General features: G+C 68.1%; 53 protein-coding genes (1 of these 53 only partly in view). 18 read left to right on the top strand and 35 right to left on the bottom strand.

Annotation, left to right across the window (positions count from 1 at the left end; translation table 11 throughout):
• From ACE3OK_RS09955 to ccmA, 11 genes are all read right to left on the bottom strand, one after another.
• Positions 1–432: the 5' portion of a hypothetical protein gene (locus ACE3OK_RS09955; RefSeq protein ID WP_374249385.1), read on the bottom strand. The gene continues 783 nt to the left of window position 1, outside the view; 432 of the gene's 1,215 nt are visible here — the first part of the coding sequence; the start codon lies at positions 430–432; its stop codon lies beyond the left edge, outside the window.
• 131 nt (positions 433–563) lie between these two features.
• On the bottom strand, positions 564–1,565 hold the full coding sequence (locus ACE3OK_RS09950; protein WP_374249384.1) for a tetratricopeptide repeat protein: 1,002 nt from the start codon (positions 1,563–1,565) through the stop codon (positions 564–566).
• On the bottom strand, positions 1,565–1,999 hold the full coding sequence (locus tag ACE3OK_RS09945) for a cytochrome c-type biogenesis protein (RefSeq protein WP_374249424.1): 435 nt from the start codon (positions 1,997–1,999) through the stop codon (positions 1,565–1,567). Before ACE3OK_RS09945 ends, ACE3OK_RS09950 begins: the two co-directional genes overlap by 1 nt.
• A gap of 65 nt (positions 2,000–2,064) precedes the next feature.
• Positions 2,065–2,610: a DsbE family thiol:disulfide interchange protein gene (locus tag ACE3OK_RS09940; RefSeq protein WP_374249383.1), complete on the bottom strand. Its 546-nt coding sequence runs from the start codon at positions 2,608–2,610 to the stop codon at positions 2,065–2,067.
• Positions 2,607–4,529: a heme lyase CcmF/NrfE family subunit gene (locus ACE3OK_RS09935; RefSeq protein WP_374249382.1), complete on the bottom strand. Its 1,923-nt coding sequence runs from the start codon at positions 4,527–4,529 to the stop codon at positions 2,607–2,609. The genes ACE3OK_RS09940 and ACE3OK_RS09935 overlap by 4 nt, the downstream gene beginning before the upstream one ends.
• Positions 4,529–5,017, bottom strand: coding sequence for a cytochrome c maturation protein CcmE (ccmE, locus tag ACE3OK_RS09930; RefSeq protein ID WP_374249381.1), 489 nt, complete (start codon positions 5,015–5,017; stop codon positions 4,529–4,531). The genes ACE3OK_RS09935 and ccmE overlap by 1 nt, the downstream gene beginning before the upstream one ends.
• 10 nt (positions 5,018–5,027) lie before the next feature.
• Entirely contained in the window at positions 5,028–5,204 is a 177-nt protein-coding gene (ccmD, locus tag ACE3OK_RS09925) for a heme exporter protein CcmD (RefSeq protein ID WP_374249380.1), read from the bottom strand.
• Positions 5,201–5,953: a heme ABC transporter permease gene (locus ACE3OK_RS09920; protein ID WP_374249379.1), complete on the bottom strand. Its 753-nt coding sequence runs from the start codon at positions 5,951–5,953 to the stop codon at positions 5,201–5,203. Before ACE3OK_RS09920 ends, ccmD begins: the two co-directional genes overlap by 4 nt.
• 97 nt (positions 5,954–6,050) lie before the next feature.
• Complete coding sequence (gene azu, locus ACE3OK_RS09915; RefSeq protein WP_374249378.1) at positions 6,051–6,623, bottom strand: azurin; 573 nt, start codon at positions 6,621–6,623, stop codon at positions 6,051–6,053.
• Between the two features lie 87 nt (positions 6,624–6,710).
• Positions 6,711–7,382, bottom strand: a complete 672-nt coding sequence (gene ccmB / locus ACE3OK_RS09910; protein WP_374249377.1) for a heme exporter protein CcmB — start codon at positions 7,380–7,382, stop codon at positions 6,711–6,713.
• On the bottom strand, positions 7,379–8,026 hold the full coding sequence (ccmA, locus tag ACE3OK_RS09905; RefSeq protein ID WP_374249376.1) for a heme ABC exporter ATP-binding protein CcmA: 648 nt from the start codon (positions 8,024–8,026) through the stop codon (positions 7,379–7,381). The genes ccmB and ccmA overlap by 4 nt, the downstream gene beginning before the upstream one ends.
• Positions 8,027–8,140: 114 nt before the next feature.
• Between ccmA and ACE3OK_RS09900 the strand changes: the two genes are divergently transcribed.
• From ACE3OK_RS09900 to ACE3OK_RS09890, 3 genes are read left to right on the top strand one after another with little or no spacing between them, the layout of a single operon-like run.
• Positions 8,141–9,289, top strand: a complete 1,149-nt coding sequence (locus ACE3OK_RS09900; protein ID WP_374249423.1) for a pyridoxal phosphate-dependent aminotransferase — start codon at positions 8,141–8,143, stop codon at positions 9,287–9,289.
• A gap of 21 nt (positions 9,290–9,310) precedes the next feature.
• Entirely contained in the window at positions 9,311–10,648 is a 1,338-nt protein-coding gene (gene msrA, locus ACE3OK_RS09895; protein ID WP_374249375.1) for a peptide-methionine (S)-S-oxide reductase MsrA, read from the top strand.
• A gap of 17 nt (positions 10,649–10,665) precedes the next feature.
• A complete protein-coding gene (locus ACE3OK_RS09890; protein ID WP_374249374.1) occupies positions 10,666–11,463 on the top strand; it encodes an amidohydrolase in 798 nt (265 codons plus the stop codon).
• Here ACE3OK_RS09890 and ACE3OK_RS09885 read toward each other — a convergent pair whose 3' ends face one another.
• Positions 11,464–12,837, bottom strand: a complete 1,374-nt coding sequence (locus tag ACE3OK_RS09885; protein WP_374249373.1) for a tryptophanase — start codon at positions 12,835–12,837, stop codon at positions 11,464–11,466.
• Between the two features lie 126 nt (positions 12,838–12,963).
• Between ACE3OK_RS09885 and ACE3OK_RS09880 the strand changes: the two genes are divergently transcribed.
• The 3 genes from ACE3OK_RS09880 to tpx all read left to right on the top strand — a co-directional run bounded on the left by ACE3OK_RS09880 (position 12,964) and on the right by tpx (position 14,590).
• A complete protein-coding gene (locus ACE3OK_RS09880; protein WP_374249372.1) occupies positions 12,964–13,260 on the top strand; it encodes a biotin--protein ligase in 297 nt (98 codons plus the stop codon).
• A complete protein-coding gene (locus ACE3OK_RS09875) occupies positions 13,257–14,027 on the top strand; it encodes a biotin/lipoate A/B protein ligase family protein (RefSeq protein ID WP_374249371.1) in 771 nt (256 codons plus the stop codon). The genes ACE3OK_RS09880 and ACE3OK_RS09875 overlap by 4 nt, the downstream gene beginning before the upstream one ends.
• A gap of 62 nt (positions 14,028–14,089) precedes the next feature.
• Positions 14,090–14,590: a thiol peroxidase gene (gene tpx / locus ACE3OK_RS09870; protein WP_374249370.1), complete on the top strand. Its 501-nt coding sequence runs from the start codon at positions 14,090–14,092 to the stop codon at positions 14,588–14,590.
• Positions 14,591–14,646: 56 nt separating this feature from the next.
• Here tpx and ACE3OK_RS09865 read toward each other — a convergent pair whose 3' ends face one another.
• Entirely contained in the window at positions 14,647–15,513 is an 867-nt protein-coding gene (locus ACE3OK_RS09865) for a pirin family protein (protein ID WP_374249369.1), read from the bottom strand.
• Between the two features lie 122 nt (positions 15,514–15,635).
• Positions 15,636–16,028 (bottom strand): hypothetical protein, encoded by a 393-nt coding sequence (locus ACE3OK_RS09860; RefSeq protein WP_374249368.1) that lies wholly within the window; start codon positions 16,026–16,028, stop codon positions 15,636–15,638.
• 156 nt (positions 16,029–16,184) lie between these two features.
• Between ACE3OK_RS09860 and ACE3OK_RS09855 the strand changes: the two genes are divergently transcribed.
• On the top strand, positions 16,185–18,254 hold the full coding sequence (locus tag ACE3OK_RS09855) for a diguanylate cyclase (protein WP_374249367.1): 2,070 nt from the start codon (positions 16,185–16,187) through the stop codon (positions 18,252–18,254).
• Between the two features lie 71 nt (positions 18,255–18,325).
• On the opposite strand, the gene rluB is transcribed toward ACE3OK_RS09855, so the two are convergent.
• Genes rluB through ACE3OK_RS09840 form a run of 3 tightly spaced genes read right to left on the bottom strand, consistent with a single transcriptional unit; the run spans position 18,326 to position 21,571 of the window.
• The gene (gene rluB / locus ACE3OK_RS09850; protein WP_374249366.1) at positions 18,326–19,906 is read right to left on the bottom strand and encodes a 23S rRNA pseudouridine(2605) synthase RluB; all 1,581 of its coding nucleotides are present in this window, start codon (positions 19,904–19,906) and stop codon (positions 18,326–18,328) included.
• Positions 19,896–20,654 carry an SMC-Scp complex subunit ScpB gene (gene scpB / locus ACE3OK_RS09845; protein WP_374249365.1) on the bottom strand — a complete coding sequence of 253 codons (759 nt, stop codon included), beginning with the start codon at positions 20,652–20,654 and terminating at the stop codon, positions 19,896–19,898. The genes rluB and scpB overlap by 11 nt, the downstream gene beginning before the upstream one ends.
• Positions 20,651–21,571 (bottom strand): ScpA family protein, encoded by a 921-nt coding sequence (locus ACE3OK_RS09840; protein ID WP_374249364.1) that lies wholly within the window; start codon positions 21,569–21,571, stop codon positions 20,651–20,653. Before ACE3OK_RS09840 ends, scpB begins: the two co-directional genes overlap by 4 nt.
• A gap of 295 nt (positions 21,572–21,866) precedes the next feature.
• Here ACE3OK_RS09840 and ACE3OK_RS09835 point away from each other — a divergent pair, with 295 nt between their 5' ends.
• From ACE3OK_RS09835 to zipA, 4 genes are all read left to right on the top strand, one after another.
• Complete coding sequence (locus ACE3OK_RS09835) at positions 21,867–22,166, top strand: YciI family protein (protein WP_374249363.1); 300 nt, start codon at positions 21,867–21,869, stop codon at positions 22,164–22,166.
• 53 nt (positions 22,167–22,219) lie between these two features.
• Positions 22,220–22,471 carry a BolA family protein gene (locus ACE3OK_RS09830; protein WP_374249422.1) on the top strand — a complete coding sequence of 84 codons (252 nt, stop codon included), beginning with the start codon at positions 22,220–22,222 and terminating at the stop codon, positions 22,469–22,471.
• 133 nt (positions 22,472–22,604) lie between these two features.
• Complete coding sequence (smc, locus tag ACE3OK_RS09825) at positions 22,605–26,108, top strand: chromosome segregation protein SMC (RefSeq protein ID WP_374249362.1); 3,504 nt, start codon at positions 22,605–22,607, stop codon at positions 26,106–26,108.
• 15 nt (positions 26,109–26,123) lie between these two features.
• Positions 26,124–26,840 carry a cell division protein ZipA gene (zipA, locus tag ACE3OK_RS09820; protein ID WP_374249361.1) on the top strand — a complete coding sequence of 239 codons (717 nt, stop codon included), beginning with the start codon at positions 26,124–26,126 and terminating at the stop codon, positions 26,838–26,840.
• A gap of 63 nt (positions 26,841–26,903) precedes the next feature.
• Here the strand turns inward: zipA and ACE3OK_RS09815 are convergent, their stop codons facing one another.
• From ACE3OK_RS09815 to ACE3OK_RS09790, 6 genes are all read right to left on the bottom strand, one after another.
• Positions 26,904–28,694: an acyl-CoA dehydrogenase C-terminal domain-containing protein gene (locus tag ACE3OK_RS09815; protein ID WP_374249360.1), complete on the bottom strand. Its 1,791-nt coding sequence runs from the start codon at positions 28,692–28,694 to the stop codon at positions 26,904–26,906.
• A gap of 100 nt (positions 28,695–28,794) precedes the next feature.
• Entirely contained in the window at positions 28,795–29,265 is a 471-nt protein-coding gene (locus tag ACE3OK_RS09810; protein WP_374249359.1) for a hypothetical protein, read from the bottom strand.
• Between the two features lie 8 nt (positions 29,266–29,273).
• A complete protein-coding gene (locus tag ACE3OK_RS09805) occupies positions 29,274–29,462 on the bottom strand; it encodes a hypothetical protein (RefSeq protein WP_374249358.1) in 189 nt (62 codons plus the stop codon).
• A 118-nt stretch (positions 29,463–29,580) separates the two neighbouring features.
• Complete coding sequence (locus ACE3OK_RS09800) at positions 29,581–31,671, bottom strand: M13 family metallopeptidase (RefSeq protein WP_374249357.1); 2,091 nt, start codon at positions 31,669–31,671, stop codon at positions 29,581–29,583.
• Positions 31,672–31,761: 90 nt separating this feature from the next.
• Entirely contained in the window at positions 31,762–33,168 is a 1,407-nt protein-coding gene (locus ACE3OK_RS09795; protein WP_374249356.1) for a M16 family metallopeptidase, read from the bottom strand.
• Positions 33,165–34,553 carry a M16 family metallopeptidase gene (locus ACE3OK_RS09790; RefSeq protein ID WP_374249355.1) on the bottom strand — a complete coding sequence of 463 codons (1,389 nt, stop codon included), beginning with the start codon at positions 34,551–34,553 and terminating at the stop codon, positions 33,165–33,167. Before ACE3OK_RS09790 ends, ACE3OK_RS09795 begins: the two co-directional genes overlap by 4 nt.
• Before the next feature lie 112 nt (positions 34,554–34,665).
• Between ACE3OK_RS09790 and ACE3OK_RS09785 the strand changes: the two genes are divergently transcribed.
• Complete coding sequence (locus tag ACE3OK_RS09785; RefSeq protein ID WP_374249354.1) at positions 34,666–36,039, top strand: MBL fold metallo-hydrolase RNA specificity domain-containing protein; 1,374 nt, start codon at positions 34,666–34,668, stop codon at positions 36,037–36,039.
• A gap of 152 nt (positions 36,040–36,191) precedes the next feature.
• Here ACE3OK_RS09785 and trxB read toward each other — a convergent pair whose 3' ends face one another.
• Positions 36,192–37,145 carry a thioredoxin-disulfide reductase gene (trxB, locus tag ACE3OK_RS09780; protein WP_374249353.1) on the bottom strand — a complete coding sequence of 318 codons (954 nt, stop codon included), beginning with the start codon at positions 37,143–37,145 and terminating at the stop codon, positions 36,192–36,194.
• A 180-nt stretch (positions 37,146–37,325) separates the two neighbouring features.
• On the opposite strand from trxB, the gene ACE3OK_RS09775 reads away from it, so the two are divergent.
• The 4 genes from ACE3OK_RS09775 (at position 37,326) to crcB (ending at position 42,200) form a co-directional block, all read left to right on the top strand.
• Positions 37,326–39,698 carry a DNA translocase FtsK gene (locus ACE3OK_RS09775; protein WP_374249352.1) on the top strand — a complete coding sequence of 791 codons (2,373 nt, stop codon included), beginning with the start codon at positions 37,326–37,328 and terminating at the stop codon, positions 39,696–39,698.
• Between the two features lie 76 nt (positions 39,699–39,774).
• Positions 39,775–40,392, top strand: coding sequence for an outer membrane lipoprotein chaperone LolA (gene lolA / locus ACE3OK_RS09770; protein ID WP_374249351.1), 618 nt, complete (start codon positions 39,775–39,777; stop codon positions 40,390–40,392).
• Positions 40,393–40,437: 45 nt separating this feature from the next.
• Positions 40,438–41,805 (top strand): replication-associated recombination protein A, encoded by a 1,368-nt coding sequence (locus tag ACE3OK_RS09765; protein WP_374249350.1) that lies wholly within the window; start codon positions 40,438–40,440, stop codon positions 41,803–41,805.
• Positions 41,802–42,200, top strand: coding sequence for a fluoride efflux transporter CrcB (crcB, locus tag ACE3OK_RS09760; protein ID WP_374249349.1), 399 nt, complete (start codon positions 41,802–41,804; stop codon positions 42,198–42,200). The genes ACE3OK_RS09765 and crcB overlap by 4 nt, the downstream gene beginning before the upstream one ends.
• A 145-nt stretch (positions 42,201–42,345) precedes the next feature.
• Here crcB and ACE3OK_RS09755 read toward each other — a convergent pair whose 3' ends face one another.
• The 6 genes from ACE3OK_RS09755 to ACE3OK_RS09730 form a co-directional block, all read right to left on the bottom strand.
• Positions 42,346–43,518, bottom strand: coding sequence for a methyl-accepting chemotaxis protein (locus tag ACE3OK_RS09755; protein ID WP_374249348.1), 1,173 nt, complete (start codon positions 43,516–43,518; stop codon positions 42,346–42,348).
• A 76-nt stretch (positions 43,519–43,594) separates the two neighbouring features.
• Positions 43,595–44,647: a chemotaxis response regulator protein-glutamate methylesterase gene (locus ACE3OK_RS09750; protein WP_374249347.1), complete on the bottom strand. Its 1,053-nt coding sequence runs from the start codon at positions 44,645–44,647 to the stop codon at positions 43,595–43,597.
• Positions 44,647–45,246 (bottom strand): chemoreceptor glutamine deamidase CheD, encoded by a 600-nt coding sequence (cheD, locus tag ACE3OK_RS09745; protein ID WP_374249346.1) that lies wholly within the window; start codon positions 45,244–45,246, stop codon positions 44,647–44,649. Before cheD ends, ACE3OK_RS09750 begins: the two co-directional genes overlap by 1 nt.
• Positions 45,243–46,109 (bottom strand): CheR family methyltransferase, encoded by an 867-nt coding sequence (locus ACE3OK_RS09740; RefSeq protein WP_374249345.1) that lies wholly within the window; start codon positions 46,107–46,109, stop codon positions 45,243–45,245. The genes cheD and ACE3OK_RS09740 overlap by 4 nt, the downstream gene beginning before the upstream one ends.
• The gene (locus tag ACE3OK_RS09735; RefSeq protein ID WP_374249344.1) at positions 46,102–48,207 is read right to left on the bottom strand and encodes a putative bifunctional diguanylate cyclase/phosphodiesterase; all 2,106 of its coding nucleotides are present in this window, start codon (positions 48,205–48,207) and stop codon (positions 46,102–46,104) included. The genes ACE3OK_RS09740 and ACE3OK_RS09735 overlap by 8 nt, the downstream gene beginning before the upstream one ends.
• Before the next feature lie 75 nt (positions 48,208–48,282).
• Positions 48,283–50,994 (bottom strand): methyl-accepting chemotaxis protein, encoded by a 2,712-nt coding sequence (locus tag ACE3OK_RS09730; RefSeq protein ID WP_374249343.1) that lies wholly within the window; start codon positions 50,992–50,994, stop codon positions 48,283–48,285.
• Between the two features lie 225 nt (positions 50,995–51,219).
• Here ACE3OK_RS09730 and ACE3OK_RS09725 point away from each other — a divergent pair, with 225 nt between their 5' ends.
• The gene (locus ACE3OK_RS09725) at positions 51,220–51,534 is read left to right on the top strand and encodes a TonB family protein (RefSeq protein WP_374249342.1); all 315 of its coding nucleotides are present in this window, start codon (positions 51,220–51,222) and stop codon (positions 51,532–51,534) included.
• Positions 51,535–51,804: 270 nt separating this feature from the next.
• Positions 51,805–52,122, top strand: a complete 318-nt coding sequence (locus ACE3OK_RS09720) for a TonB family protein (RefSeq protein WP_374249341.1) — start codon at positions 51,805–51,807, stop codon at positions 52,120–52,122.
• Positions 52,123–52,219: 97 nt separating this feature from the next.
• Here ACE3OK_RS09720 and ACE3OK_RS09715 read toward each other — a convergent pair whose 3' ends face one another.
• The 5 genes from ACE3OK_RS09715 to ACE3OK_RS09695 all read right to left on the bottom strand — a co-directional run.
• Positions 52,220–52,738: a chemotaxis protein CheW gene (locus ACE3OK_RS09715; protein ID WP_374249340.1), complete on the bottom strand. Its 519-nt coding sequence runs from the start codon at positions 52,736–52,738 to the stop codon at positions 52,220–52,222.
• 62 nt (positions 52,739–52,800) lie between these two features.
• Positions 52,801–54,840, bottom strand: a complete 2,040-nt coding sequence (locus ACE3OK_RS09710; protein ID WP_374249339.1) for a chemotaxis protein CheA — start codon at positions 54,838–54,840, stop codon at positions 52,801–52,803.
• Positions 54,841–54,858: 18 nt separating this feature from the next.
• Positions 54,859–55,224 carry a response regulator gene (locus ACE3OK_RS09705; RefSeq protein WP_374249338.1) on the bottom strand — a complete coding sequence of 122 codons (366 nt, stop codon included), beginning with the start codon at positions 55,222–55,224 and terminating at the stop codon, positions 54,859–54,861.
• On the bottom strand, positions 55,221–55,505 hold the full coding sequence (locus ACE3OK_RS09700) for an STAS domain-containing protein (protein ID WP_374249337.1): 285 nt from the start codon (positions 55,503–55,505) through the stop codon (positions 55,221–55,223). The genes ACE3OK_RS09705 and ACE3OK_RS09700 overlap by 4 nt, the downstream gene beginning before the upstream one ends.
• A gap of 100 nt (positions 55,506–55,605) precedes the next feature.
• Positions 55,606–56,142, bottom strand: a 537-nt coding sequence (locus ACE3OK_RS09695) for a chemotaxis protein CheW (RefSeq protein ID WP_374249336.1), incomplete at its 5' end; no start/stop codon positions are given.

The following is a 56,142-nucleotide window of genomic DNA, read 5'->3' as shown; positions in this document are numbered from 1 at the left end:
CCGCCCCAGTGGTGTGCCGTTGCTGCGCAAGTCGGCGTGGATGGCCAGAGGATTGCCGCTGCCCAGCAGATGGTCGCCCAGTACGCCGTTGAGCACCGCCAGCATCGCGTCACGACGCGGTGATGCGGCGGTTTCAGGCAATTGTCCGGACAGCTTGGCCAGTGCATCGTCCAGCCCGCTGCCCACCCAGGTTGCGGTGCCGCGAACAGCCGCATAGGCGAGCCGTGAAATGCCGTGTGTGCGCGTGCCGCCGGCGCCACCCAGCACCCGTGCCGGGACCCCCAGCACATTGGCATGCACGGTTTCGGCAAGATCGGTGGTCGCGTTGATGCCGCAGACCAGCAATTGCACGAGACCGCGCAGATCCTCACCCAGCTGTGTGTCGGGGGCGTCGCGATGCGGGCGTGGATGCGGCACTGCGGCAGTCTTCATGGGGCCAGCCTAGCGCGGATGATCCGAGTGGATGCACCACGCCATTTCCCGCCGTCGGAAGCCGCCTGCCTTCCCCGGTCGGGATGCCGGCGATGTCCGTGCCCCGGACCTTGCCCGGCGCGCAGCGGACATCACTCTCCGATCACCAACTCCAGCGGCCCCTTGGCCGGCAGTTGCACGCGCAGGGGCTTGCTTTGCAGGTCGCCGGGCTGGGGCATGGCCTCGCCGCTGACGGACAGGCGTGCCAGCACATCCACCTGCTGCATCTGCGAGAGCTTCAGGGTGGGCATGGGGCTGTCGGCGTCGCTGAGGCTGGCATGCAGCGGCAATTCGGAAGCGGCGTGTTTCTGTGCCGCCACCGGCATCGGTGGGCCGCCCACTTGCCGTGCGATCACGAAGACGGTGGCGTTGGGTTGCAGGCGCACGCGTGCGGCCTGTGCTGGCTCCAGCGTGACCTTTACCGTCAACAGTGCGGCGGGTGTGGCGGCGGCCGGGGTGTCGGGCAGCGGCGGCAAGTGGGCCAACGCGCGTGCGGTGTCGATTTCCCCGCGCAGGCTGGCGGCGGTGGCGGCATCCACCTGCGCCAGCAGCGGCATCCAGGTGGCGGCGGCGTCGGCATTGTGGCCGGCCTGGCGCTGGGCCACGCCGAGGAACCAACGCGCGCGCTGATGGTTGGGATTGACCTGCAGGGCGCGATGCAGCAAGCCCAGGGCTTGCGTATCGAAGGCATGCTGCGGGGCGGCCATGGCGCGCGCCTGCGCGGCATCGGTGAGGATGTCGGCATCGTCCGGTGCCAGTGCCGCCGCCTTGGCGAAAGCGTCACGGGCGCCGTTGGTGTTGCCGGTGCGTTGGTAGGCCTGACCCAGCAGCACCCAGCCATCGGGCTGTTGCGGGTCGCGCGCCAACGCGGTTTGCAGCTGTGCGATGGCCGCTTCCAGCGTCTGCGGGGCTTGCCGTGCCGCCGGATCGAGCGCCTGCGGGGTGCCCTGCAAGGCGTACAGCAGCCCCAGCGAGAGCAGGGTGGCTGCGCCGATGCCCAGCGCGACGCCGCGCGCGGTGCGCCACAGCGGGCGCAGCGCGGTGGCCAGCACGATCAGGCCCAGCAGCGTCGAAATCGCGATGAGTGCGGCCATCACCATTCCTGCCCGTCGTCGCTGGCCACGTGGCCAGTGGCCGGCTTGCGTCGTCGCACGCTGGCGAACACCGCGCCTGCGCCACCCAGCAAGACCAGCCCCGGGCCGGCCCACAGCAGCCAGGTGCTGCGCTCGAAACGGGGTTTGTACAGCACGAACTCGCCGTAGCGTTGCACCAGGTAGTCCTTGATCTCGTCGTCGCGCTTGCCCTGCCGCATCAGCTCCAGTACTTCACGGCGCAGTTGCAGCGCGATCAATGCGTTGGAGTCGGCCAGCGACTGGTTCTGGCACATCACGCAGCGCAATTGCAGGGTGAGTGCGTGGAAGCGGGCTTCTTCGGCGGTGTTGCGGAATCGCAGTGGCGCGGCATCGGCCTGCTGGCCGGCCTGGGCGAAGGCGGGCAGGGTCGTCAACCACAGCAGCGCGGTGAGGATGACACGCAAGGTTTTGCTGTCATTCCCGCGCGGGAGTGACGCACACGGGCGTGCGGAAGTCGGCATCATTTTTCGGCCTCGATCTTGCCAAGCTGCGGCAGCAGTTCCCCGGCGATGATCGCGTCCGTCAACGGGCCCACGTGCCGCCAGCGCACGATGCCCTGGCCATCCACGAGGAAGGTTTCCGGCGCGCCATAGATGCCCCAATTCAGTGCGGTGCGGCCCTCGACATCGGACAGCACCACCATGTACGGGTTGCCGAACTGTTCCAGCCAGCGCAGCGCATCGGCCGGCTCGTCCTTCCAGTTGTAGCCCACCACGCGCAAGCGCTTGGTTTCGGCGAACCGGGTCAGCACCGGATGTTCCACCCGGCATTCCACGCACCAGCTGCCCCAGACGTTGAGCAGGAACGGCTGGCCGCGCAGGTCCGACAGCTTCACCGTGTAGCTGGGGTCGTGCAGCACCGGCAGCACGAACGCGGGTGCCGGCTTGCCGATCAGCGTCGACGGCAGGGCATCGCGGCCGGGCTTGCGGCTCATCCACACGCCGGCGGCCAGCAGTGCGGTCAGCACGGCGAAGGCGGCCAGCGGCAGCCAGCGGGACGGTTTCATGCAGCCTCCTTGCGGATGGTGCGGAAGCGGCGATCCGTTGCGGTGATGCCCGCGCCCAGCGCCATCAGCAGCGCACCGGCCCAGATCCAGCGCACGAAGGGTTTGATGTGGACACGCAGTGCCCATTGCCCATTGCCCAGCGCTTCGCCGATGGCGACATAGGCATCGCCAAATACCCCGCGGGCGATGCCCGATTCAGTCATCACCTGGCCGCCGGCGCGGTAGCGGCGTTTTTCCGGATGCAAGGTGGTATCGAAACGGCCGTGATACGAAACCTGCACGGTGCCGTAATCGGAGACGTAATTCGGGCCGGCCTGTTCGCGGATACCATCGAAACGGAAGCTGTATTGGCCCAGGCTGACGGTATCGCCGGCCTTCACCGCCAGTTCGCGTTGCTGGCCCAGCCCTTCCACCAGCAGGGCACCGATCAGGAACACCGCGATGCCCAGATGCGCCAGCGCCATGCCCCACATTTCCAGGGTCAGGCGGCCACTGGCGCGCAGCCGCTGCCACACGAAGCGCAGCGTGCCCGCCGCCACCCACACGGCCCCGAGCACACCGATGGCGGTCTTCCACGGGCCCTGCGGGGCAAGGAAAAACGCGGCGATGCCGGCCAGGGCAGCCAGTGCCGCCCACGGTGCGAGCAGCTTCAGCGGGGTGGACAGCCGTTCGCGCTGCCAGCGGGTCAGTGGGCCCAATGGCAGCAACAGCACCAGCGGGGCCATCAACAGCATGAACAGGGCGGCGAAGTAGGGCGGCCCCACCGAGACCTTGCCCAATTCCAGCGCATCGGCCAGCAGCGGGTACAGGGTGCCCAGCAGCACCATGGCGCAGGCGCTGGCCAGCAGCAGGTTGTTGAGCAGCAGCAAGGTCTCGCGTGAGCCGGCGGCGAAGGGTTTGGCGTCGGCATCGGTGTCCGGCGCGCGCAGCGCGTACAGCAGCAGCGAGCCACCGATGACGATGCCGAGGAAGACCAGCACGAACAGCCCGCGCCCGGGGTCGGCGGCGAAGGCGTGCACCGAGGTCAACACGCCGGAGCGGACCAGGAAGGTGCCCAGCAGCGACAGCGAGAACGCGGTGATGGCCAGCAGCAGGGTCCAGCCGCCGAAGCTGCCGCGTTTCTCCGTCACCGCTTGCGAATGCAGCAAGGCGGCACCGGCCAGCCAGGGCATGAAGCTGGCATTTTCCACCGGATCCCAGAACCACCAGCCACCCCAGCCCAATTCGTAATACGCCCACCACGAACCGATCGCGATGCCCAGCGTGAGGAAGCCCCACGCGGCATTGGTCCAAGGGCGCGTCCAGCGCAGCATCTGTGCGTCGATGCGTTTTTCCAGCAGGGCGGCAATGGCGAAGGCGAACGGCACCGCGAAGCCCACATAGCCGGCGTACAACATGGGGGGGTGCAAAATCAGGCCAGGGTCCTGCAGCAGCGGGTTGAGATCGCGGCCTTCGCCGGCGGCGGGCAGCAGGCGGGTGAACGGGTTGCTGGTGAACACCAGGAAGGCGAGGAACCCCAGCGCCACGATGCCCATCACCCCCAGCACCCGCGCCACCACCGGCAACGGCAGCGCCGTCGAAAACCGGGCCACCGCCGCCGTCCACAACGCCAGCACCAACGCCCACAGCAGCAGCGAGCCCTCATGCGCGCCCCAGACGGCGGTATAGCGGTACCAGATCGGCAGCAGCGAATTGGAATTTTCGGCCACGTACTGCACCGAGAAATCGCCCACCACGAACGCCTGGGTGAGGATGGCAAACGCCAGCCCCACCAGCAGCAGTTGCATGTACGCCGCCGGCCTTGCCACCGCCATCAGCGCCGGCAGCCCGCGTTGCGCGCCCAGCAGCGGCAGCAGGGCTTGCAGGGCGGCCACCAGCATGGCCAGGAGCAGGGCGACCTGGCCCAATTCAGGCAGCATCAGCGGGCCCCTGCGGCGGGGACGGCCGGGGCATCCTGTACCTGGTGCTTCTTGTGCGCCTGCGCCATCTTGTCGGCCACTTCCTTGGGCATGTAGGTCTCGTCGTGCTTGGCCAGCACTTCCTCGGCCACGAACACCTTGCCCCGCATGCGCCCGGTGGCCACCACCGACTGGTTCTCGCGGAACAGGTCGGGCAGGATGCCGGTATAGACCACCGGCAGGCGCGCATCGCCGTCATCGACGTCGAAGTGCGCTTCCATCGAGCCCGGGGCGCGCTTGAACGAACCCTTGGCCACCATCCCGCCCAGGCGGAAGCGGGCCTCGCCGCTGCGCACGTTGTCCCCGGCGCTGCCGCCCAGCACTTCGTGCGGCGTGTAGAGATACGCCACGTTGCGTTGCAGGGCCAGCGCGATCAGCAGGGTGGCGAGCCCGGCGGCGGCGATCAGGGCGAGGATCATGAGCAGGCGGCGTTTGCGGGTGGGGTGCATGGCGTATTGGTCAGTCCCGCGACAGCGGAAGTTCCGAGGAGGGGGCAGGGGCGGCGTGCCGGCGGGCGGCGCGCAGGCGGGCGGCGCGCAGGGCGGCGCGAATCTGCAAATGCGGGACGAGGACATCCCACAGCAGGATGAGCGCGAACACGGCGTAGGCCCCGATCACGTAGTCGCGGTAGCTCATCGCGCGTCTCCCGATGCCTGTTTCGCCACCCAGTCCTTGCCGGCTTCGCGGCGCAGGTTGTCGGCGCGGGCGCGGGCCAGCAGCGAGCCGAGGAACCACAGCTTGGTGCCGACGATCATCCAGGCCAGCGGCCACAGCATGCTGGCGTCCATGCTGGACTGGCCGAACAGGCGGATGGTCTGGCCCTGGTGCAACGAGTTCCACCACACCACCGACCAGCGGATCACCGGCAGCAGCGCCACCCCGACGATCGCCAGCAGGCCTGCCGCGCGCGCGGCATTGCGGCGGTCGTCGATGGCGGCGTACAGGCCGATCACGCCCAGGTACAGGAACAGCAGGATCAGTTCGGTGGTCAGGCGCGGGTCCCAGTCCCACCAGGTGCCCCACATCGGCTTGCCCCAGATCATGCCGGTGGCCAGCGTGATGGCGGTAAATGCGGCACCGCTTGGCGCGCAGGCCATGGCCAGGATTTCGCACAGCTTGATCCGCCAGATCAGCGCGATGGCCGAATAGAGCGCCATCAGCGCGAAGATGGCCATGCTCATCCAGGCCGCCGGCACGTGGATGTAGAGGATGCGGAAGCTGTCGCCCTGCTGGTAATCGGCCGGCACCACGCACAGCGCACCGTACATTCCCACCGCCATCGTCACCACGCCCAGCAGGTACGCCCATGGCGTCCAGCGCGCGGCGAAACGGTCGAAATACGGAGGCGAGCCGAGTTGGTGGAACCAGCGGATCAGCGGAGACATCGTGGCCTGTACGGGGCGGCAGGGGTGTGCCGCGGACAATCCTGCAAGGATACCAGCCCGGGCGGGCGGGTATCCCTGCAACGGATCGTGGCCAGGCTTATTGCACCTGGATGCTGCCCTGCATCAGCGCCAGGTGGCCCGGGAAGCTGCAGAAGAACTTGAACGGACCGCCGTCCTTGAGCTTGGCCACGTCGAAGCTGACCGACGCGGACTCGCCACCGCCCACGACCTTGGTGTGCGCGATCACGCGGGTGTCGCCGGCCTTGACGTGGGTGGCCGGGTCGGCGGCACCGTCGGCGGCGATGCCGGCCATGTCGGCTTCCTTCGCCACCACCACGTTGTGGCCCATCACGTTGGCGGCCATCGTGCCGACGTGCTTGAGATTGATGGTGAACTGGGTGCAACTGGCCGGCACGGTGATCGAGTCGGCGTTGTACTTCATCGCGTCGTCCGCTTCGAGGGTGGTGGCGCAGTTGGCCACCACGGCCGGCTTGCTGGCGGCGGGTGCGGCGGCTGCCTCGGCTGGGGCGGTGGCCGGTGCAGGTGCTTCGGCGGCCGCGGTGGCCGCGGGTGCGTCCGCGGCCGGGGCATCGGCGGGGGCTTCGGTCTTGCCGCAGGCGGACAGGGCCAGGGCAACGGCGCCGGCCAGCAGAAGGTGACGGGTCTTCATGAATGACACTCCAAAGAGGGGAATTCTGGCCGCGTGGCCAGCCTTGCCAGTGTCGATCAGTGGCCGTGAAATCGGCGTTGACTCGCCTCAAGCATGCGCGATGCGCAGTGCGGCGGCGGCGGTGAGCGGGGCCAGCACCAGCGCCAGCACCAGTCCGGCGCCCAGCAGCAACAATGCCCCCGTGGCATCCAGCCCCTGCGCGCTGGCCGCCACCGCCCCCGCACCGAACACCAGCACCGGCACGTACAGTGGCAGCGCCAGCAGGGCGACCAGGATGCCGGCGCGGCGCATCCCCACGGTCAGCGCGGCGACCACCGCCCCCAGCAGGCTGAGGATCGGCGTGCCCAGCATGAGCGAGGCCAGCAGGACCGGCAGTTGCGCATGTGGCAGGTGCAGCAATTCGCCGAGAACGGGCACCGCCACGACCACCGGCAACGCGGTGGTGGCCCAGTGCATCAACGTGCGTACCAGCACCAGCCACCACAGTGGCACCGGGGCCAGCATCCATTGCTCCAGCGAGCCGTCTTCGGCATCGCCCCGGAACAGGTTGTCCAGCGCCAGCAGCCCGGCCAGCAGCACCGCCAGCCACAAGACCGCCGAGGCTACCGGGGCCAGGGTGCGTGCATCGCCGCCCAGGCCCAGCGCGAACAGCACCACGGTGAGCAGCGCGAACAGCGCCGGTTGCAGGGCGTCGCCGCGGCGCGCCCACAGCAATTGCAGGTCGCGGATCATCAATGCGCGGGCAGCCTGCCACATCATGGTGCCGGCCTCTTCAGTTCCAGCAGGCGCGTGCGCACCGGCGGCGCCGCATAGGCGCCGTGGGTGGTGATCAGCGCCGCCCCGCCTTCGCGCAGGTGCGCTTCCACCATCCGGTTGACCAGCTGGATGCCTTCGAGGTCGAGGTTGGCATAGGGCTCGTCCAGCAACCACAGGGGGGCGGGCGACAGCCACTGCCTTGCCAGGCCGAGGCGCTTCTTCTGTCCGGCCGACAACGTGCGCAGTGGTGCATCCTCGAAGCCGCCCAGCCCCACGATGCCCAGCGCCGCATCCGGCCGCTGCCGGGCGCGCTTGCCATGCAGGCCGCAGAGGTAATGCAGATTCTGCAGGGCCGACAAATCCGCCTTCAGCCCCGGCAGGTGCCCGAGGTAAGCGATGTGGCGGGCGCGGGAGGCGGCATCGGCCGCCACTCCCTCGATCGTCAGCGTGCCGCCATCGGCACGCAACAGCCCGGCCAGCACGCGCAGCAGGGTGGTCTTGCCGGCGCCGTTGCCGCCCTGCACCAGCAGCGCCTCGCCGGTGTCGACGGAAAAATCCAGCGGCCCGAACACCGGCGCCTCGTCGCGCGAGAATGCCAGCCCGTGCGCGGCGAGCAGGGGGTGGGGAGGCGTGTGGGGAGCGGGCATGGGCCGCCGATTCTACCGGCCCGCCCGGCGCGCGCCCACCGGCCTGCGCCTGCGCGCGCATCCGGCCGGGCGTGGATTCCGTACACTGGAATGCCCGCTGCAAACGGCAACGACATGCGCCTGGACACCAAACTGCCGAAGGTCGGCACCACCATCTTCACCGTGATGTCGCAGCTGGCGGCCGAGCACGGCGCGGTCAATCTCGGCCAGGGCTTCCCGGATTTCCCGGTGCCCGCCCGGCTGGTGGATGCACTGGCCCGCGCCATGCAGGCCGGCCACAACCAGTACGCGCCGATGACCGGCATCCCCGCGCTGCGCCAGGCCATCGCCGCCAAGACCGAGCGCTGCTACGGCTGGCGCCCCGACGCGGACGCCGAGATCACCGTCACCAGCGGCGCCACCGAGGCGATCTTCAATGCCATCCACGCGGTGGTGCGCGCTGGCGAGGAAGTGATCGTCCTCGACCCCTGCTACGACTGCTACGAACCGGCCATCGACCTGGCCGGCGCCAAGGCCGTGCACGTGCCGCTGGACCCGGCCACGTTCGCCCCCGACTGGGACGCGGTGCGCGCCGCCATCACCCCGCGCACGCGCCTGCTGATGGTCAACAGCCCGCACAACCCGTCGGGCGCCATGTTCACCGCCGCCGACATGCAGGCGCTGCAGGACATCCTGCGCGGCACCGATATCCTGCTGCTCAGCGACGAGGTCTACGAGCACATCGTGTTCGACGGCGCCCGCCACGAGTCGGCGCTGCTGTACCCGGACCTGCGCGCGCGCGCGTTCGTCATCTCCAGCTTCGGCAAGACCTACCACTGCACGGGCTGGAAGCTGGGCTACTGCATCGCGCCGCCCGCGCTGTCGGCGGAGTTCCGCAAGGTCCACCAGTACAACGTGTTCTGCAGCTTCAACCCGGCGCAGCACGCGTTCGCCGAGATGATCGAGGCCGAGCCGGGCCACTACGAAACGCTGGGTGCGTTCTACCAGGACAAGCGCGACCGCTTCCGCGCGCAGCTGGCCGCCACCCGGCTCAAGCCGCTGCCGGTGCCGGGCGGCTACTTCCAGCTGGTCGACTATTCCGCGGTCAGCGACCTGCCGGACCTGGAGTTCGCCCACTGGCTGACCGTGGAGCACGGCGTCACGGGCATCCCGCTGTCGCCGTTCTACGCCGCGCCGCCGGCCGGGCAGCGCCTGCTGCGGCTGTGTTTCGCCAAGAACGAGGCGACCGTGAACGCTGCCGTCGAACGTTTGTCCAAGTTGTGACATCAATGCGGGAGACAACGCATGCAAGCCGACAAACTGATCGCGTTGGTGCTGGCATCGTTGCTGACTGCAGCCGCGGTATTGCTGGGCTGGCGCGCGGTCAGCGCCCGTCCGATGCCCGCACCCTCCACCGGAGCCATCCCCGTGAGCACGCGCCAATTGCAGGACATCTACTTCGGCATGGGTTGCTTCTGGGGCGCGGAAAAGCGCCTGCGTGCCGTGCCGGGTGTGGCCGCGGTGGAAGTGGGCTACGCCGGTGGCGACGCGCCGAAGGTGGGCTATGAGGACGTACTGCGCGAGGAAAAGCTGATCCGCGCCGGCCGCAGCCACGCGGTGAACCACGCCGAAGTGGTGCGGGTGCGCTACGACCCCAGGCAGTTGGATGTGATGGGGTTGCTGGCGACGTTCTGGGAGAATCACGACCCCACCCAGGTGGGCGGGCAGGGCAACGACCTGGGCAGCAATTACCGCAGCGCGATCTACTTCACCACGCCCGCGCAGCAGGTGCTGGCCGAGCAAAGCCGCGCCATCTACCAGGCCAACCTGGCCAAGGCCGGCTTCGGCACGATCACCACCGAGATCCTGCCGCTGCGCCATTACAACCGCGCCGAAGAATCGCATCAGGACTATCTGCTGAAGAACTCCGACGGCTATTGCGGCCTGGGCGGCACCGGCGTGGCATTCGGCAAGGGCGTCAACGGCCCGGCCACGCCGGCGCTGGATGCCGGCACGCTGGACCCCGCACGGCAATTGGTGGTGTACGAAGCGGAGGATTGCGCGTATTGCGCCCGCTTCGAGGCCGATGTGCTGGCCCACTGGGCCGCGCCGGTGGCCTATGTGCAGACCCGTTCGCAGCAGGCCCCGGGCGGCTGGCAACTGGCCAGGCCACTGGTGGCCACGCCCACCATCGTGCTGTTCCAGCAGGGCCGGGAAACCGCGCGCTTCACCGGCTATGCCGGCGACGTGCAGAAATTCTGGCAATGGCTGGGCTTCCACCTGCTCACCCCCGAGCAGCAGCAAATCGCCTTCGACAGCGGCACCGAGCTGCCCGGCACCGGGCCGTATCTGGAGGAGCACCGCCCCGGCACCTACGTGGACCTGATCAGCGGCGCGGCCCTGTTCCGCAGCGATGCCAAGTTCGACAGCGGCTGCGGCTGGCCCAGTTTCTTCGCGCCCAAGCCGGGCGCGTTGCTGTTCATCGAGGATCGCAGCCACGGCATGCACCGCATCGAAGTGCGCAGCGCCAGTTCCGGCATCCACCTGGGCCATGTGTTCGACGATGGCCCGCCGCCCACCGGCAAGCGCTATTGCATCAACGGCAAGGTGCTGCGCTTCATCCCGGATGCGCCGAAGGCGTAACTGTCACTGGAACCCCCATGCAGAATCTCCGCGTCTCCATCCTCCAGGGCGATACCCGCTGGCACGATCCGGCGGCCAATCGTGACTACTACGGACAGCGGATGGCCCCGCTGCATGGCACCACCGACCTGGTGGTGCTGCCGGAAACCTTCACCAGCGGTTTTTCCAACGACGCCATCGACAAGGCCGAGGGCATGGACGGGCCCACCGTGGCATGGCTGCGCGAACAGGCGGCGACGCTGGGTGCAGCGGTGACCGGCAGTGCGCAACTGCGCACGGAGCAGGGTGTGTTCAACCGCATGCTGTTTGCCACCCCCGATGGCCAGTTGGCCCATTACGACAAGCGCCACCTGTTTTCGTTCGCCGGCGAACACGAGCGTTACGCCGGCGGACACCAGCGTGTCGTGGTGGCATGGAAGGGCTGGCGCATCCTGTTGCAGGTCTGCTACGACCTGCGCTTTCCGGTGTTCTCGCGCAATCGGTTCGATGCCACGCAGGCGGGGCAGGCCGACTACGACCTGGCGCTGTACGTCGCCAACTGGCCGTCGCTGCGCAGTTACCCGTGGAAGACCCTGCTGCGCGCCCGCGCGATCGAGAACGTCTGCTACGTGGCGGGCGTCAACCGGGTCGGCACTGACGGCAACGGCCTGCATTATTCCGGCGACAGCGCGGTGATCGATTTCCTGGGGCATGCCGTCAGCGAATGCACCGACGAGGACGTGGTGTCCACCACCACCTTGCAGGCCGCGGAACTGCTGGCCCATCGGCAGCGCTTTCCGGCGCTGCGCGATGGGGATGCCTTCACCCTGGGGTGATCAGCCCAGCGGCGCGAAGCGTGCGGTGAAGTGACGCAGTTGTTTCGGCTGCGCCACGATGCTGTAGCCGCGCAGGGCTTTCGCGTTGCCGGCAACGTGCTCGCAGACCTCGATCACGTAGTCGATGTGGCTCTGGGTGTAGGTGCGGCGCGGGATGGCCAACCGCACCAGATCCATCGGCGCGGCCCGTTCGCTGCCATCGGCCTGCCGGCCGAACATCACCGTGCCGATCTCGCAGCCGCGCACGCCGCCGGCTTCGTACAGCGCCACCGCCAGTGCCTGCCCGGGGTAGTGCAGCGGGTCGATGTGCGGCAGCAGCGCGCGCGCGTCCAGATACACCGCATGGCCGCCGATCGGCTGCATCACCGGCACCCCGGCCTTGAGCAGCGCTTCGCCCAGATAGGCGGTGGAACGGATGCGGTAACGCAGGTAATCGTGGTCCACCACTTCCTTCAAGCCCTGCGCCAGCGCTTCCAGGTCGCGGCCGGCCAGGCCACCGTAGGTGGGGAAGCCTTCGGTGAGGATCAGCAGGTTGCGGCACTGCTCGGCCAGCACATCGTCGTTCAGCGCCAGCCAGCCGCCGATGTTGCCCATCGGGTCCTTCTTCGCGCTCATGGTCATGCCGTCGGCCAGGCCGGCCATCTCGCGCACGATGTCGGCCACCGCGCGGTCCTGCTGGCCGGGTTCGCGCTCGCGGATGAACCAGGCGTTCTCGGCGAAGCGGCAGGCGTCGAGGAACAGCGGCACGCCGTGCTGCTTGCACACCGCGCTGGTCTCGCGCAGGTTCGTCAGGCTCACCGGCTGGCCGCCGCCGGAATTGTTGGTGAGGGTGACGAACACCGCCGGCACGCTGCCCTTGCGTGCGTGCAGGAAGGCGTCCAGCGCGGCCGCGTCCATGTTGCCCTTGAACGGATGCAGGCTGGCCGGATCGCGGCCCTCGGCGATCACCAGGTCCACCGCCTCGGCACCGGTGTATTCCACGTTGGCGCGGGTGGTGTCGAAGTGGGTGTTGTTGGGAAAGCTTTTGCCGCTGCCACCGAGTGCGGTGAAGATGATCTTTTCCGCCGCGCGGCCCTGGTGGGTGGGAATCACGTGCTTGAACGGGAACAGCGCCTGCACCGCATCGCGGAAGATCCCGTAGGAGGGGCTGCCGGCGTAGGACTCGTCGCCATGCTGGATCGCCGCCCACTGGTCGCGGCTCATCGCACCGGTGCCGGAATCGGTGAGCAGGTCGATCATCACGTCATCGGAATGCAGCCCGAACAGGTTGTAGCCGGCGGCGGCCACCGCGTCGCGGCGCTGCTGCGGGGTGGTCATCCGCAGCGGGGCGACCGAATGGATGCGGAAGGGTTCGATGATGGTGCGAAATTCCACGACAGGCTCCGAAATGAGGACGGCCGCGATGCGCGGCCGTGGACAATGATGCAAACAGGTCGTGCCGGTTTGTCAAATCCGTGCGGAGGGGCATGAAGATGTGCTCGCCGCCTCTAGAATGCCGACATGCGCACCCATGCCGAATACAAGATGCCGGGCGGAAAACTGGTGGTGGCCGACCTGGCCGTCCGTGCCGGCCGGCTGGACGCGGTGGCCATCAGTGGCGATTTCTTCCTCGAGCCGGAGGCCGCCCTGGAGGCCATCAATGCGGCGTTGACGGGTTTGCCCGCCGATGCCGATGTCGCCGTGCTGGCGGCGGCCGTGCAGCGCGGGTTGCCGGACGGCGCGATGCTGTACGGCATCAGCGCGGAGGCGGTGGCGGTGGCGGTGCGGCGGGCGGTCGAGGCGGGAGCAAGTGCATGAGCCGTTGGGACGACCATCGATGGCAGTTGATCCACGCCGCACCGCAGTCCCCTGCGCTGCACATGGCGCTGGATGAAATCATCACCGACGAAGTGGCCGCCGGCCAGCGCGCGCCGACGTTGCGGGTCTGGGAATGGGCCTCGCCGGCGGTGGTGATCGGCCGCTTCCAGTCGCTGCGCAACGAGGTCGATGCAGGCGGCGCGGCGCGCCACGGCATCGAGGTGGTGCGGCGGATCACCGGTGGCGGCGCGATGTTCATCGAGCCGGGCAACACCATCACCTATTCGCTGTCCGCCCCGGAGTCGCTGGTGGCGGGCATGTCCTTCGAGCAGTCCTATGCCTTCATGGATGCCTGGGTGCTGGAAGCGCTGCGCACGCTGGGCATCGAGGCCTGGTACCAGCCGCTCAACGACATCGCTTCGAAAGCCGGCAAGATCGCCGGGGCCGCGCAGATGCGGCGCGGCAAGGCGGTGCTGCACCACGTGACCATGGCCTACGACATCGACGCCGACAAGATGCTGCAGGTGCTGCGCATCGGCCGCGAGAAGCTGTCCGACAAGGCCACCCAGAGCGCCAACAAGCGGGTCGACCCACTGCGCAGCCAGACCGGCCTGCCGCGCGCCGAGGTGATCGCCCGGATGATCGAGACCTTCCGCGGCTGCCACGGACTGGAGCAGGGCGAGGTGTCGGTGCAGGCCATGGCGCGCGCCGAGGCACTGGCGGCGGCGAAGTTCGCCACCCCGGCGTGGACGGCCATCGTGCCGTGACGCCGGCCTCACGCGGCTTGCCGCATCCTGCCCGGCCAACCCTGACCACAAGGAGCCCAACCATGTCCAGCGTCACCTTCCACGGCCAACCCGTTCGCGTCGGCGGCAGCCTGCCGCCAGTGGGCAGCAAGGCACCCGCATTCTCGCTGGTGGCCGGCGACCTGAGCGATCGCACGCTGGCCGCGTTCGCCGGCAAGCGCAAGGTGCTGAACATTTTCCCCAGCATCGACACCGGCGTATGCGCCACCTCGGTGCGCAAGTTCAACCAGCAAGCCGCGGCACTGGAGAACACCGTGGTGCTGTGCATCTCGGCCGACCTGCCATTTGCGCAGGGGCGTTTCTGCGGTGCCGAAGGCCTGAACAACGTCACCATGCTGTCAACCCTGCGCGGACGTGAATTCCTCACCGATTACGGCGTGGCGCTGGAGGACGGCAAACTGGCCGGCCTGGCCGCCCGTGCGGTGGTGGTGCTGGATGAGCACGACCAGGTGCGATATGTGCAACTGGTGCCGGAAATCGCCGAAGAGCCGGACTACGCGGCGGCGTTGGCGGCGCTGGGCTGATCCGGCCCCGGGCTCCCGGCCGGTTGAAGCGGCGGGCGTCCTGCCCGCCGTTGCGTTTACGCCGGCATCCGCCCGAACCTGCCGCTGTTGAAATCGGCAATCGCCTGGATGATCTCCTGCTGGGTGTTCATCACGAACGGGCCGTGACCCACCACCGGCTCGTCGAGCGGTGCGCCGGCCAGCAGCAGGCATTTCGCATCGCCCTCGGCGTCCAGCACGACCTGCGTTCCCGCCGTGGACAGGGTGGCCACCTGCGCGGCGTGCAACAGGCTGCCATTGACCTGCACGGTCCCCTCCAGCACCACCACCAGCGTGGTCCAGCCTTCCGGCTGCGGCAGCGCCACGGTCTTGCCTGCGGCCAGCCGCAGGTCCCAGACGTGCATGGGGGTGAAGGTGCGCGCCGGACCTTTGCTGCCGGCGTATTCGCCGGCGATCAGCCGCAGCGTGCCGGCATCGCCGGGCAGGGCGAGTGCGGGAATCTGCGCGTCCAGGATGCCCTGGTAGGCGGGCGGGGCCAGCTTGTCCTTGGCCGGCAGGTTCACCCACAGTTGCACCATTTCGAACGGGCCGCCCTTGGCGGCATAGGCGGGGGCGTGGAACTCCTCGTGCAGGATGCCGCCGGCGGCGGTCATCCACTGCACGTCGCCGGGACCGATGATGCCGCCCTGGCCGGTGGAGTCGCGGTGCTCGACCTCGCCCGCATAGACAATCGTGACGGTCTCGAAGCCACGGTGCGGATGCTGGCCGACGCCGCGTCGCTCGGTGGTTGGCCCGAAGCGGGTCGGGGCGGCATAGTCCAGCAACAGGAACGGGCTGCGCAGCGGCACCCTGGGCCCGTTGTAGTCGAACATCCCGTGCACCGGAAAGCCGTTGCCAACCCAATGCCGGCCGGGGGCAGCGAGAATGTCGATCACCTTTTTCATGGGAACTCCCGTGATTGCCGGCAGGGGCCGGCGGTTGTGGGAGGAGGATGGGTTGTTTCAGTCCTGCGTTCAATCGCTGGAAAAGTGACTGAACGTTCCATGCATGATCCTGTTTCGTGATGCTATTTCGTGAAGCTGACTTCCAGCGTGGTCATGAACGGTGCCTGCGGCGGCACGAACACGGGCTTGTCGCGGACGAACCGTTGCAGGCAGATCGCCAGCGGCGAACCGCCCTGGCGCCAGGTCTGCTGCACGCGGCCATCGGCATCCAGCCGCATCACGATGGTGAAAGCGCTGAAGTCCTGTTGCGGCTTGCCCAGCGCGCACTCCAGCACGCCGGCATCCAGCAGCTTGCGTTGCGCTGCCAGCATGGCCGCGTGTGCCGCGCCGGTGACGCCGGCTTCATCGGCATCGGCCTGCTTGCGGGCATCCACGTACTCCAGTGGGGCGCTGGCTGCGGCCGCCTGCGGCGGTGATGCCAGCAGGAGCAGGGCGGGCAGGAGAGGTATCGTCATGGGCGTTCCGGTTGAATGCGTTTGCGTGCCATTGGCCGCGCGTGGCCCCGCCGGACCCGGCCGGATCGGGAGGAATGGCATGACGGCAGTGCTATACGCTAACGCAATTTGCGGCCGATACTGGGGGCACGATGGAAAACCGGACATGGTGACTGCATGACACCCGCGCGCAGGTTGATGCAGGCGGTGCCGTTGGCGTGTGCCATGGCGCTGTTGCTGTTGTTTTCGGCGCAGGCGCAAGCGCAGGCACGCAGGGAGGATGTCCTGCGCGATCTGCGTGCGCACGGGTTCGCCTCGGCGTCGGCGGCCCTGGTGCGCCTGCAACGGGCCGAAGATCCGCCGGGAATGAACGTTCCGGCGGCCAGCCGCGCGGTCTATTACGGCACATTGCGCGAGCTGGCCGCGCAGGCACCCGACCGCAAGACCCGGCAGGACAGCATGCGTGCCTTGCAGGCGCTGGTGGATGCGGATGCGGGCTGCCTGCAGTGCCGCTTCGAACTGACACTGGCGAAACTGTACGAACTCGATGCCGGCAATGCGGACACAGCCGCTGCCGCGGCCTATCAGAGGGAGCTGCAGGCACTGCAGAGGCAATTGGCGACCCCCGAGTCCGAGCAGCATCTGTTGGCCGCGCTTGCGGCATGGGCGCGGGCGAAGGGAGAGCTCAATTCGGCGATCGCCCAGTACGTGCGTGCCGGCGAACTGGCCAGGAAAAATGGCGACGCCGCGGCACAGGTGCAATACCTCGCCAACCTGATCGGGCTGAATGCAGACCTGGGCGATGTCAAGCGTGCGCTGGCGGTTGGCGACGAGGCGTACCGGCAGGCCGAGGGCATTGGCTATCGGGCGCTGCTGGCCAGCATCCTGCTGGATATCGGGCATGCCAATGCACTGGCCGGGAAACGCCCGCAGCAGCGGGAGGCGTTGGAGAAGGCCCTGGTGCTGGTGGGGGATGACCCCGGCCTGGTGAATGACAGGATCATCATCCTGAACAACCTCGCGGATTTCTGGCTGTCACAGCCAGGCGGTTACCCGCAGACCTTGCGGTATGCGCGGCAAGCCCTGGCGCTGGCACGCCAGGTGGGGATGCGGAGCGGAGAGATCGCGCCGCTGGCCAACATCGGGATCGCGCTGGCGGGCATGGGGCAGGTGGAGGAAGGCGTGGCGGCCCTGCGCGAATCGCTCGACCTGTCGAAAAAAAGCGAGATCGATGTCTACACGCTGGGCATCACCCAGGAGCTGGTGCGCGTGCTGCGTGGGGCGAAGCGGTACGAGGAAGCGCTGGATGCCTTGCAGTCGATCATCGACTTGCAGGAAAAACAGGCACGCGAAGCGCGCGAAACCGCAGTCCTCGAGTTGCAGGAAAAATATTCCGCCGAGCGCAAGAGTGACCAGATCGAGAAGCTGGCGGCGCAGAACAAGCTCAAGCAGAGCCAGTTGGAAGCCGAAAGCTGGAAGCAGCGTTTGTGGCTGGCGTTGGCCGCCATTCTGGGGCTGGGGCTGTTCTGGCTGTGGCGGTCGATCGCGCGCGCGCGCCGGGCCAACCGCAAGCTGGCCGCCGCCAATGCCACGCTTGCCCTGCAATCGGCGACCGACCCGCTGACGGGCGCATTCAATCGCCGGCACACGCAGGCGTTGCTGGAGACCCTGCAAAGGACGTCCGGGCAGTCACCCCCGCAGCACATCGGCCTGATCCTGCTGGATCTGGATTTCTTCAAACGCATCAACGATACCCACGGGCATGCGGCGGGGGATGCGGTGCTGGTGGAGACGGTCAAGCGCTTGCAGGGGCGGCTGCGACAGAACGACGTGGTGTCGCGTTGGGGCGGCGAGGAGTTCGTGCTGGTGCTTCCCAACACCCCGGCCGCCGCCTTGCCGCGGGTGGCCAGGAATGTGCTGGAAGCGATTGGTGCGGCCCCGGTGCTGTTCGACGGGCAGGCGATTGCCGTCACGGTCTCGCTGGGAGTGGTGAGTTTTCCCCTCATGCCCGGGCAGACGTGGGCCGCCGCACTGGGACTTGCCGATTCCGCGCTGTACCTGGCCAAGGCCAGCGGGCGCAACCAGGCGATCTGCCTTGACCGGATCGACGTGGCCCCGAGCTGCGCGGAAGCCGATTTGATGCGGCTGCGGGAGGCCGGGCAAGCCCAGTGGCAGGTGCTGGAAGGGCCGTTGCAGCCCGTCCTTGCCGAGGCTGCGGTGGTGCAGGGGTCGCACGCGCCGGAGTGAATACCCGGTAGCCCGCATGCAGGGCCGGGGTGCAGCCGGGTGGGCCCGGCTGCCTTCAGCGGCGCAGGGCCTCAGCGATTGCCGCCGCGCGGGCCGCGATTGCCGCCACCGGGGCGGTTGCCTGCCGGACGCGGGCCACGCGGGCGCGGGGTGTCGCCTTGGTGGCCGTAGGGGTTGAAGCCGCCGCCGTGGGCATGGTCGGACGGGAAGTGCGGGGCGTTGCCGGGATGGCCGTAAGGCTTCGGTGCGCGTTGCGGACGCGCTTCGCCGGCATTGAAGCCACCTTCGCGGCGCGGGCCACGTTCACCGAAGGGCTTGGGGCCACGGGTGTCGCCGCCGAAGCCCGCACCCTGCGCACGCGGCTTGCCACCGCCGGGACGGTCGCTGGCCGGGCGATCGCCATACGGTTTGCTGCCAAAGGGGCGGTCACCGAATTTCTTCGGGCCACGCTGGCCGGGGTTGCGGTGGCCGGACGGCCCGGTGTCCACGCCGTCCGGCACGAACCAGGTGCGCATCGCCGCCGGATTGTCGCCGCGTTGTTCGCCGGGCTTCATGCGCTGGCCGGGCTGGCGCGGGCCTTTCACCTTCAGGCGCTTGTCGCGCTGTGCCGCGGCCATCTCGCCGCTGACGGTCAGGCCGCCGGACGGTTTCTTGCCGCCGCGGCGACCGCGGTCCTCGCGGAACTGGTCGAAGCGGCGCAGTTCGCGGCCTTCATCGGCGGTGGTGTGGCCGCCGACGTAGCCGTGGCTACGGGCATTGCCGGCGACCACGGTCTTGCCGGCCTTGCGCTGGCCCAGCACCGGCATCAGCGTCAGTGCGGATGGCGCGCCGTCCTCCAAACCCACCACCTTGCGCAGCGCGTCCACCTCGGCCTGCGGCAATTCCTGCGCCTGGCCGCGCAGCAACGGCTGCGGCAGGCGCACCTGCCCGTAGCGGATGCGCTTCAAGCGGCTGACCTGGCAACCCTGCGATTCCCACAGGCGGCGCACTTCGCGGTTGCGGCCTTCTTTCAGCAGCACCCGGAACCAGTCGTGGGAGTCGCTGCCGCCGATGCGTTCGATTTCGTCGAACTTGGCCGGGCCGTCTTCCAGCGCCACGCCGCGGGCGAGGCGGTCGATGAGCTTGTCGGAAACCTCTTCCTCGCCTTCCGGTGCGCGCACGCGGCAGACGTATTCGCGCTCCACTTCGAAGCTGGGGTGCATCATCGCGTTGGCCAGCTCGCCGTCGGTGGTCAGCAGCAGCAGCCCGGTGGTGTTGATGTCGAGGCGGCCGATGGCGATCCAGCGCGCGCCCTTCAGCACCGGCAGCGCGTCGAAGATGGTCGGCCGGCCCTCGGGGTCTTCGCGGGTGGTGACTTCGCCTTCCGGCTTGTTGTACATCAGCACGCGCGCCGGGTCGGTCAGCGCGCTGGCCACGAACGTCTTGCCGTCGATTTCGATCTTGTCGCCACCGGTGATGCTCATGCCGGTTTGCGCGGTTTCACCATTGACCTTGACCAGGCCGTCGGCGATGCGGGCTTCCAGCGCGCGGCGCGAGCCGAGGCCGGCCTGCGCCAGCACCTTGTGCAGGCGCTCGCTGATTTGCGGGGTGGCGGCGGTTTCAGTGGCGGCGCGCTTCAGGCTCAGCGGGCGGCGGGGGGTGTCATTGCTCATCTGTGTGCTCCGACGATGCGGCGGCCGCGTCGTCTCCATGGGGGTCTTGGTTGGGTTGGGGGTGTTCGTGCAAAGCGGGATCGGAAGCAGGGTCGGTGTCGATGTCTGTCTCCGGCGTGTCCGGGGCCAGTGGCGGCTGGTCAGACGTCGACTCCGACCCCACGTTCCCGGCGGGAATGACCGGTTCGAACGGCAGCTGCGGTTCCAGCTCGCCGATGTCGCGCAGCTCGGACAGCGGCGGCAGGTCGTCCAGTCGCTTCAGCCCGAAGTAGTCGAGGAAGGTCTTGGTGGTGGCCAGCAGCTCGGGCTTGCCGGGCACGTCGCGGTGCCCCACCGAGCGGATCCAGTCGCGTTCTTCCAGCGCCTTGATGATGTTGCTGTTCACCGTCACGCCGCGGATCTGCTCGATCTCGCCACGGGTGATCGGCTGGCGGTAGGCGATCAGTGCCAGCGTCTCCAGGGTGGCGCGGGTGTATTTGGTCTGGCGCTCGGTCCACAGCCGCGCCACCCACGGGTGCACGTCGGCCTGCACCTGGAAGCGCCAGCCGCTGGCCACCTCCACCAGTTCCACGCCACGCCCCGCGCCGGCGGCTTGCAGTTCCAGCAACGCGGCTTCCACGGCGTTGTCGGGAATCGGTTCGTCCAGCGGGAACAGGCCCTTGAGCTGGACCAGCGTCAACGGTTGGCTGGAGGCCAGCAGGGCGGCTTCCACGATGCGGGTGATCAGCGTTTGATCAAGCGTGGTCATGCTTGCGCTTCATTGGGGTCGGGGTCATCGAATTCACTGGACAGGTCTTCCAGTGCGGGGACGTCATCGCCGGTGGCCAGTGACTTCACGTAGATCGGTGCCATGGGTGCCTCCTGCACGATGTCCACCAGTTGCTCCTTGGCCAGCGTGAGCATGCCGAGGAAGGTCACCACCACGCCAAGGCGGCCTTCTTCCGGCGCGAACAGCGATTCGAAGCGGTGGAAGGCGCCATCGGCCAGCCGTTCCAGCAGCTCGCCCATGCGCTGGCGCACGTTCAGCGCGTCACGCTTGATCGCGTGCTGGGTGAACAGTTCCGCGCGCTTGAGCACGTCGTGCAGGGCCAGCAGCATTTCGCGCAACTCCACCGGCGGCGGCAGCCGCACGTTGGCGCGGTCGGGGACGTGTGCGCTGGCGACGGCGGTGTCGCGGTCCAGCCGGGGCAGGGTGTCCAGGTCCTCGGCGGCCTGCTTGTAGCGCTCGTATTCCTGCAACCTGCGCACCAGGTCGGCGCGCGGGTCGTCCTCGATGCCGTCCTCGCTGGGTGGCCGCGGCAGCAGCATGCGCGACTTGATCTCGGCCAGGATCGCGGCCATCACCAGGTATTCGGCGGCCAGCTCGAAGCGCATTTCGTGCATGGCCTGGATGTAGTCCACGTACTGCCGGGTGATCTCGGCGACGGGGATGTCGAGGATGTCCAGGTTCTGCCGGCGGATCAGGTACAGCAACAGGTCCAACGGGCCTTCGAAGGCGTCGAGGATGACTTCCAGCGCATCCGGCGGGATGTAGAGATCCCTCGGGATTTCCACCACCGGTTGCCCAAGCACCACCGCCAGCGGCATTTCCTGCTGCTGCGGATGCGGGCCCGGGTTGTGGTGGGTGGCATCTGCCGGCTGGGCGATGCTGGTGTCGGATGTCATCGGCTGGCGGCCCCCTCCGGGCCACACGGTCTGTTGCGTTGGCCGCAGTCGGCCGGGTCACGTTTGCGCCTGCGCTGTCCCGCCATGCCCGCACGCATCCACCCGGCTGGGCGGCATCGGAACGAGTGGCGAAGATGGCCGGACCGGCGTGCGCGGTGCGGCGTGGGGGTGCCGGAAGTCGCGCGGGCCGCAGGGTCGGGCCGGATACTGAAGGCGTTAGCCTACGCATTCCCCGCGAAGCTGTCCACTGGCCGCCTACAATGTCCTTCGTTCCGGTTCATGGAGGCAATGCGGCATGTGGTATGCGATTGAAGGCTACGACGGCACCGATGTGTTGGCCAGGCGGCAGGCCGCGCGGCCGCAACACCTGGCGCGGCTGCATGCGCTGCGCGACGAGGGCCGGCTGTTGCTGGCGGGGCCGTGTCCGGCGATCGATGCCGAAGACCCGGGCCCGGCGGGGTTTTCCGGGAGCCTGGTGGTGGCGGAGTTTGCTTCGCTGGAGGAGGCGCGTGCCTGGGCCGATGCCGACCCCTACTGTGCCGCCGGCGTGTATGCCCGCGTCGAGGTGCGCCCGTTCCGCAAGGTGTTGCCGTGAGCGGCTGGACCGAAGCCGACATCCCGCGCCTGAACCCGGCGCGGATCGCGAAGATGCACCGGTTGCTCACCGACGCCCTCGCGCCCACCCGGCTGGACATCCGTGACGACAGCCACCGGCACGCCGGCCATGCCGGCAGCCGCCACGGGCAGGGGCATTTCGGCATTGCCGTCGAAAGCGCCGCCTTCACCGGCAAGCTGCCGCTGGCCCGCCACCGGCTGGTCTATGCCGCGCTGGGCGACATGCTGCAGACCGACATCCACGCCCTGTCGATCGATGCCAAAGCCCCGGGCGAACAGGGGTAAGCCTCGCTATACTCATCCGCCGGCATCTCGGTGCCGGCTCTTTCCCCTCGTTGATTCAATGGCTTAGGGGTTCCAGACCTTCCACCATCATGGTGCTGCCGATTGGCCGCGCCACAGGTTCCGCGATCGCCGCATGCGCCTTTCCACCATCAAGCTCTCCGGCTTCAAGTCCTTCGTCGATCCCACCACGCTGCACCTGCCGACCAACATGACCGGCGTGGTGGGGCCGAACGGTTGCGGCAAGTCCAACATCATCGATGCGATCCGCTGGGTGATGGGCGAGAGTGCGGCCAGCCGGCTGCGCGGTGATTCACTGACCGACGTGATCTTTTCCGGCAGCAGCGCCCGCAAGCCGGTGTCGCAGGCCAGCGTCGAGTTGATCTTCGACAACAGCGACCACACCATCACCGGCGAGTACGCCGCGTTCAACGAAATCTCGGTCAAGCGCACGGTCAGCCGCGACGGCCAGAGCGGCTACTACCTCAATGGCGGCAAGTGCCGCCGCCGCGACATCACCGACCTGTTCCTGGGTACCGGCCTGGGGCCGCGCAGCTACTCGATCATCGAGCAAGGCATGATCTCGCAGGTCATCGAGGCGAAGCCCGAGGAACTGCGCGTCTACCTGGAGGAAGCGGCGGGCATCTCCAAGTACAAGGAGCGCCGCAAGGAAACCGAAACCCGCATCCGCCACACCCGCGAGAACCTGGACCGCCTGGGTGACTTGCGCGAGGAAGTGGACAAGCAGCTCCAGCACCTGGCGCGGCAAGCGCGGCAGGCCGAGCAGTACACCGCCTTGCAAGACGAGCGCAGGATCAAGGATGCGCAGTGGAAGGCGCTGGAATTCCGCGCGCTGGACAACCGCCTGCAAGGCCTGCGGGAGAAGTTGCTGCGCGAGGAAACCCGGCTGGAGCAGTTGATCGCCGAACAGCGCCACGCCGAAAGCGAGCTGGAAACCGGCCGCGAGCGCCGCGAGGCCGCCAGCGATGCCCTCAACACCGCACAGGCTGCCGTCTACCAGGTGGGCAGCACGCTGGCGCGGGTGGAACAGCAGATCGCCCACCAGCGCGAACTGTCGGTGCGGTTGTTGCGCGCGCGCGACGAGGCACAGGCGGCGCTGGCCGAACTGGGCAGCCACATCAGTGGCGATGCGCAGAAGCTCGACATCCTGCGCGAAGCGGTGGCCGAGGCCGAGCCGCAACTGGAATTGCTGCAGGAAGAAGACCTGCTGCGGCAGGACGCGCTGCACGATGTGGAAGCGCGGCTGGCCGACTGGCAGCAGCGCTGGGACGCGCACAGCCGCGAGCAGGCCGAAGCCTCCCGCGCCGGTGATGTGGAACGCACCCACATCGACCATCTGGACCGGCAGATCCTCGATGCCGACCGCCGCCGCCAGCAATTGCGCGAGGAGCGCGCCGGCCTCGACCTCGACACGCTGGCCGATGCCTTCGAGCAGCTGCAACTGCAACACGAAACCCAAAAGGAATCGCTGGAGTCGATGACCGGCGAGGTCGAGGCCCGCAAGCAGGCCACCGCCGAGGTGCAGGAGCGCCAGCGCGCGGCGCAGTCGGAACTGGCCGAGCTGCGCAAGCAGGCGCAGGCCGCCCGCGGCCGCTTGTCGTCTTTGGAAACCCTGCAGGCCGCCGCGCTGGGGCAGGAAAAGGGCGCGGCCAAGCAGTGGCTGGAAACCCACGGCCTGCACGACGCCGCCCGCGTGGGCGAGCGCCTGCAGGTGGAATCCGGCTGGGAAAACGCGGTCGAGGCCGCGCTGGGCCAGCTCATCGAGGCGGTGATCGTCGAGGCCCCGGAGCAGCTGGTCGATGCGCTGGGCGAACTTGGCGAAGGCCGGCTGGCGCTGGTGGCCGGCGCCACCGACGACACCGCGTACCCCGCCACGTCGCTGGCGGCGAAGGTGCAGGGCCCGCGCGCGATCCGCCGCCTGCTGGCGCGCCTGCACGCCGCCGACACGTTGGCGGATGCCCGCACGCTGCAGGCCACGCTGGGCGAGGGCGACTCCGTCATCACCCGCGGCGGCGAGCGCCTGGGCGACGGCTGGGTGCGCATCGCGCGCTCCGGCGCGGCCAAGCAGGGCGCGCTGCTGCGCGAGAAGGAAATCCAATCGCTGCGCAGCGATATCGAACAGCACCAGCTGCGCGAGCGCGAGCTGGAGGCCGCGCTGACCCAGTTGCGCGATGCGCACCTGGTGGCGGAGCAGCAGCGCGAGGACGCGCAGCGCCAGCTGTACATGGCGCACCGCAACGTGTCCGAACTGGCCGGCCAGCTGCAGAGCCAACAGGGCCGGCTGGAGAATGCACGCAACCGCATCGCCCGCATCGACGCCGAACTGGCGCAGCTGGGCGAGGCGTTGGAAGCCAGCAAGCAGCAGGCGGCCGAAGCCCGCGTCCGCATCGATGATGCCCTGGGCCGGATGGGCAACCTGGAGTCGGCCCGGCAGACGCTGGAGAACGAGCGTCGCTACCTCGCCGACAAACGCGAGGCCGCGCGCACCGCCGCCCGCGAGGCCCGGGATGCCGCGCATGCGCTGGCCCTGAGCCTGGAATCACAGCGCGTGCAGGTGGTGGCGTTGGCGCAGGCGCTGGAGCGCATGGGCGGCCAGCGCGGCCAGCTGGATACGCGACTGGGCGACTTGACCGCACAACTGGCCGAAGGCGATGCGCCGGTGCAGGCGCTGGAGGCCGAACGACAGGTCGCTCTGGAAGAGCGCGTGCGCAGCGAACGCGAACTGGCGCAAGCGCGCTCGCTGCTGGAGGGTATCGACGCCGAGTTGCGACAGTACGAACAGGTGCGTCAGCAGCGCGATGCACAGGCGCTGGAGCAGCGCGAGGCGATCGGCCAGCGCCGGCTGGAGCAGCAGGCGTTGGCGCTGAAGGCCGAGCAATTCAGCGCGGCGGTGACGGATGCCGGCTTCGTGATGGACGACCTGCAATCCACCTTGGAGGAGGGTGCCGACATCGCGGCGTGGGAGCGCGCGGTGGGCGAGCTGGATGCGAAGATGCGCCGGCTCGAGCCGGTGAACCTCGCCGCCATCGCCGAGCATGCCGAAGCCGCGCAGCGCAAGGACTACCTGGACGCGCAGAACACCGACCTCACCGCCGCGCTGGACACGCTGGAGGAGGCGATCCGCAAGATCGACCGCGAAACCCGCGGCCGCTTCAAGGACACTTTCGACCGCGTCAATGCCGGCGTGCAGGAACTCTACCCACGCCTGTTCGGTGGCGGCCACGCCTACCTGGAACTGACCGGCGACGATTTGCTGGATACTGGCGTCACCATCTTCGCGCGGCCGCCCGGCAAGCGCGTGTCCAACATCACCCTGCTGTCCGGCGGCGAGAAGGCGATGACCGCGGTGGCATTGGTGTTCGCGATCTTCCGCCTCAATCCCGCGCCGTTCTGCCTGCTGGACGAAGTGGACGCGCCGCTGGACGAGGCCAACGTGGGGCGCTTCACCGCGATGGTCAGTGAAATGAGCGAGGCGGTGCAGTTCCTGTTCGTGACCCACAACAAGGTGACGATGGAGGCGGCGCGCCAACTGTCCGGCGTCACCATGCGCGAGCCGGGCGTGTCGCGCCTGGTGTCCGTGGACCTGGCCGAAGCCGCACGCCTGGCCGGGGCCGCCTGATTGGAGAATGGATTGATGTCGGACATGACCCTGCTCCGGATCGGCATCGCGCTGGCGATGTCCTTGCTGTTGGGCGCGATCATCTTTTTCGGCCGCAGCCGCAAGGACGGACAGGGGCGGCGCGTGCCGCGCAGCGAGCCGGCGTCCGGGCCGGGCCGCATGGAGCCGTCGGCATCGCCCGACGATGACGGCATGCAGGCCGACTCCGATATCCGGGACACGTTGCCGTCGTCGCCGCAGGCGCGCGCGCGCCCGGCGCTGGGCATGCGCCCCAGCGACAAGTTCGACCGCATCGTCACCCTGTACGTGGCGGCCAAGGAGGGCAGCCGGCTGCGGGGCCCGGACATCGTGGTGGCGGCGGAAAAAGCCGGCCTGACCTTCGGCTACATGGATGTCTTCCACCGGCTGGTGGACGGGCGTCCGGAAGCGGGGCCGATCTTCAGCGTGGCCAATATCGTCAGGCCCGGCAGCTTCGACATGGCGACCATCGCCGAGCTGGAAACCCCGGCGCTGGCATTTTTCCTCACCCTGCCGGCACCGGTGCCGGCGCTGGACGCCTGGGACACCATGGGGCCGGCCGCGCAGCGCATGGCCGACCTGCTGGATGGCGTGGTGCTGGACGAGGAGCGCAGTGCGCTGGGGCGGCAACGCATCCAGCACATCCGCGAGGAGCTGCGCGGCTACGACCGCCAGAACGCCGCGCCGCCGTTGGGCAAGACCTCGCGCTGGTAATGCGTGGTGCAATCGATGGCCGGGCTCCCGGCCCGGCCATCGCAACGGCGTTTCAGCCGCCCGTCAAGCGCCGAATGCCGCGTCCGGCATCGCCATCAGCGAGCCTGCACCGGCTTCGATGGCGGCCTTGTGCGCCAGCGTGCGCGGCAGGATGCGGGCGAAGTAGAAGCGGGCGGTGTCGCGCTTGGCGTCCTTGAACGCCTGCGGGCGGTCGGAGGCGTTGGCGGCGGCGACACTGCGTGCCCACCAGTAGGCCAGCACCACGTAGCCCGAGTAGAACAGGTAGTCGGTGCTGGCCGCGCCCAGCTCGTCCGGGTTGCCGGCGGCGCGGGTCAGCGTCTCGATGGTGAGCTTGCCCCATTCCTTGCACTTGGCCGCCAGCGGCGCGAGGAACTCGGCCAGCGCGGCGTCGCCTTCGTGCTGCCTGGCGAAGGCTTCCACTTCGGCGATGAACAGCTTCAGCCCCGCGCCCTGCGTGGCCGCGGTCTTGCGGCCGATCAGGTCCAGCGACTGGATGCCGGTGGTGCCTTCGTACAGGGTGGTGATGCGTGCATCGCGGGCGTATTGCTCCATGCCGTGCTCCTTGATGTAGCCGTGGCCACCGAAGCATTGCAGGGCGTTGTAGGTGTTTTCGATGCTCCATTCGGTCAGGCAGGCCTTGGAGATCGGGGTAAGGAAGCTGACCAGGGTGTGCGCCCGTTCGCGCGCGGCCGGGTCCTGCGCCTTCTCCGCCACGTCGAGCAGCGAGTAGGCGTGCAGCGACAGCAAGCGGCCGCCTTCCACCAACGCTTTCTGGCTCAGCAGCATGCGCCGCACGTCGGGCTGCACCAGCAGCGGGTCGGCCGGCTTGTCGGGCTGCTTGGGGCCGGTCAGCGAGCGCGATTGCAGGCGTTCACGCGCGTAGCGCAGCGCGTTCTGGTAGGCGCGCTCGGACAGCCCCAGGCCCTGCACGCCCACGCCCAGGCGGGCCGAGTTCATCATCACGAACATCGCCTGCAAGCCCTTGTGCGGCTCGCCCAGCAGATAGCCTTCGGCACCATCGAAGTTCATCACGCAGGTGGCAGACCCATGGATGCCCATCTTGTGTTCAATCGCGCCGCAGCGCACCGCGTTGCGTTCGCCCACGCTGCCGTCGCGCGCCACCTTGAACTTCGGCACCACGAACAGCGAGATACCCTTGGCGCCGGGCGGCGCGTCCGGCAGCTTGGCCAGCACCAGGTGGACGATGTTCGGGACGAGGTCGTGTTCGCCGGCGGTGATGAAGATCTTGGTGCCGGTGATCGCGTACTTGCCGTCGGCGACGGGCTCGGCACGGGTCTTGAGCAGGCCGAGGTCGGTGCCGCAGTGCGGTTCGGTCAGGCACATGGTGCCGGTCCAGCGGCCCGCCACCAGCGGCTCCAGGAACACCGTCTTCTGCCAGTCCTCGCCGTAGGTCTCCAGCGCCTTCACCGCGCCGTGGCTGAGCATCGGGAAGTTGCCCCAGGCCAGGTTGGCGGCATCCACCAGCTCCGTCATCACCCCACCCAGCAGCGCCGGCATGCCCTGGCCGCCGTGCTCGGGCGCGTTGGTCAGGCCGGTCCAACCGCCTTCCACGAACGTATCGAACGCCTGCTTGAAGCCCGGTGGCGGGGTGACGCTGCCGGTGGCCTTGTCGAAGCTGCAACCGATGTCGTCGCCGATCTTGTTGAGCGGGGCCAGCACGGTTTCCGCGAAGCGCGCGGCCTCGTCCAGCACGGCGTCGGCCAGCTCGCGGTTGACCTCGGCAAAGCCGAGTGTTTCGAAGTGCGCTTCGGCGCCAAGGACGTCGTACAGGGCGAAGCGGAGGTCGTCGAGGGGGGCTTTGTAGGTGCTCATGCGCGCGCATCCGGGCAGGGACGGGCCGACCATCGGCCCGCGGAGGGTTTCAGCATACGACTGCGTATGTTGAGCGAAAGCTCTAGCGTCGGCAATGCCCTCAGCGCAGCGCCCCGGGCAGCCCGGGCACCGGCGACAGCGCGCTCTCGCGCTGGATGTCCCAGGATTTCTGCTGACGGTCCTGCGGGGTGGCGACGATGCTGCCGCGCAGGGTGTAGGACAGGCCGTGGCCGTCGGCCAGCGCGGCGGCGATGCGGGCACGACCGGCAGGCAGCGGAGCCACGGTGGCGTTGACCACATCGGCCGATTCCGGGCCGATGTCCAGGGCCGGCTGCACCTCCAGCCGTGCCGCCGCGCCGTTGTCGAAGTGGATGTCCAGCGCGGCCTTGTCGAAACGCATGGCCATGCTGCTGTAGTTCTGCAGGCGCAGTTGCACGTCCCACTGGCCGTCGGCGCGCACGGTGAGTTGCTGGATGCTGGCGGCCGGTTCCGACACCCTGCGCACCGGGCCGCTGCCGCAACCGGCCAGCAGCAGCGCCAACAGCCCCAGGCCGGCCAGCCGTGCGGTCACCCCGCGCATCAGTAGCCCGGCTCGCTGCTGCTCACCGGCAGCTCGCGGATGTACAGGTCCTTGGCGGTGATGAAGGCCTCGGCATAGCGGTAGGCCTCGCGTCCCAGGGCGATGCGCGCGGCGTCGTCCTGCGGCGTGTCGCGGTGGGCACCGACCAGTTGCGTGTACAAGGTCAGGGCGATGTCGTGGATGTCCATGGCGTGGCTCCCGCAGGTTGAAGCGCGAACATACACCCGTCGCGCATGGGCCGGAACCCATCCGGCAACGACAAGGCCCGGTTGCCCGGGCCTTGTCGAGGTACCGATGCCGGCTGGCTTACCAGATGACCACCTGGTGCTCCGCGTCGCGCACCATCGCGTCGCCGGGCTTGCAGCCGAACGCCTGCGCGAACGCCGGCATGTTGCTGGGGGCACCGATGGCGCGGAACTGCGCCGGGGCGTGCGGGTCGGTGTTCAGACGCACCTTGGCTTCGTCCGGGGTGAAGTTGCGACGCCACACGGTGGCCCAGTTGAAGAAGAAGCGCTGGTTCTCGGTGTAGCCGTCGATCTTGTCGTCGCCGGTCTTGCTGGCTTCCTTCAACGCCTTCTGATAGGCATCCCACGACACGTTCAGGCCGCCCAGGTCGGCGATGTTCTCGCCCAGCGTCAGCGCGCCCTTGACGTGGATGCCGTCGATCGCCACGTACTCGTCGAACTGCTTGACCAGCCGCGCGGTACGGGACTGGAAGCCGTCCATGTCGGCCTTCGTCCACCAGTTGTTGAAATTGCCCTGGGCGTCGAACTGGCTGCCCTGGTCGTCGTAGCCGTGCAGCATTTCGTGGCCGATCACCGCACCGATGCCGCCGTAGTTCAGGGCCGGGTCGGCCTTGGGATCGAAGAACGGCGGCTGCAGGATGGCGGCCGGGAACACGATCTCGTTCATCAGCGGGTTGTAGTAGGCGTTCACCGTCTGCGGGGTCATGCCCCACTCGCTGCGGTCCACCGGCTTGCCGATCTTGCCCATGTCGAAGTCATGGTTGAACTTCGCCGCCGCCATCACGTTCTGCACGTAGTTGCCGCGTGCGGTGGCCAGCCCGGCCCAGCTGCGCCACTTGTCGGGGTAGCCGATCTTGGGCGTGAAGCTGGCCCACTTCTCCATCGCCTTCTTCTTGGTTTCCGGGCTCATCCATTCGAGGTGTTCGATGCGCGCCTTCAGGGCTTCCCGCAGGTTGTCCACCAGCATCTGCATCTGCGCCTTGGATTCGGCGGGGAAATACTGCTGCACGTACAACTGGCCCAGCGCTTCGCCGGCGGAGCCTTCCACGGTGCCCAGCACGCGCTTCCAGCGCGGCTTCTGCTCCTTCTGGCCGCGCAGGGTGCGGGCGTAGAAATCGAAGCGTTCGTCGTTGAACTTGTTGGCCAGGAACGGTGCCATGCCGTCGATCGCGCTGATGCGCAGGTAGGCCTGCCATTGCGTCGCCGGGACGTCGGCCAGCATCTTGTCGAACTCGGCGAAGAACTGCGGCTGCGACAGCGAGAAGCCCTCCGCCTTGACCCCGTTGGCCTTGAAGAACGCCGACCAGCTGAAGTGCGGCGATGCCTTGTCGGCGTCGGCCATGCTCACGTAGTGGTACTGGTTGTTCGGGTCACGCAGTTCGATCGGCGACAGCGAGGCCTTGGCCAGCCGGGTTTCGAAGGCCAGCACGTCGGCGGCCTGCGTGTCGGCGGCGGCGGCGGCCACGCCGGCATTCTGCAACTGCCGGGACACATGCTTGACGAAGGCCTCGCGAATGGCCTTGTACTTGCCGTCCGGGCCGTCTTCCAGATAGTAGGCCTTCTCCGGCAGCGACAGCCCGCCCTGCATGGCGTAGCCGATCTTCATCGCCGAGTTCTTGAAATCCGCCTCGGCGCCGAAGCCGAACACCTCGCCGCGGCCGGCGGCGAATTCGTCGCGCAGGTACTGGGCGATGTCGGCCGGGGTCTTCAGCGCGGCGATGCGGCCCAGCATCGGCTGGATCGGGGTGATGCCGGCGGCCTCGATGGTGGCTTCGTCCATGCCGCTGGCGTAGATGTCGCCGATCAGCTTCTCGATGCCGGTGGCGCCCTGCTTGGCGGCGGCGGCCTCGGCGATGTTGCGGCTGGCCGCCTGCGAGCGCTCGTCGAGCATCTCGAAGCTGCCCCAGGTGGTCTTGTCGGCCGGCACCGGGTTGGCCGCCAGCCACTTGCTGTTGACGAAATCGGCCAGGTTGGTGCACACGTTCTTGCTGGCATCGAGGTCGGCCACGTTGAAGACGGCCAGCGGCGGCAGTGCGGATTTCACGGCGGCAGCCTCCGGCTTGGCGGCGGCGGTCGCTTGCTCCGGCTTGTGGCAGCCGGCAAGGGCGGCGGTGACGGCAAGCGACAGCAGCAGACGATTGGGGAGTTTCACGGGGATGGGCTCTGGCAATGCGGAAGCGGGAAGGGTAACGCGGCAGCGGCGTTGCGGCAGGTGCCGGTTGTCATGGGGGGGCGAGGGGGGTCAGGGCGTGAACCGCGGGGCGGACAATGCCATTTCGGTGACCGGGCCGTAGCGTTTCATCAGGGTGCGGATCCTGGCGGCATCGCCGATCACCACGATGGCCAGGTCCTGGCTGCCGGGAAACACCGTGCGCGCCGCGGCCACCTGCGCCGGGGTAGCGGCGGTCACTTCGTCCAGGTAGCCGTCGATGTGGTTGCGGCCTTCACCGTACACCTGCAACCAGGCGATGGCATTGGCCAGTTGCGGCGCGGTTTCCAGCTTCGGCGCGAATTGCCCGGCGATGTAGTGCTTCGCCGAGGCCAGCGTATCCGCGTCCAGCCCGTCCTTGTGCAGGCGGTCGAGGGTGGCGATGGCCAGGTCCATGGCCGCCTGGGTGGTTTCGGTCTTGGTATAGCTGGTGATGGCCACGTCCCCCGGCAGGCGCATGCGGCCGATGGCCGAATTGGCACCGTAGGTAAGGCCCGATTTCACCCGCAATTCGCTGTTGAGCATGGAGGTGAAGCGCCCGCCGAACGCGGTCTGCACCAGGTCCTGCGCGGCGCGGGCCGGGTCGTCACGGGTGGGGCCGATGTTGGCGAAGGTGAAATAGGTCTGGGTGGCCCCGGGCTTGTCCACCAGCAACACGCGGCGGCCGTGTTCGCGGGCCAGCGCGGTGACCTGCGGCAGCGCGCCGCCGGCCTTGGCCCAGCCGCCGAATGCCTCGCGTACTTGCACGGCCACGCTGGCCGGGTCGAAATCGCCGGCAATGGCGATGACCAGGCGGTCGCCCCCCAGCTGCTGCTGGCGGAATGCCTGCAAGTCCGCCAGGGTGATGCGCGCCAGGCTGGTTTCGTCGCCGCCGGTGGGACGCCCGTACGGGTGGTTGCGGAACAGCCAGGCATCGGAATACAGCTCGATCAGGCGGCGGGGGTCGGAATCCTTGGCGGTGGCAATGCCGGCAATGGCGTGCTTGCGCAACTTGTCGAATTCGCCGGCATCCATCGCCGGGCGCAGCAGCGCGTCGGCCAGCAACGACAGCATCAGGCCGGTATCCCGCGACAGGAATTGCGCGCTGCCCACCAGTGCTTCCGCCGCGCTGGAGAAATTCAGGCTGCCGCCGGCACCATCCACGGCTTGCGCAAATGCCAGCGCATCGCGGCTGCCGGCGCCCTTCGCCAGCAAGTCGGCCAGCAGGTCGGACGTGCCTTCCTTGCCGGCCGGGTCGGCCAGCGCACCGCCACGCACCAGCACCGTGGCGGCCACCAGCGGGACGTCGTGGCGCGGAATCAGGATCACGGTGGCGCCGTTGTCCAGCCGCAGGGTCTGGAAATCAGGCAGTTTCACCGCCTGTGCCGCGGCCGGCGGCGCCAGCACCATGGCCAGCAGGAAAGCGGCCAGGGCCGCGAACAGGGTATGCAACCGGCTCATCGGGTGGCCTCCTCGTGGGCGGTGGCGGCCACCGGCTGGACCAGCCCGGTGGTGCGGTTCTGCTTGCGCAGGATGGATTTGGCAAGGGCCTGCACGTCGGCGGCGGTGACCGCCTCGAATGCGGCCGGGGCCGCGAACGCCTTGCGGTAGTCGCCATGGAACACCGCGTATTCGCCCAGCAATTGCGCCTTGCCGTTGATCGTGGCCATCTGCTGCCAGAACCCGGCCAGTTGCAGGTTGCGGGCCTTGGTCAGTTCGGCGGCGCTCACGCCATCGCGGGCGATGCGCGCCAGTTCGTCGTCCAGCACGGTTTCCACCTTGGCCAGATCGCCACCCGGGGGCAGCATCGCGTACACCCACAGCAGGCCGGGGTCGAAGCCGGCTTCGGCGAACGCGCCGGCGGCCACCGCCAGCTGTTCGCGTTCCACCAGCCGCTGGTGCAGGCGCGAGGAGTCGCCTTCGGCCAGGATGCTGGTCAGCAGTTCCAGCGCCGGATACTGCGGGCTGCCGGCACCGATGCCGCTGTGGAAGGCGTAGGCGAGGATCGGCGACTGCGCGTCCGCGCGTTCCACCACCACCCGGCGCTCGCCCAGCTGTTCCGGTTCGACGGTGGTGACGGCCGGGGGGGCAGCCTGTTGCGGCAAGGGGGCCAGGTATTGGTCGGCCAGTTGCAACACCTGCGCGGGCTCGACGTCGCCGGCAATCACCAGCACCGCGTTGTTGGGGGCGTAATAGGTCTTGAAGAACGCCTTGAGGTCATCGCTCTTCCAGCGCTCGATGTCGCTGGGCCAGCCGATGGTGGGGATATGGTAGGGATGGGCCAGCCACGCGGTGGCCTGCATCTGCTCCATCAGCGTGCCCATGTTGTCGTTGTCCACGCTGGAACGCCGCTCGCTGTAGACCACCTCGCGCTCGCTTTCCACCACCTTCGGGTCGAAGGCGAGGTGCGCCATGCGGTCGCCTTCGAGATCGAAGATGGTCTCCAGCGCGCTGGACGGGAACCAGTCGGTGTAGATGGTCAGGTCATTGCTGGTGCTGGCATTGTTGCTGCCGCCGGCGGCTTCCATGGTGCGGTCGAACTCGCCCGGCTTCCGGCGCGTGGTGCCGTTGAACATCATGTGTTCGAAGAAATGCGCCAGCCCGGTGATGCCGGGGCGCTCGTTGCGGCTGCCGACCTTGTAGAAGGTGTAGTAGTTGGCATTCGGGATGTCGTGGTCGGGCCAGACGATGAGCGTCAGGCCGTTGGCCAGGGTCTTGCTGACGATGGCCTCGCTGCCGGGGACCTGGGCGGCGGGTGCTGGCGTTGCGGGGGCAGGCTGGGCCGCATGGGCGATGCTGGAGGCAAGGCCCAGCGCGAGCGTGCAGGCAAGGGATGACAGGCGCATGGGGAAATCCGGAGTTGAACCGCGCCAGCATGCCGAACCGTGACCGGGTTCGCCATCTGCCGGAAGTCGTGGGGCTGCGGTACGCTGGCCCCGGATCTCAGGGAGAGTACGCATGCGAGTGGAGTTTCATGGCGCGGCAGGTGAAGTCACCGGTTCGATGCATCTGGTGGAAGCGGCAGGCAAGCGCATCCTGATCGATTGCGGGATGGTGCAGGGCAGCCCCGAGGCGGAGGCGCGCAATTTCGCGCCGTTCCCGTTCGATGCCGCCGGGATCGATGCGCTGGTGCTCAGCCACGCCCACATCGACCATGTGGGGCGGGTGCCGCGGCTGATGCTGGCCGGCTTCGACGGGCCCATCCATGCCCAGGCCGCCACCGCCGACCTCCTGCCGATCATGCTGCTGGACGCGGCCTCGTTGCAGGAAAACGATGCGGACCGCAGCAACCGCAAGCGCAAGCCTGGCCAGCCCAAGGCGCACCCCCTGTATACCCGTGGCGACGTGCGCAACGTGCTGCAGCAAGTGCGCCCGCATCCCTACGACCACCGCGTGACCTTGTTCGAAGGCGTGGAGCTGGTGTTCCGCGATGCCGGCCACATCCTTGGTTCGTCGATCCTCGAGCTGTGGGCCGACGGCCGCAAACTGGTGTTTTCCGGCGATCTCGGCATGCGCAACGCCCCGATCCTGCGTGACCCGGCGGTGGTGCGCACCGCCGACCTGCTGCTGATGGAGTCCACCTACGGCAACCGCAACCACCGCGAGCGCGATGCCACCGTGCGCGAATTGGGCGAGATCCTCGATGCGGCCTGGCGCGAGAGCGGCAACGTGCTGATCCCGGCGTTCGCCGTGGGGCGCACCCAGGAGCTGCTGTACTGGTTCGCCCGCCACTGGAACGACTGGGACATGTCGCGTTGGCGGATCTTCCTGGACAGCCCGATGGCCTCGAAGGTGGTGCAGGTGTACGACCACCACCACGCCCTGTTCGACGCCGAGGCGCGGGAAGTCTGGCGCGGCACGCCCAACCCGTTCCGGCTGCCCAACCTGCGCGTCACCGAAACCGCCGAAGAGTCGATGGCGATCAACCGCATCCACGGCGGGGCAATAGTGATAGCCGGCAACGGCATGGCCAGCGGCGGCCGCATCCTCCACCACATGCGCCAGTGCCTGCCCAAGCGGCAGACCCGGATGGTGTTCGTCGGCTACCAGGCCGAAGGCACCCTCGGCCGGCGGTTGGTCGACGGCGCGCGCTGGGTACGCATCCACGGCCACGACGTGCGCGTCAACGCCCATCGCCACACCGTGGGCGGCCTGTCCGCGCACGCGGACCAGCAGGCGCTGCTGGAATGGTATGCCGGCTTCGATCCGCCGCCGCCGCTGGCGCTGGTGCATGGCGAAGACCTGGCGCGCGAAGCGCTGGCCGGCGAAATCCACGAACGCCACGGCGTGCAGGCGGTGCTGGCGCGACCGGGAATGGCGTTGGATGTGTGATGGGCGGCGCGCGGGTTTTCGGTTGATCCAGGGGCGGGGCCGGCGTCCCCGGCTGTCGCCAGGACGGGGTCAAGCCGGCCGTGGCGGCCGGCCGGGTACAGAATCCTCACGCCGCAGCCACCCCCGGAAAGGCGACCGGGGGGGATGCCCCCTCAATGCCCTTCGTCGAGGAATTTCTCCGCGTCCAGCGCCGCCATGCAGCCGAAGCCGGCCGAGGTGATGGCCTGGCGGTACACCTGGTCGGCCACGTCGCCGGCCGCGAACACGCCGGGGATGCTGGTCTGGGTGGCGTTGCCGTCGAGGCCGGTCTGGATCTTCAGGTAGCCGTTCTTCATCTCCAACTGGCCCTTGAACAGCTCGGTGTTGGGGCTGTGGCCGATGGCGACGAAGAAGCCCTGCACGTCGATGTCGCGGGTGCTGCCGTCCTGCACCGACTTCAGGCGCATGCCGGTCACGCCGCCGTCGTTGCCCAGCACTTCGTCCACGGTGTGGTGCCAGACGGTTTCGATCTTGCCAGCGGCGACCTTGGCGAACAGCTTGTCCTGCATGATCTTCTCGGCGCGCAGGGTGTCGCGGCGGTGCACCAGGTAGACCTTGCGGGCGATGTTGGACAGGTACAGCGCCTCCTCGACTGCGGTGTTGCCACCGCCGATCACCGCCACGTCCTGGTCCTTGTAGAAGAACCCGTCGCAGGTGGCGCAGGCGGACACGCCGCGGCCCTTGAACGCTTCTTCGGACGGAATGCCCAGGTACCTGGCGGTGGCACCGGTGGCGATGATGAGGGCGTCGCAGGTGTACTCGCCGGAATCGCCCACCAGCCGGAACGGCCGTCGGGAAAGATCGGCGGTGTGGATGTGGTCGAACACCACCTCGGTGTCGAAGCGCTCGGCGTGCGCCTGCAGGCGCGCCATCAGGTCCGGGCCCATCAGGCCGTGGGCGTCGCCCGGCCAGTTGTCCACCTCGGTGGTGGTCATCAGCTGGCCGCCCATCTGCATCCCGGTGATGACCACCGGCTTGAGGTTGGCGCGGGCGGCGTAGACGGCGGCGGTCCAGCCGGCGGGGCCGGAACCGAGGATGAGCAGACGGATGTGGCGGGATTGGGTCATGGCGAGGCTGGATGTCCGTGAGCGCGCAAGAGCTTCACAGCTTGGCGGCGGCAACGCCGGCTTGCAAGCGCCTGCGCCTGCAACACTGTTGGCCGCTGGCGTGCACCCAAGGTGCAACGAAACGGGCATGTTTGACGTATTATCAAAGACCTGTGGGAAATTCCTGAGGTCTGATCGCAGGTGGCGAAAGCGGCATCCGAGGCTGGCAAGGCTGGCCGGAAAGCGGCATCCAGAACAACGGCAACCGGCGCGGGCAATCCGCGGCGGCAGCGGTTGTGGCGCGATCTTGCCCTCATCGTGATTGCACCGCTGCTGCTGTACCTGATGGCATGCCTGTTCACCTATTCCCCGGCCGATCCGGGCTGGGACCACGGCGCCAGCCTGTTGACGCCGGTGCACAACCTGGGCGGCATCGCCGGGGCGTGGATCGCCAGTTTCCTGCTGTTCCTCACCGGTTACGTGGCGTTCCTGTTGCCGCTGGTGCTGGGGGCGATTGCGTGGATTGCATTGTTCGGCATGGATGTGGATGGCGATGGCCAGGCCGATCTCGGGCCGGCGTTGCGGCTGGTGGGCATTGTCGGCTTCCTGGTGGCGACCTGCGGCCTGCTGTACCTGCGCGGGTTGGCCGCGAACGATTTTTCCGCCGGCCCCGGCGGCATCCTCGGCACCCTGGCCGGGCGCTCCCTGCTGCGCGGTTTCGGCCCGCTGGGCTCCAACCTGTTCCTGCTCAGCCTGTTCCTGATTTCGGTCACGCTGGCCACCGGGCTGTCGTGGCTGGCGGTGATGGACCGCATCGGAGGCTGGGCACTGGCGTTGCCGGGGCTGCTCAACCGCGGTGCGCGGCAGGGCGTGAAGCAGGCCAGTGAATGGAACGAGGCGCGTGCGCTGCGCGAGGAACGTGAAGTGGCGCGCAAGGCCGACAGCGAGATCCGCCTGCGCCGCGAGAAGGTCAAGATCGAGCCGCCGGCCGCGCCTGCGGTGGAAAAAAGCGAGCGCGCCAAGCGCGAGCAGCAGATCCCGCTGTTCCACGCCGACGACGGCACCGGCATCCCGCCGCTGGCCCTGCTGGACGACCCCAAGCCGCAGCCCAAGGGCTACGACGCGCAGACGCTGGAAACGCTGTCGCGGCAGATCGAGTTCAAGCTCAAGGACTTCCGCATCGACGCCGAAGTCGTCGGTGCCTATCCGGGCCCGGTGATCACCCGCTTCGAGGTGCAGCCGGCGCCGGGCGTGAAGGTCAGCCAGATTTCCTCGCTGGACAAGGACATCGCCCGCGGCCTGTCGGTGAAGTCGGTGCGCGTGGTGGACGTGATCCCGGGCAAGTCGGTGATCGGCCTGGAAACGCCGAACACCCACCGCGAGATGATCTACCTCAGCGAGTTGCTGCGGTCGAAGGAATACGACAAGGCCGGCAGCCCGCTGACGCTGGCGCTGGGCAAGGACATCGCCGGCAAGCCCATCGTCGCGGACCTGGCGCGCATGCCGCACCTGCTGGTAGCCGGCACCACGGGTTCGGGCAAGTCGGTGGCGGTCAACGCCATGGTGCTGTCGCTGCTCTACAAGGCCTCCGCCAAGGACGTGCGGATGCTGATGATCGACCCGAAGATGCTGGAGCTGTCGGTCTACCAGGGCATCCCGCACCTGCTGGCGCCGGTGGTCACCGACATGAAGGAGGCCGCCAACGGCCTGCGCTGGTGCGTGGCGGAGATGGAGCGCCGCTACAAGCTGATGAGCGCGGTGGGCGTGCGCAACCTGGCCGGCTTCAACAAGAAGGTGAAGGACGCCGCCGACGCCGGCCAGCCGCTGCTGGACCCGCTGTTCAAGCCCACCCCGGGCATGGACGAGGCGCCGCCGACGCTGGAGCCGCTGCCGTTCATCGTCGTGTTCATCGACGAATTCGCCGACATGATGATGATCGTCGGCAAGAAGGTCGAAGAACTCATCGCGCGGCTGGCGCAGAAGGCGCGCGCCGCCGGCGTGCACCTGATCCTGGCCACCCAGCGCCCGTCGGTGGACGTGATCACCGGCCTGATCAAGGCCAACATCCCCACCCGCATCGCCTTCCAGGTGTCCAGCAAGATCGACTCCCGCACCATCCTCGACCAGAGCGGCGCGGAAACCCTGCTGGGTCACGGCGACATGCTCTACCTGCCGCCGGGCACGGCGATGCCGGAGCGCGTGCACGGCGCGTTCGTGTCCGACGAGGAAGTGCACCGCGTGGTCGAGCACCTGAAGCAGGTCGGCGGCCCCGACTACATCGACGGCGTGCTGGAAGAGTCGCAGACCCTGTACGACGGCAGCAGCGTGGGCGCGAACGGCCTCCCCGAAGCGGCCGGCAGCGACGACCCCGAGGCCGATCCGCTGTACGACCAGGCGGTACAGATCGTCACCGAAACCCGTCGTGCGTCGATCTCCGGCGTGCAGCGGCGCTTGAAGATCGGCTACAACCGCGCCGCGCGCCTGATCGAGGCGATGGAAGCGGTCGGCATCGTCAGCACGCCCGAGCACAACGGCGACCGCAGCGTGCTGGCACCGCCGCCGCCGCGCGGCTGAGACGCGCCGGGCCGCTGCACCTCTCATTCAGCCAATGCCCGACACACTTGCCTGCGACACCGCAGGAGAACCCCGCATGAAACTCGCCACCACGGCCCTGGCCACCCTGTTGCTGCTGACCGCCCATGCCGCCCATGCCGGCGCACGCGATGCGCTGGCCGTGTTCACCCGCGACCTGAAGGGGTTGGACGGGCAATTCACCCAGCAGGTGTTCGACAGCCGCGGCAAGCAGAAGGAAAGCAGCAGCGGCCGGGTGGCGGTGGCGGTACCACGCCTGTTCCGTTGGGAATACGTCAAGCCTTACCCGCAATTGATCGTGGCCGATGGCAAGCAGGTCTGGGTGTACGAGCCGGACCTCAAGCAGGTAAGCCGGCGTGCGCAGGGCGCGGAAGAAGCCAACAGCCCGCTGGCGTTGTTGCTGGAGCCGGCCAAGCTGGATCGCGATTTCGTGGTCAAGGACGCCACCGCGCAAGCGGGTACCGAGTGGCTGGACATCGCACCGCGTTCCACGGAAGCGGCATTCAAGACCGCACGACTGGGGTTCAGGCAGGGGCAGTTGGTGCAGTTGGAATACGTGGATGCGCTGGGCCAGCGCACCGTGATTGCATTCACCGGCTGGAAGCGCAACCCGGCGTTCGCCCAGGGTACGTTCACCTACGTCCCGGCCAAGGGCGTGGACGTGATCGGCAACTGAGCCTGCCGTCGCAGGGTGTGCGACCGCTGCGGCTAGAATTGGCGGATGCCACCGTCCCCCACACCGACAGGTTCCCTTGCCTTGCACGGCCGTGCCGGTGATGCCCTGCGCCCGCTGGCCGAGCGCATGCGTCCGCAAACGCTGGCGCAGATGGTGGGGCAACAACGCTTGCTGGCGGAAGGGTCGGCCTTGCGCCGCGCCATCGAGGCCGGACGCATCCACTCGATGGTGCTGTGGGGGCCGCCCGGTTGCGGGAAAACCACGCTGGCGCTGCTGCTGGCACAGCACGCACAGGCGGAGTTCGTGGCGATCTCGGCGGTGCTTTGCGGCCTGCCGCAGGTGCGCGAGGTGCTGGCGCAGGCGCAGGCCCGCTTCGAGGCCGGCCAGCGCACCTTGCTGTTCGTGGACGAGGTGCACCGCTTCAACAAGGTGCAGCAGGACGCATTCCTGCCGCATATCGAACGCGGCACGATCGTCTTCGTGGGGGCCACCACCGAAAACCCCTCGTTCGAATTGAATTCCGCATTGCTGTCGCGGTGCCGCGTGCATGTGTTGGAAGCGGTGTCGAGTGTCGACATCGCGCAGGCCTTGCGGCGCGCATTGCAGGACGCGCAGGGCCTTGCGGGACAACCGTTGCATGTGGACGACGCCGCGCTGGAGATGATCGCCGCTGCCGCCGACGGCGACGTGCGGCGCGCGTTGACCTTGCTGGAAATCGCCGCCGACATCGCCGCCGGCGAGGGCGGCGTGGTGTCCGCAGCCACCCTGCAGCAGGTGCTGGCCGACCGCACCCGCCGCTTCGACAAGGGCGGCGAACAGTTCTACGACCAGATCTCGGCGCTGCACAAATCGGTACGCAGTTCCAACCCCGATGCGGCGCTCTATTGGCTGGCGCGGATGCTCGATGGTGGGTGCGACCCGGCCTATCTGGCGCGACGGATGACGCGCATGGCGGTGGAAGACATCGGCCTGGCCGATCCGCGCGCACTGCAAATGGCCATTAACGCCTGGGAAGCCTTCGACCGTCTGGGCGCGCCCGAGGGCGAACTGGCACTGGCCCAATTGGTGATCTACCTTGCCAGTACCGCCAAATCCAATGCCGCCTATCAGGCATGGAACGCCGCCCGCGGCGATGTGCGGCAGCATGGCACCCAGCCTGTGCCGCTGCACCTGCGCAATGCACCGACAAAACTGATGAAAACGCTGGATTACGGCAAGGGCTACCAGTACGACCACGATGCCGATGGCGGCGTGGCGCTGGCCCAGACCGGTTTTCCCGATGCCATGGGCGAGCGCGTGTATTACCAGCCGGTGGCGCGCGGCATGGAAATCAAGCTGAAGGAAAAACTCGACGCCCTGCGCATGGCACGGGCGCAGGCGCGCGCGCAGACAGGCAAGGGGCAGGCCGAATGAGCCTGTGGTGGCAACAACTGCTGTTGGTGATGTGCGGCGGCGCGCTGGGCGCGGCCGGGCGCTTCTGGCTGGGCGGTGCGCTGCTGCGGCGGCTGGGTGAAGGCATCCCGTGGGGCACGCTGGCGGCCAACCTGCTGGGATCGTTCGCGATCGGTTTCCTGGCCGTGTGGCTGGAAGGCCGCGGCCCGCAGGCGCTGTACTGGCGCGCGTTCCTGATCGTGGGCGTGCTGGGTGGGCTGACCACCTATTCCTCGCTGATGCTGGAATGCCTGTTGCTGGCGCGCGGCCCGCGCAGCGCGGTGGCGTTGGCCTACCTGGGCACCACGCTGGCGGCTGGCTTGCTGCTGGTGTGGCTGGGCACGCGGGTGGCGGCGGGGTTGCGGCCGCCGCTGTGAGCCCGCTTGGATGGCGCGGCCTGGGGGGCGCGTCATTGCCGCCAACGCCGGGGCACGCAGGCCATCCCAAAGAGAAACCCCGGCCGGTGGCCGGGGTTTCAGGGGCGCCCAGGGGGAGGGCGGGGGAACCTGGAGCGGCTTGACGCTAGAACAGCTCGACGCTGCCGGCGTTCATGTTTTCCTGCAAGACCGGCTTGTGCGGCGGGCGTTCCCATTCGCCACGCATCTGGCCGATGCGGTTGCCGATCTTGGCCAGCGCTTTCTGCATTTCCTCGTCCTGGAAACCGTGGCTGCCTTGCAGCAGGTCATGCAGGGTGATGGCTTCGTTGTTGATCTGCGCCAGGCGGGTCAGGTGCAGGTCGGCGGCGCTCAACGCCTGCGTGGCGATGTCTTCGAATTGCAGCGAACGCACGGCGTCGGCCACCGAGGCGTCGATGGCGCGGCCGCAGTCGGCGATGTCACGGATGCCGTTGCCCAGGCTGCGATGGATGCCGTCCACGCGGTCCAGCATCGAGGCGGACTCGGCGCGGGCGACGCGGGCACGGTCCAGATCGCGGGAGGCCATCTGCGAAACGGTTTCGCGCACTTTGGCGATGGATTCCTTGGAGCTGTGGGCCAGCTTGCGGATCTGTTCGTTGAAGGCGGTGCTGCGTTCGGACAGGTTGCGCACCTCGTCGGCCACCACCGCGAAACCGCGGCCCGCCTCGCCGGCACGTGCCGCTTCAATGGCGGCGTTCAGCGCCAGCAGGTTGGTCTGGTCGGCGATCGACTTGACGTCTTCCAGCAGTGCGAAGATGCCGTCCAGATGCCCGGCCATCGCGTCGATGTGGCTGACCGTCACCCCGCTCTGGCCGCTGGCTTCCTCCAGCGCTTCCACCAATTGCTCCATCTGCTGCGAGGCTTGCTGGGCGAAGCGGGAAATGTCGATCGAGCCGCTGTCGTCCCCGGTGCGCTCCACCAGCCGCGCCACCACGCCGCTTTGCTCGCGCGACTTGCGGTTCACCGCCTCGAAACTGCCACCCAGCTTGGCGACGGAGTCGCGGATCAGGGTGCGGGTGCGTTCGAGTTCGGCATGCGAGCCGCTGATTTCGTTGCTGACGAAGCCGCGCAACTCATCCAGCAGATGGGCGTGGTCGCGCAGGATCTTGGTCTCGGCCTTGCTGGGCAGCGAGCGCCAGATCACCACGCCCCACGCCAGCGTTGCCGTGACCAGCAGAGCCAGGCGCGCGGCCATTGGCCAGCCCAACACTTCGGCAAGCAGCAGCAGCAACATCAGCACCATCGGCACGGCGATACGGAGCAGGGCGCGAGGTTCCATCGTCAATCTCGTCGGGGACTCAGTTGTAGGTAACGGCCACGCGGGGGGCGGTCTTTAGGCGGAAATCCGACATTTCTCATGCGGTGCTGGCCAACAGGGCGTGGCCGATCTCGTTCAAGGGCAGTACCTGTTGCGCGGCCCCCAACGTGTAGGCGGCCCCCGGCATGCCCCAGACCACGCTGCTGGCCTCGTCCTGCACGATGGTGGCGGCCCCCACCTTGCGCAGCGCCAGAAGGCCGCGCGCGCCGTCATCGCCCATGCCGGTCAGCAGGGCGGCGCTGGCATTGGCACCGGCGGCCTGGGCCACGGATTCGAACAGCGCATCCACGCTGGGGCGGTGCCGGCGCACCGGCTCGTCGTCACCCAGCCGGCAGCGCCAGCGTGCGCCACTGCGCTGCACGCGCAGGTGCAGGCCGCCGGGGGCGACGTAGGCATGGCCGGCCAGCAACGGCATGTCGTCCTCGGCATGCACCACGGTCATCTTGCTGTGCCGGTTCAGGCGCTCCGCGAAAGGTTTGCTGAAGGCGGCCGGGATGTGCTGGGTGATGACGATGGCCGGGGCATCGGCCGGCATGGTTTCCAGGATCGCGCGGATGGCCTCGGTGCCGCCGGTGGAGGCACCGATGGCGATCAGGCGATCGGTGGTGCGGTATTTGATTTCACTGGCCTGCGCCGGCATCGCCGAAGGTTGCAGGCGGGCCACGTGGGCGCGGGCGGCGTGACGGATTTTCTCGCGCAGGTCGCTGCCGTAGTCGGTCAGGCCGCGCTGGATGTCCAGCTTCGGCTTGGTGACGAAATCCACCGCCCCCAGTGCCAGTGCGTCCAGCGTCACCTGCGCGCCGGATTCGGTGAGCGAGGACACCATCACCACCGGCATCGGCCGCAGGCGCATCAGGTTCTGCAGGAAGGTCAGGCCGTCCATGCGCGGCATTTCGACATCCAGCGTGAGCACGTCGGGTTCGAGTTGCTTGATCTTGTCACGGGCGATCAATGGATCGGCGGCGGTGCCCACCACTTCGATGCCGGGGTCCTCGGTGAGGATTTCGGTCAGGACCTGGCGCACCAGCGCCGAGTCGTCGATGATCAGGACGCGCACCTTGCCGGGGCGCAGGGGGACTTGGTTGGCCATCAGAACAACTCCACGGAACCAGCCACGGGAACCTGCGACAGCCGGCTGCGGTAATCGCGTTCCACTTTCGCGATTTCGCCGGCGGCGGGCAGGCGTTTGACGAGCGTTCGCCCGGTACGAACGAAAAAAACCACCTTGCGTGGCTGGTTGCCGCCCAGATCCTCGGCAAGGATGGGGATGCGTTCGTTGTCCATGTAGGCGAGGACGAAATTGGCGTTGCGGGTGCCAATCGGATCCAGGGTCATGCCCGGCAGCACGTTGCCGCCGCCGAACACCTTCGCCTGCAGCCGCGCGCGCACGGCACCGTGCTTGAGCAGGCCGTTGATCAGCAATTCCATTGCATGCGCGCCATAGCGGGCACTGCCGTCGCCGGGGGCGGCGTCGGGCAGCATGAAGTGGTTCATGCCGCCCAGCTTGACCAGTGGATCGTAGATGCAGGCCGCCACGCAGGAACCCAGCACGGTGGCCAATGCCACCTCATCGGAGGAGACTTTCCAGTCGGCGGGCAACAGCTTGATGACGTCGGTGTCCAGCGCCGGGTCGTAATAGCTTCCTGCCGGCGGTGGGCGCGCGGTGGTCGCTCCGGCGAGGGCGTTCATCGCGCCTCCTGGGTCGCCTTGTAGATGGTGCGCCCGCAGGGCTGCACGATGTCGAGTGCGTGCGCGAAACTCTCCGAATGGCCGGCGTAGAAGCGCCCGCCGGGTGCCAGCAGTGGGGTGATGCGACGCAGCACTTCGTATTGGGTGGGCTTGTCGAAATAGATCATCACGTTGCGGCAGAACACCGCGAGGAAGCGCTGGCGCATGCCGTAGTCGGCACCCAGCAGGTTCAATTGGCGGAATTCCACCAGTTGCCGCAGGAACGGCTTGACCCGCGCCACGCCTTCGAACGGGCCGGTGCCGCGCAGGAAGAAATGGCGCTTGCGTTCGTTGGACAGGTCGGTGATGCGGTCGATCCCGTATTCCCCGTTGGCGGCGGTGGCCAGCGCGTTGGTGTCGATGTCGGTGGCGAGGATGCGCACCGGCGGGGTGTCGGTGCCGAATGCCTCGCAGGCGGTGATGGCCAGCGACCACGGCTCTTCGCCGGTGGAGGCGGCGCAGCACCAGATGTCCACCACGTCGCCACGCGGCGCGGCGCGCAGTTGCTCGCGCAGCGCATCGAAATGATGGGCTTCGCGGAAGAACGAGGTGAGATTGGTGGTCAGCGCGTTGATGAAGGCCTGCTCTTCGCTGTCCGGGTCGGCCTCGACCAGGTCCAGGTAGTCGCAGAAGCGTTCCAGCCCGCGCGCACGCAGACGCCGGGACAGGCGGCTGTAGACCATGTCGCGTTTGTGCTCGGCCAGGTGGATGCCGGCACGGGTGTAGATCATCTTGCAGACGCGGCGGAAATCGCGGTCGTTGAAATCGAAGCTGATGCCCGAGGCATCACGGTCGGCGGCGGCGTCGCCACGGCGGTCAAGCATGGCCCACCCCAGTCTGTTGTGCGTACAGCCGCGCCAGCAGCGTACCCGGATCCAGCGCGCGGGCATACAGGTATCCCTGCGCTTCGTCGCAACCCAGGTTGCGCAGCATCTCGGCCTGGGTGACCTGTTCCACGCCCTCGGCCACCACCCGCAGGCCCAGGGCCCGCGCCAGCATCACGATCCAGCGCACGATGGCGGCATCTTCTTCGTTGCCCAGCATGCCACTGACGAAGCTGCGGTCGATCTTCACCCGGTCGATCTTGAAGCGTTGCAGCATCGACAACGAGGCGTAGCCGGTACCGAAATCGTCGAACGCCAGGTTCACGCCTTTTTCGCGCAACCTGGCCAACGCCCCGGCACCGGCGCTGTCGTGGGTGAGCGCGGTGGTTTCGGTGATCTCCAGCTCCAGCCGTTCCGGCGCCAACCCGGAGGTGGCCAGTGCATCGCCCACGTGGTCCACCAGCTCGTCGCGCAACTGCGCCGGGAACAGGTTGATGCTGACCGAAGTGGCGATATCCGGCCACTGCGCGGCGTCCATGCAGGCGCGCTGCAGCACCCACGCGCCCACCTCGGCACCCAGTGGGCTGTGGGTGAGCACGTCGATGAATTCGCCGGCCGGCACCACGCCACGCAGCGGGTGGTGCCACCGCAGCAGTGCCTCGGCCCCGCAGATGCGGCCATTGGCAAGGTCCACCTGTGGCTGGTAATACATTTCGAACTCGCTTTGCGCGAAGGCGCGGCGCAAGTCGAGATCCAGGTCGCGGCGTGCCAGCGCCTGGGTGCGCATCGACGGCTGGTAACGACAGAGCTGGCGGCCACCGGTGGATTTGGCGCGGAACAGCGCCAGGTCGGCGCAGGCCAGCAGGTCGCCGCCGGGCACGTCGCCGCGCAAGGCGATGCCGGCACTGATTTCGGCGTGGATTTCGTGGCCCCGGATGCGCAAGGGCTGTTCCAGGTGTCGCAACCAGCTGGGCAGCAGTTTCCCGGAGTCGTCCGGGCTGGATGCCGCCAGGCGCGCATCCGGGCAGGCAATGGCGAAGACGTCGCCGCCGACACGCGCCACGCACAGGTCGGCCTCGGCGCGGATCTGCAAGCGATCGGCAAACGCCTGCAGGACGCGATCGCCCAGCGCATGCCCCAGACTTTCGTTGATCCACTTGAAACGGTCGATGCCGATCAGCGCCATGCCCCAGTCCGGGTGCGCCTCCAGGGCTGCCAGCAGGGCATTGCGATTGGGCAGGCCGGTCAGTGGGTCGTAATGCGCGAGGCGGTCCAGCTGCGCGCGCTGCTGGCTGGCTTCGGTGATGTCGTGCAGGATCAGGGTGGTGCCGTGATCCGGGCCGTGTTGCCAGGCCGTGCGGGTGGCTTCCAGCAGGCGCAGGCTGCCATCCGGGGCGACGATGCGCAGTTGCACGCTGCCGGTGCCACGACCGGCCAGCCATTCCTGCACCACGCCGGCATCGGCCTGCAGACGCAGCGGAAACAGGGTGTGCATCGGCACGCCGCCCAGCGCCGAACCGAACAGCCGCTCGGCAGCAGGGTTGCGCCATTGCACGTGGCCGTGGCGGTCGGCAATCAACACCGCTTCGCGCGCCTGCGCGCCGGCCTGGGTGACGATCTTGGCGGTGCGTTCGAGTTGGCGTTGTTCCAGCAGGTTGGCAGCCACCCGGCCCAACCGCGCCAGCGTGTCCAGTTGCGTAGGCGTGGGAACCTGGCGGGGGTGGCGGTCGCAGACCACCAGCGTGCCCAGGCGCTGGCCGTTGCCGGCATGCAGGGCGGTACCGGCCAGGAAGCGCACGGGGCTGCGCGGGCCGGCGGGGATGTCCGGCAGCACCAGTTGCGGCGCGCATTGGCCCCAGCAGCGCACGAACAGGTGATCCCGCGAGAGCGGCCCCAGCCGCATCCCCAGCCCGTGTTCGGCCAGCACCGCATGACGTTCGTCGGCACAACCCAGCAGTGCCGCCATGGGCGCATCGAAAGCGGCGGCCAGCAACGCCGCCACATCGGCCAGCCGGGAATCGGCAACCACCGCGACAGGCGCGATGTCATCGGCGGTGGATGCGGTCAACGGGGCGACTGGCGTGGGCTCGAAGGTCATCGACGCGCATGGTTGGCAAGGGGATGGGGCAAGGCGGCCGCAGACGCCGTGGGGAACGCATGCGACCGCATGGGCTTAGAACTCCTGCCAGTGCTGATCGCCGCCGCCACCTGCGGGGGCGTTGCCGCGCTTGCGCGGGGCCGGTGCGGCGGGTGCCGGTGCCGGCTTGCGCACGGCGGCGGCCGGGCGCGACACCGGTGGCGCGGTGCGCACTGCGGCGTGGGCAGGCGTCGGCACGGCATGCATCGCCGGGGTGGCGGCATGGGCGTGGGTCCGGCCACTGCTGCCCCCCACCCGGAACGCCGACACCGCTTCCACCAGTTGCGTGGCTTGCTGACGCATGCTTTCCGCCGATGCCGATGCCTCTTCCACCAGCGCGGCATTCTGCTGGGTGCCTTCGTCCATCTGGGTGATGGCCTGGTTGACCTGCTCGATGCCGCTGCTTTGTTCCTGCGAGGCGGCGGAGATGTCGGCGATGATGTCGGTGACGCGCTTCACGCTGCCCACGATTTCACCCATGGTGCGGCCGGCGGTATCCACCAGCGCGCTGCCTTCCTCCACCTTGACCACCGAATCGGTGATGAGCTGCTTGATTTCCTTGGCGGCACCGGCGCTGCGCTGCGCCAGCGAGCGCACTTCGGCGGCCACCACCGCGAACCCGCGGCCCTGTTCGCCGGCCCGAGCCGCTTCCACCGCCGCGTTCAAGGCCAGGATGTTGGTCTGGAAGGCGATGCCGTCGATCACGCCGATGATGTCGGCAATGCGGCGCGAGGACTGCTGGATCTCGCCCATCGTGCGCACCACTTGTTGCACCACGTCGCCGCCGCTTTCGGCCACGCTGGCCGCACCTTGCGCCAGCTGGTTGGCCTGACGGGCGTTGTCGGCGTTCTGCTTGACGGTGGAGGTGAGTTCTTCCATCGACGAGGCGGTTTCTTCCAGCGATGCCGCCTGCTGCTCGGTGCGCATCGACAGATCACTGTTGCCGGTGGCGATTTCGCTGGCGGCGGCGCTGATGCCGTCGGAGGTCTGGCGGATGTTGCCCACGATCTGCGCCAAACCATCCACCGTGCGGTTGGCGTCTGCGGCCAACTGGCCGAACTGGCCGGGCAGGGTGACTTCCACCCGCCGGGTGAGGTCGCCGTCGGCCACCGCCGAGAGCAGGCCACCCACCTCGGCCAGGCCCTGGTCGGCCGTGGCCATCAACTGGTTGAGGCCATCCAGCAATTCGCGGTAGACGAATTCGAAGCGCGAGGCGTCGCCGCGATGGCTGAAATCGCCGGCCACCGCCGCATCCACCAGCTTCTTGATTTCGCCATTGATCGCCAGCGTGCCGTTCTTCACCGAATCCACGGCTTCGGTGACGCGCGCCTTCTGGCCGGGGTAGCGCTCGATGTCTTCCGACAGGTCGCCGCGTGCATATTGGGCGACGATGCGGATGGCATTCATCTTCACACCGATGTGCGAGGCCACCAGTTTGTTGACCTGGTCGGCCATCACCCCGAAGGCCCCGGGGAAGGCTTCATCGTCGATGCGTTCGTCGATGTCGCCGTTGTTGTGCTGCTCGAACAGGGTTTCCTGCGCCCGTGCGAACTTGCGCAGGGCGTCCGCCGCCGCCTCCATGCCACGGCCGATGTCGGCGAGTTCGTCCTGGGTGTCCACCCGGATGCGGTCGCTGAACTGGCCGACGGCCAGCGCGCGCGCGCCGCTTTCGATGGTGGACAGGGCATCGCGGGTGCCGCGGGTGAAGCCCAGGAACAGGTAGGCGGAGGCCAGCAACGCCAGAATCACGCCGCTGGCCGTGAAGAAGGCCTTGCGCTGCAACGCGGCAATGGTGCGGTCGCCGGCGGCGTTGATGGAGGCGTTGACCGCCTTCATCGCCTTGTTCATTGCCAGCCGGGTGGCCTGGTCCTGCTTGGCGAATTCGGCCACCGGGAGGTCCGGTGTGTCTGCGTCCAGAATCCTGGCCTGAATCAGCTTGTTCTGTGCCTCCATCGCAGCCAGCGCATCCGCCATCGGCTTCCCAAACAGCGTTTTGCCCTCCGGCAAACCCTGTTCAATGGATTTCTTGCCATCGGCAATCTGGCCTACCAGATAGCTCTGCATGTTTTTATGTACGGCCAATGCCGTGCGGTCATTGACCCAGATGGCACCTTCACCCAGCACGCGGATGCCCACGATGGCCTGCTTGGCGCTGGCTGCCCACAGCTCTGGCAGCAGGATCCCGCCGATCTCGCCGCCACGCAGCATGGTGTTATCGGAGGCGATTGCCGTGATTGCGGTAAAAGTCAGCCTGCTGATTTCCGTACGCAGGGCAGCAAGTGCCGCAGTATCGGCATCCGGCCCACCCTCGCCATTTGTTGCCAAAGCCTTTTTCCAGGCGGCTCGCGTGTCCTTGGTGGCAGCAATCAGGTCTTCGTCGCTGAAATGTTCGGATGCAAACCAGGCATCAAAATCCGCCAGGCCCTTGTCGGCGGCGGCAGCGGCATCGCTGATGGCCTGGTCGCTGACGGTGGCATCCTTGGCCAGCTTGCGCGCCCGCAGTTCGCGATGTTCCTGCATCGCGCCAAGCGCAATATGAAGCGCCTGCAGCCCCACTGTGGCGGCGCGTGCTGTCTTGGCGTCACTCAATTCACTCATCGATCGCGACAGCACCAAGCCCGCCAGCACCCCGCAGGTGAGGGTGAACGAGGCGCCGATCAGCATGGCTTTCTGGCTGAAGCGGAATTTGGCCATCAAATGGATGGCCGGGGCAAACAAGCGATCGGCAAGCGAGGTGCTGCTGGGCATGGGTGTGTCCTGTGTGCGGCAAGGTTCAGGGGCCGTCTGTGCCGGCATCGGCCTGCCGGCTGGAATCTTTAACCGTTTTGAAACGGCAGGTGCTGCCCATGGCATGCAAGCGTGACTGGCATCGCAATTCACCGGGGATGGGGCCGGGCGGGCTCAAGTTCCACCCGGCATGGCCGTAAGGGCAGGTTGAGCGCATTTGCGCGCCGAACGGATCCGGAGCCTCCCATGCAATCACGTTTCCCCCGTGCCTTGACCCTGGTGGCGCTTGCCGTGGCCATGGCGTTGTCGCAGCCGGTGCTGGCCGGCGGCCCCATCAAGCGCGTCGACCCGGTCTACCCGCCGGATGCCGCCCGTTCCGGCACCACCGGTTACGTGGAGGTGGAATACAGCGTGGGCGCGGACGGCAAAGTCACCGACGTGTCGGTGGTGGATGCCAAACCGGGCCGCGTGTTCGTGGCGGCGGCGGTGAAGGCGGTCAAGCAGTGGGAGTTCGCCCCCGGTGAGGCGCACGGCAAGGTGAAACTGGAGTTCAAGCTGTAAGCCCAGCCTCCGAAGATTCCCTGGTTGCGACGAAAACGCGCCGCTGGTCGGCGCGTTTTCGCGTGCGCCGGCCGGCCAGTCGGGCCACGACGTTCGCGCGCCGTGGCCGATGCAGGCCGACCGTGGCAAAGCGTGCAGTCGGCCGGGTGCCGCCGTGACGGTCATCGCAACTCCATGCATCCGCCCCCGGGCGGCCTCAAGTCCGGCCGGCCGTGGCCGTCAAGGGGCGCGTCAGGCGCATTCACGCGCCGACCAACCCCGGAGCCCCCCATGCACTTTCGTTTCCCCCGTTCGTTGACCCTGACGGTGCTTGCCGCCGCCATGACCCTGTCGCTGCCGGCGTTGGCCGGTGCCCCGATCAAGCGCGTCAATCCGGTCTACCCGCCGGATGCCGCCCGTTCCGGCACCACCGGTTTCGTCGAGCTGGAATACAGCATCGGCCCGGATGGCAAGGTCACCGACGCCTCGGTGGTGAATGCCCAGCCCGGCCGCGTGTTCGTGGCGGCGGCGGTGAAGGCGGTCAAACAGTGGGAATTCGCGCCCGGTGAATCCTCGCACGGCAAGGTGAAGCTGGAATTCAAGCCGTAAACCTGCCTTGCGCAGGTGGGCCGCTGCAATGAAAACGCGCCGCAAGTCGGCGCGTTTTCGTGTGCTTGCAAGCAACAATGCGTGCGGAAACGGCCGTTCAGGCGGCCTTGGCGGCGACTTCGTCCGCCACCAACCCCATCTCGGTACTGGTCATCAGACCTTCGATGTCCAGCAGGATCAGCATGCGTTCTTCCATGGTGCCGATACCGGTGAGGAAGCGGCGGTCGATGCTGGTGCCCACTTCCGGCATCGGACGGATCTGGTCGGCGTTCAGGTGTGCCACATCGGACACGCTGTCCACCACCATGCCGACCACGCGGTCGGCCACGTTCAGCACGATCATCACGGTCAGGGCGTCGTATTTGGCTTCCAGGTGGAATTTCAGCCGCATGTCGATCACCGGCACGATGGTGCCGCGCAGGTTGATCACGCCCTTGATGTACTCGGGGGCATCCGGCAGCCGGGTGACGGTGTCATAGCCACGGATTTCCTGCACCTTGAGAATGTCGACGCCGAACTCCTCCTGCCCCAGAGTGAACGTGAGGAACTCGCCGGAGCCCGCCGCATTGGCCGCAGGCGTACCGGAAAGGGGCTTCGTGGCGGCGGGTGTGCTCATGATCGATCCGGAAGAGGGAAGGGGCAGCTGTCTTATCGGCGCGGCGTGTGGTTTTTTGAGGCTCAGGCCGCCTTGGGCAGGCTGTTGTGGTGCGGCAGGCTGCCGGCGTCGACGATCAGTGCCACCCGACCGTCGCCGAGGATGGTGGCACCGGCCACGCCGGGGATGCGGCGGTAATTGCGCTCGAGGTTCTTCACCACCACCTGTTGCTGGCCCAGCAGTTCGTCCACCTCCAGCGCCAGCCGCTGGCCCTGGGATTCCACCACCACCGCGATGGGTTGGGCTTCGGCGCGGGTGGCGGGCAGGCCGTACTGGGTGGCCAGGTCGAGCAGCGGCACGTAGTCCTCGCGCACGCGCAGCAGGCGGGACTCGCCGGCCACGGTCTTGATGTGGTCCTGCGCTGGTTGCAGTGACTCGATCACCATGTTCAGCGGCAGGATGAACACCTCACCGCCCACCGAGACGGTCATGCCGTCGAGGATGGCCATGGTCAGCGGCAGGCGGATCGACACCGTGGTGCCTTCGCCGGCGCGGCTGCGGATTTCCACCTGCCCACCGAGGGCGGTGATGTTCTTGCGCACCACGTCCATGCCCACGCCGCGGCCGGACAGGTCGGTGAGGGCTTCGGCGGTGGAGAAGCCGGGGGCGAACACCAGGTCCCAGATCTGGCTGTCAGTGGCGCTTTCCGGCACCGGGATGCCGCGCTCGGCGGCCTTGGCGAGGATTCTCTCGCGATTCAGGCCACGGCCGTCGTCGCCGACTTCGATGATGATGTGGCCACCCTGGTGGGCAGCGGAGAGACTGACTGTACCGGTTTCCGGCTTGCCGGCGGCGATGCGCTGTTCGGTGGTTTCCAGGCCGTGGTCGATGGCGTTGCGCACCAGGTGCACCAGCGGATCGACGATCTTCTCGATCACGCCCTTGTCCAGTTCGGTGGCCTCGCCGGAGGTCTTGAGGTTGACCTTCTTGCCCAGCCGCGAGGCGATGTCGCGCACCATCCGCGGGAAGCGGCTGAAGGCGAAATCCACCGGCAGCATGCGTACCGACATCACTGCTTCCTGCAGATCGCGGGTGTTGCGGTCCAACTGGCCCAGGCCGGCCAGCAGCAATTCGTGCAGTTGCGGATCCAGTTCGGCGGAGCGCTGCGCCAGCATGGCCTGGGTGATGACCAGTTCGCCGACCAGGTTGATCAGCGCGTCCACCTTGTCGACGGCCACGCGGATGGTGGTTTCCGTTGCGTCATGGCGGGCTGCGGGAACAGCCTCTGCGGCGGCGGGCTTGGCGGCTGCGGCGACGGGGGCGGCCGCTGCGGGAGCGGGGGCGGCCGCTGCGGGTGTCGCTGGCGCGGGGACCGGTGCGGCAGCAGGCGCGGCAGGCGCAGTGGCGGACACCAGGGGTTCGATGTTGAGCTTGCACTGGTCTTCGACCCAGGCAAAGGTGTCTTCCACCGCCGAACGCTTGATGTCGCCCACCAGTTGCAGGTCCCAGGCCAACCAGGCTTCGAACGGGTCCAGTTCGGTGAACGAGGGCAGGCCGTCATCGCGGCAGTTGACCGTGAGCTGGCCGAGTTCGCCGAGCTCGCGCAGCATGCGCAGCGGATCGTTGCCGCTCAGGAACAGCGAGCGTTCGGGGGTGAAGTCGATCTGCCAGCCGATCGATGCCGGTGCCGCCGCTGCAGCCGGTGCCGCTGCGGTGGCGGCCGGTGTGGCCGCGCTGGCGTCACCATTGAGCAGGCGTTCAAGGCCGGCACGCGTGGCTTGCAGCATGGCCTGGTCGATGGCGTTGCCGTGTTCGGCGGCCGCCAGCAGCATGTGCAGTGCGTCGACAGAGGCCAGCAGGGCGGAGATCGCCGCGCCGTCGAGTTGACGCCGGCCGCTGCGGGCTTCTTCCAGCAGGGTTTCCAGCAGGTGGGTGAAGTCGGCGATGGCGGTGAAGCCGAACGTGGCGCTGCCACCCTTGATGGAATGCGCCGCGCGGAAGATCACGTGGATGGTGTCGGCACCACCGCCGCCACTTTCCATGGCCAGCAACCCGGCTTCCATGGCGGCGATGTTCTCGCGGCTTTCTTCGAAGAACGTGGCGTGGAAGCGGGTGATGTCCATTGTCCGTCCTTGCGTGGATCAGCCCAGCACTTTGCGGACCGTGGCGAGCAATTGCTCCGGGTCGAAGGGTTTGACCAGCCAGCCGGTGGCACCGGCGGCCTTGCCTTCGCTTTTCTTGTCGGTGCCGGACTCGGTGGTCAGCATCAGCAACGGGGTGAACTTGTAGGTTGGCAGCGCCCGCAGTTGCCGGATCAGTTCGATGCCGTCCATGCGCGGCATGTTGACGTCGGTGATGACGGCATCGAAGCGCTGGGTCTTGGCGATCTCCAGCGCGGCGATGCCATCCTCGGCCTCCTGGACGGCATAGCCGCCGCCGGTGAGGGCGAACGCCACCATCTGGCGCATGGAGGTGGAATCATCGACGATCAAAAGGTTTGCACTCACGCAGCATCTCCGGGGGAGTTTTCAACGCCCAAGCTTACCGCCAGCGCCAGCTGGCGTGCAGCGTCCACGAGGGTGGGAGAAGGAAGGGTGATGGTGGTCTTGAAGCCGCGGGCGTTGCGGTCGCGGATGAAGGCATGCAGCAGTTGCAGCCCGGCCGTGTGCACCCGGCGCACATCGGCACCGGACAGTTCCAGCACTTCGTCGTCAAGATGCGGTTGCAGCGCCGATTGCAGGTCGGCGACTTGTTCGATGCCCAAGTCGGGTTGCAGGGACAAGGCCATGTGGTCTCTCGAATCGGGTCCAACCCCAAGCTGTTTAACGGCGCTGCCCGCGATGACTTGAGGGGCGGATTGAATCTGTGCCGCAGTGCACGCTTTGCGATTATTCGAAGACCGCGTGCGCGTCCAGCAGCACCGTGGGAGGGGCCCCGGGGGTGCGGGCGATGCCCATGCCGATGCGGTCGCGCAGACCCGGGGTCAGCGGCTCGATGTGGTTGGTGTCGAGGGTGACGACATCGGTCACGGACGTGACCAGCAGCCCGGTCAGTTCGTCGTGGTCTTCCAGCACCACGATGCGGGCGCGGTCGTCGGGGATCACTGCCCCGCGCCGCAGCCACAGGCCCAGGTCGTGCACCGGCACCACTCGGCCGCGCAGGTTCATCACCCCCAGCAGCGAAGGCACCGCGCCGCGCACGGCGATGACCGGGGCCATGCGCACCACTTCCTGCACCCGCAGCAACTCCACGGCGTAACGGTCCTCGCCCACGGCCATTCGCAGCCAGCGTTGGCCGGCCGGGGTGGGGGCGGCGCGCACCACCGCCGCGATGTCCAGTGGGCCGAACGGGCTGGGGCGCGGGGTGGCGGGGTCGCGGGTGGGGCGTGGCAGTGGCGGGGGGAGCGGCGGCGGGGTGAGGGCGAC

The sequence above is a fragment of the Thermomonas sp. genome (genome assembly GCF_041905325.1).
Taxonomy (GTDB): domain Bacteria; phylum Pseudomonadota; class Gammaproteobacteria; order Xanthomonadales; family Xanthomonadaceae; genus Thermomonas.
The sequence above is the reverse complement of the archived record's forward strand: the minus strand, read 5'-3'. Positions and strand labels throughout refer to the sequence as shown.

Coding starts and splice junctions, on each gene's coding strand:
- ACE3OK_RS09950 (WP_374249384.1), bottom strand. CDS start 1,565: ATGGCCGCACTCATCGCGATTTCGACGCTGCTGGGCCTGATCGTGCTG.
- ACE3OK_RS09940 (WP_374249383.1), bottom strand. CDS start 2,610: ATGAAACCGTCCCGCTGGCTGCCGCTGGCCGCCTTCGCCGTGCTGACC.
- ACE3OK_RS09935 (WP_374249382.1), bottom strand. CDS start 4,529: ATGCTGCCTGAATTGGGCCAGGTCGCCCTGCTCCTGGCCATGCTGGTG.
- ccmE (WP_374249381.1), bottom strand. CDS start 5,017: ATGCACCCCACCCGCAAACGCCGCCTGCTCATGATCCTCGCCCTGATC.
- ccmD (WP_374249380.1), bottom strand. CDS start 5,204: ATGAGCTACCGCGACTACGTGATCGGGGCCTACGCCGTGTTCGCGCTC.
- ACE3OK_RS09920 (WP_374249379.1), bottom strand. CDS start 5,953: ATGTCTCCGCTGATCCGCTGGTTCCACCAACTCGGCTCGCCTCCGTAT.
- azu (WP_374249378.1), bottom strand. CDS start 6,623: ATGAAGACCCGTCACCTTCTGCTGGCCGGCGCCGTTGCCCTGGCCCTG.
- ccmB (WP_374249377.1), bottom strand. CDS start 7,382: ATGATGTGGCAGGCTGCCCGCGCATTGATGATCCGCGACCTGCAATTG.
- ccmA (WP_374249376.1), bottom strand. CDS start 8,026: ATGCCCGCTCCCCACACGCCTCCCCACCCCCTGCTCGCCGCGCACGGG.
- ACE3OK_RS09900 (WP_374249423.1), top strand. CDS start 8,141: ATGCGCCTGGACACCAAACTGCCGAAGGTCGGCACCACCATCTTCACC.
- msrA (WP_374249375.1), top strand. CDS start 9,311: ATGCAAGCCGACAAACTGATCGCGTTGGTGCTGGCATCGTTGCTGACT.
- ACE3OK_RS09890 (WP_374249374.1), top strand. CDS start 10,666: ATGCAGAATCTCCGCGTCTCCATCCTCCAGGGCGATACCCGCTGGCAC.
- ACE3OK_RS09880 (WP_374249372.1), top strand. CDS start 12,964: ATGCGCACCCATGCCGAATACAAGATGCCGGGCGGAAAACTGGTGGTG.
- ACE3OK_RS09875 (WP_374249371.1), top strand. CDS start 13,257: ATGAGCCGTTGGGACGACCATCGATGGCAGTTGATCCACGCCGCACCG.
- tpx (WP_374249370.1), top strand. CDS start 14,090: ATGTCCAGCGTCACCTTCCACGGCCAACCCGTTCGCGTCGGCGGCAGC.
- ACE3OK_RS09865 (WP_374249369.1), bottom strand. CDS start 15,513: ATGAAAAAGGTGATCGACATTCTCGCTGCCCCCGGCCGGCATTGGGTT.
- ACE3OK_RS09860 (WP_374249368.1), bottom strand. CDS start 16,028: ATGACGATACCTCTCCTGCCCGCCCTGCTCCTGCTGGCATCACCGCCG.
- ACE3OK_RS09855 (WP_374249367.1), top strand. CDS start 16,185: ATGACACCCGCGCGCAGGTTGATGCAGGCGGTGCCGTTGGCGTGTGCC.
- rluB (WP_374249366.1), bottom strand. CDS start 19,906: ATGAGCAATGACACCCCCCGCCGCCCGCTGAGCCTGAAGCGCGCCGCC.
- scpB (WP_374249365.1), bottom strand. CDS start 20,654: ATGACCACGCTTGATCAAACGCTGATCACCCGCATCGTGGAAGCCGCC.
- ACE3OK_RS09840 (WP_374249364.1), bottom strand. CDS start 21,571: ATGACATCCGACACCAGCATCGCCCAGCCGGCAGATGCCACCCACCAC.
- ACE3OK_RS09835 (WP_374249363.1), top strand. CDS start 21,867: ATGTGGTATGCGATTGAAGGCTACGACGGCACCGATGTGTTGGCCAGG.
- ACE3OK_RS09830 (WP_374249422.1), top strand. CDS start 22,220: ATGCACCGGTTGCTCACCGACGCCCTCGCGCCCACCCGGCTGGACATC.
- smc (WP_374249362.1), top strand. CDS start 22,605: ATGCGCCTTTCCACCATCAAGCTCTCCGGCTTCAAGTCCTTCGTCGAT.
- zipA (WP_374249361.1), top strand. CDS start 26,124: ATGTCGGACATGACCCTGCTCCGGATCGGCATCGCGCTGGCGATGTCC.
- ACE3OK_RS09815 (WP_374249360.1), bottom strand. CDS start 28,694: ATGAGCACCTACAAAGCCCCCCTCGACGACCTCCGCTTCGCCCTGTAC.
- ACE3OK_RS09805 (WP_374249358.1), bottom strand. CDS start 29,462: ATGGACATCCACGACATCGCCCTGACCTTGTACACGCAACTGGTCGGT.
- ACE3OK_RS09795 (WP_374249356.1), bottom strand. CDS start 33,168: ATGAGCCGGTTGCATACCCTGTTCGCGGCCCTGGCCGCTTTCCTGCTG.
- ACE3OK_RS09790 (WP_374249355.1), bottom strand. CDS start 34,553: ATGCGCCTGTCATCCCTTGCCTGCACGCTCGCGCTGGGCCTTGCCTCC.
- ACE3OK_RS09785 (WP_374249354.1), top strand. CDS start 34,666: ATGCGAGTGGAGTTTCATGGCGCGGCAGGTGAAGTCACCGGTTCGATG.
- trxB (WP_374249353.1), bottom strand. CDS start 37,145: ATGACCCAATCCCGCCACATCCGTCTGCTCATCCTCGGTTCCGGCCCC.
- lolA (WP_374249351.1), top strand. CDS start 39,775: ATGAAACTCGCCACCACGGCCCTGGCCACCCTGTTGCTGCTGACCGCC.
- ACE3OK_RS09765 (WP_374249350.1), top strand. CDS start 40,438: ATGCCACCGTCCCCCACACCGACAGGTTCCCTTGCCTTGCACGGCCGT.
- crcB (WP_374249349.1), top strand. CDS start 41,802: ATGAGCCTGTGGTGGCAACAACTGCTGTTGGTGATGTGCGGCGGCGCG.
- ACE3OK_RS09755 (WP_374249348.1), bottom strand. CDS start 43,518: ATGGAACCTCGCGCCCTGCTCCGTATCGCCGTGCCGATGGTGCTGATG.
- ACE3OK_RS09750 (WP_374249347.1), bottom strand. CDS start 44,647: ATGGCCAACCAAGTCCCCCTGCGCCCCGGCAAGGTGCGCGTCCTGATC.
- cheD (WP_374249346.1), bottom strand. CDS start 45,246: ATGAACGCCCTCGCCGGAGCGACCACCGCGCGCCCACCGCCGGCAGGA.
- ACE3OK_RS09740 (WP_374249345.1), bottom strand. CDS start 46,109: ATGCTTGACCGCCGTGGCGACGCCGCCGCCGACCGTGATGCCTCGGGC.
- ACE3OK_RS09735 (WP_374249344.1), bottom strand. CDS start 48,207: ATGACCTTCGAGCCCACGCCAGTCGCCCCGTTGACCGCATCCACCGCC.
- ACE3OK_RS09730 (WP_374249343.1), bottom strand. CDS start 50,994: ATGCCCAGCAGCACCTCGCTTGCCGATCGCTTGTTTGCCCCGGCCATC.
- ACE3OK_RS09725 (WP_374249342.1), top strand. CDS start 51,220: ATGCAATCACGTTTCCCCCGTGCCTTGACCCTGGTGGCGCTTGCCGTG.
- ACE3OK_RS09720 (WP_374249341.1), top strand. CDS start 51,805: ATGCACTTTCGTTTCCCCCGTTCGTTGACCCTGACGGTGCTTGCCGCC.
- ACE3OK_RS09715 (WP_374249340.1), bottom strand. CDS start 52,738: ATGAGCACACCCGCCGCCACGAAGCCCCTTTCCGGTACGCCTGCGGCC.
- ACE3OK_RS09710 (WP_374249339.1), bottom strand. CDS start 54,840: ATGGACATCACCCGCTTCCACGCCACGTTCTTCGAAGAAAGCCGCGAG.
- ACE3OK_RS09700 (WP_374249337.1), bottom strand. CDS start 55,505: ATGGCCTTGTCCCTGCAACCCGACTTGGGCATCGAACAAGTCGCCGAC.